Here is a 50,082-nt window from a genome sequence, read left to right on the forward strand (position 1 = left end):
CGCTAAAATCGCCTCCCGCAACACTATCCACTGTATAGCCGGAGAGCAGACGAGGTTTCGAGAACGCGCTACATCTGCGTAACGTTCAGTAACGAAGTGGAAACGCAGATGCCTCCCGAATTGGACCTCGACCTCATCGGCGCCCTGACCGGTTTTTCCGTCGGCACCCTCGACGGTCGCGACGCCATGATGGTGATCGAGATCGCAGCCAATGCCGAGGATTTCGCACAAGGCATCCGCCATAAGATGCCGGTTGCGATGACACCCGAACGCGCCCGGGAGCTCGGCGAAGCCCTGCTGATGGCCGCGGCCGCGGCCATCATGGGGGATGCCCCCTCCTACGCCGTCAACTAGGAGCCGGGGCCAACTAGACCGGCAATCCGGTATAGTTTTCCGCAAGAGATTGCGCGGCCGGGCGGGAGGCCGCGAGATACTCGAACTCGCTGCGTTGAATCCGCCGACCGAAATCGTCCGTGTCAGGGAACGTGTGCAGGATGGACGTCATCCACCACGAGAAGCGTTCCGCTTTCCAGACCCGCGCCAGGGCGCGCGCCGAATAGACATCGATGCCGGCGTTCGAGCGCTCTGCGTAATGCTCCACTAGGCCGTCCGCCAGATATCGCACGTCGCTCATGGCCAGATTCAGCCCCTTGGCGCCCGTGGGAGGAACGATGTGGGCCGCGTCTCCGGCAAGGAACAGACGGCCGAACCGCATGGGCTCGGCGACGAAGCTTCTGAGCGGCGCGATGGATTTCTCGATGGATGGGCCTGTCACGAGCTTCTCGGCGGTTTCCCCGTCCAGACGAATGCGGATTTCGTCCCAGAACCGGTCGTCCGACCAGCTCTCTACCATCTCGCCTGCGGCGCATTGCAGGTAGTAGCGGCTGCGCGTGAGCGATCGCATCGAGCATAGTGCGAAGCCCCGGCTGTGATGGGCATAGATCAACTCGGGGGCTACTGGAGGCCGGTCCACGAGAATGCCGAGCCAGCCGAACGGATAGACGCGTTCGAAGGTCCGAATCGAATTTCCCGGAATGCTCTGTCGCGACACACCATGGTAGCCGTCGCAGCCAGCGATGAAATCGCACGCGATTTCATGCGTGGTCCCGTCTTTCACGTACCGAACCTTCGGACTCTCGCCGTCGAAATCATGAAGCGACACCTCGTCCGCCCCATAGATGGTTTTCCCTCCCGACGCGTCACGCGCATCCATGAGATCGTGGGTGACCTCGGTCTGCCCGTAGACCATCACATGTCGGTCGATGAGCTCGCGAAAATCGAATCGGTGACGGTCGCCGTCGAAGCAAAACTCGATTCCGTCATGGACCAGACCTTCGGCATGCATGCGGGCGCCTATTCCGGCGCGATCGAGCAGCTCGACACTGCCTTGTTCGAGCACGCCCGCGCGAATGCGACCGAGCACATAATCGCGCGTGCGGCGTTCAAGGATGACGGTTTCAATTCCCTGATTTTCAAGGAGCCGACCAAGCAGGAGGCCGGCGGGTCCGCTTCCGATGATCGCGACTTGAACACGCATCCGGCCCTCCCCTAAATCACATCGGCGAACGCATGTGACCGATTCCAACAGCTTGACGGATGGTGTCACCCGAAAACAGCGTCACGACTTTCGCGATCATGCTCAAGCTCACGCTGAAGCGACGAATTGCGCACCCGCGATCAGCGCTTTCGCCTTCTGCAACCCGGCGGCGGCGGCGATCGCCATTTGCGGAAGCACCATCCACTCGAGTGTCCACGCAGCACCCGACCGTTCGTTCTCGTGCACCTGCGCCTGATGAAGCGTGCCGAGAAGGCCCGCGTTGAACCGTGCGAGCGCCACGAGAACTTCCGCGTCGACGGGATTGGATTTATGCGCCATGGCGGACGAGCCTCCCCCCGAGGGCAGACGTAGGGAGCCGATTTCGTTCTGCGTCATCAAGGCGATGTCCTGACCGATCTTTCCGAGCGTTCCCGACTGGAGCGACAGATAGGATGCGAACTCCGCCACGCGATCGCGCTCTGCGTGCCAGGCGGGCGCCGGCGCCAGATCGAGCAGCCGCGCCATCTCCCTCGCCACCGCATCGCCCTTGTCGCCAAACTCGGCGCGCGTGCCGACGGGACCACCGAGTTGAACGACCAGCAGGTTCGGCGCCAGCGCGAGCAACCTCTTCCGATGGCGGATGAGCGGCGCGGTCCAGGTTTCGACCTTACCGGCTGCGGTGAACGGCAAAGCCCGCTGCATGCGCGTATGCGCCATCAACGGAATGTCGCCGTCGCGCGCGCTCAAATTCTGCAAGGCGCCAACGAGAGCATCGAGTCGATTCAGCAGGATCCCGACAACGTCTGCCAGGCGCAGCATGAGGCCGGTATCGACGATGTCCTGGCTTGTCGCACCCCAATGGACATATTGGCCGAAAGACTCGCCTGCCGCCTGTCGCAATTGCCTGACGAGGGCCGGCACCACGACCCCGTCGCGGGCGAGCCCCTCCGCCAGGGCCTGCCAATCCGGCCGAAAATTCTCACAGGTTTTGCGAATGGCATCCGCCGCGGCCTGCGGCAGGATGCCGGCTTGGCGCCCGGCCTCGGCGAGGGCGGCCTCCACGCGGAGCATGGCCGCCAATTCCGCCTCGTTCGAAAAACACGCCGCGACCTCCGCGTCGCCGACGAGGGCCTGAAGAAGAGGAGTTGTGGAATGCGTCTTCATGCCGAAGCCTAAACCGCCTCGAGAGCGATGGAAATGCCCTGCCCCACGCCGACGCACATGGTGGCGAGCGCCCGCTTCTTGCCCGTGAGTTTGAGTTCCAGCGCCGCCGTTCCGACGATGCGCGCGCCCGACATGCCGAGCGGGTGGCCGAGCGCGATGGCGCCGCCATTGGGATTCACGTGCGGCGCGTCCTCGGCGATCCCCAGTTCGCGCAACACGGCGATGCCCTGGCTCGCAAACGCTTCGTTGAGTTCCACGACATCGAAATCAATAGGGCGCAGGCCAAGCCGCGCGCAGAGTTTCTGGGTCGCGGGCACGGGCCCGAGGCCCATGATGCGCGGTGCGACACCGGCCGCCGCGCCACCGAGGATCCGCGCGAGCGGCTCGAGCCCATAGGCCTTTGCCGCCTCGCCCGACGCGACGATAAGCGCCGCCGCGCCGTCATTGACGCCGGACGCATTTCCGGCGGTCACGGTGCCATCCCGACGGAACGGCGTCGGCAATCTCGCCAACATCTCCAGTGTGGTCTCGCCACGCGGGTGTTCGTCCATCGCAACGACGATGGAATCGCCCTTGCGCTGCCTGATAGTCACCGGAACGATCTCCTGCGCGAGCCGTCCGTTTCGTTGGGCGATGCCGGCCTTTTGTTGCGAGCGACAAGCGAACGCGTCCTGGTCGTCACGCCCAATGCGAAAATCTTCAGCGACGTTCTCGCCGGTCTCGGGCATGGAATCGACGCCGTATTGCTGTTTCATCAGCGGATTGACGAACCGCCAGCCGATCGTCGTATCGAAAATCTCGGTATTACGCGAAAAGGCGGTCTCGGCTTTCGGCATGACGAAAGGCGCCCGCGACATCGATTCGACGCCACCCGCGACGATGAGATCCGCGTCGCCGGAACGGATGGCCCGCGCGGCGGCGATCACCGCATCCATGCCGGAACCGCACAGTCGGTTGATCGTCGTTCCGGAAACCAATTCCGGCAATCCTGCGAGCAGCAGCGACATGCGGGCAACGTTGCGATTGTCCTCGCCGGCCTGATTGGCACAGCCGAACACGACATCGTCGACAGCCGCGAAGTCGATTGAAGGGAAGCGCTCCATCAAAGCCCGCAGGGGAATGGCTGCGAGATCGTCGGGCCGGACACTCGCCAATGCGCCGCCATAACGGCCGATGGGCGTCCGGACATAGGCGCAGATGAAAGCGTCCCGCATCGTCACGCTCCGCTTTTGCCATGCGCATGATCGGTGCGCGCCTGCAACTCACGCAATGTCGTCAATTCCAGCACGCTGGGCGGAGGCGTCTCCTGAACGTCTTCGGCGAAACGGACCCTCCAGCCACATGTCTCCTGCACCTGCTCGCGCGTCACGCCCGGATGCATCGAGACGACGGTGAATTCCTTCGTCTCCGGGGCCGGTTTCCAGAGCGCCAGATCGGTGATGAGGAGCGTCGGCCCCTGCGTGTCGATGCCGAGCCGCCGGCGATGATCACCGCCTTCGCCGTGTCCGAACGAGGTGTAGAAGTCGATCTTCTGCACCATACCACGCGTCGATTGCTTCATGGTGATGAAGACCTGCTTGCAGGATGTGGCGATCTCGGGCGCACCGCCGCCGCCTGGCAGACGGACCTTGGGACGATGATAGTCGCCGATGACCGTGGTGTTGATGTTGCCGAAACGGTCGAGCTGGGCTGCGCCCAGGAAACCGACCGATATGCGCCCGCCCTGCAGCCAATAGCGAAACATCTCCGGAACCGGTACGGTGGTGACCGCCGTCTCGCACAACTCGCCATCGCCGATGGAGAGCGGCAGAACGCTCGGCGCGGTGCCGATCGTGCCGCTCTCATAGATCAACGTGATGCCGGGGGCGTGGGTGAGGCGCGCCACGTTGCAGGCCGCCGAGGGCGCCCCGATGCCGACGAAACAAACGTCGTCGTTCGACAAGGCGCGCGCGGCCGCGATGGTCATCATCTCGTTGGGGGTGATGCCGGAAACCTCGGTCATGGTCACAGCCCTTTCACGCGCGCGGCGAAGACGTCAGGCGTGGCCTCCAGCACGTTATCGCGCATCCAGCGCGCGAACAGATCACGGTCTGCCGAAATCCGGTCCCATTCCAGATAGCCTCCGTTGTCGCGCTGATAATATCCGTGCGCATAGGACGGATGCGCGCCGCCGGGAACCTCGACGATCGACGTGACGGTCCAATGCGGCAACACGCAAAGGTTCGGGTGCAGCCCGTCGAAATCCTCGACGATCTCCTCCACCGTCACGACCGCGCGTTTCGCCGCCAGCACCGCCTCCTTCTGCACGCCGATGATCCCTTCGATCAGGACGTCGCCGCGCCGGTTGGCTTTCTGCGCATGGATGAACGCCACGTCCGGCCGATGGGCCGGCACCGCCGCCAGCTCCTCGCCGGTGAACGGGCACATAATGCTCTTGATCGTCTGATTGACGTCCTTCAGCCCCGCGCCGCGATAGCCGCGAAACACCGCGCATGGCAGCCCGGCGGCGCCCGCCTCATAGGCATTGGCCATGGCCGCGTGCGAATGCTCCACCGTCTCGATCGGCCGGGGCCACGCATTCTCGATGGCATCGCGCATCCGTCTGAGCAGACCCACGCCGGGATTGCCCGCGTAGGAGAACACCACCTTCTTCGCCAAACCCATGCCGATCATCTGATCGTAGATGATGTCCGGCGTCATGCGGATCAACGTGAGATCGCGTCGTCCTTGCCGGATCGCCTCATGCGCCGCCGCGTGCGGAATGAGATGGGTGAACCCTTCGAAAGCGACGATGTCGCCGTCCTTGAGATTGTCGGCGACAGCATCGTGAAGGCTCTGGAAGCGGGCCATGGAACTCTTTCGTCGATCAGATGTCGAAGAAGACGGTTTCGTTTTCGCCCTGAAGGCGAATGTCGAAACCGTAGGTGACGATCCCGTTCTCGGTGGTGCGCGGCGCGATCAGGGTCGGAACCCGGATCTTGTGCTCGATCCGCGCCAGGACCGGGCACTCGGCATTGGCCTTCTCCTCGTCGCCGAAATACATCCGCGTGTGGAGCCCGGTGTTGATGCCGCGCGACACGATCCAGAATGTCACGTGGGGCGCCATCAAGCGCCCGTCGCGATAGGGCACGCGCCCCGGCTTGACGGTCTCGAAACGATACTCGCCGGTCACCGCATCGAGCGGAATGCGCCCCCAACCCGTGAAGTCCGGATCGGCCCGTCCGCGCTTTTCCTGCGGGGAATTGTAAAGGCCTGCCGCATCCGCCTGCCAGATTTCAATGAGCGCGTCCTTCAGCGGCGTGCCGCTGCCGTCGATGACGCGTCCCTTCAGGACGATACGCTCGCCTTTCGTGTCCGGCCCGACCAATGCATGGCCGAGATCGGTCTCATACACGCCGGCGATGTCGACCCAGTTGGGATTGGTGCCGATATGCACATAAGGGCCTGCCGTCTGCGACGGCGATTCCTTGAGACGTCCGAGTTTCTGGACCATCAATTTCCCTCCGGCCGATTTTCGAACATCGTCGAGCGTCGTCCGCGCAGCACGATGTCGAATTTGTAGGCAAGCGAATCCATCGGCAGCGCCGCCTCACGGTCGAGGGCTGCCACCAGTTGCTCGATCGCCGCCTTGTCGGGAATGGTGCGCACGATCGGGCATTGCCAGATCATGGGATCGCCCTCGAAATACATCTGCGTGACGAGGCGCTGCGCGAAAGCGTGGCCGAAAACCGAGAAATGGATGTGGGCGGGCCGCCAGTCGTTGACACCGTTCGGCCACGGATAGGGTCCGGGCTTGATGGTGCGGAACGAGTAGCCCCCTTGCGAATCCGTAATCGTCCGCCCGCAACCGCCGAAATTCGGGTCGAGCGGCGCGAGATAGGTTTCCTTCTTGTGGCGATAGCGCCCGCCCGCATTGGCCTGCCAGAATTCGAGCAGCGCGCCGGGAACCGGCCGGGCGTTCTCGTCCAGCACGCGGCCATACACGATGATCCGCTGCCCGATGGCGTCGCCATCCTTCGCGTAGTTGCGGATCAGATCATTGTCGAGCGGACTGAGGATCGAGTGGCCGAAGACGGGCCCGGTCGTTTCCGAGATGGTGTTATCGAGCGAGAGCAATGGATAGCGTGGCGCGCGCAGCACCGATGTCTTGTAATCCGGCGTGAAGGCGGGCGGATGCCAGCCGCGGTCGCGCTGGAAATAGGATCCCTCATCTGACATGCGACGCTCCCTGTTTGGTCCCCGCTTCGGACGCATCCAATTCCATCTCGGCAAGCACTTTCTTGACAATCTTGAAGGCATGGTTGGCGGCCGGCACGCCGGCATAGACGGCGACATGCATCAGCGCCTCGCGGATATCGTCCTTCGTCGCCCCCGTATTGGCGGTTGCGCGCACGTGCATCGCCACTTCCTCGTCCTGTCCCAAGGCAGCGAGAAGCGCGATGGTCACGATGGAGCGCTCGCGAAGCGTCAAATTCGGCCGCGACCAGACGGAACCCCAGGCGCCCTCGGTGATGAAGGTCTGGAAGTCCGCGTCGAGCTCCGTGATCTGCGCGCTCGCGCGGTTCACATGGGCATCGCCCAACACCTTTCGCCGGACCGCCATGCCGGTTTTGTAGCGTTCGCTGCGATGGCTGTCAGACATGCCGGACCTCCCGCAAATGCCGTCCGATGAGCTCCGCCGTTTCATCCGGCCGCTCGATGCAAGGGATATGCCCCGCCCCGTCGATGATCTCGAAACGGGCGCCGGGAATGAGATCGGCGGTCTGCCGCACGAGATCGGGCGGGGTCGAGCCATCCTGATCGCCGACAAGACAGAGGGTCGGCGCGGCGATACGCGCGGCGTCTCCCGTGAGATCCGCATCGCGGATGGTCGCGCAGGTCGCCACATAACCGCGCGCCGGCGTGCGAACGAGCATGTTGCGCCAGCCTGCCCATTCATCCGGCTGAGCGCTGCGGAAGGCCGGCGTGAACCAGCGTTGCATCACGCTATCGGCGATGGCGTCRATCCCCGAAGCTTCGACGGCGGCGATCCGCTCCGCCCAGTTCTCCCGCGTGCCGATCCTCGCCGCGGTGTCGCAGAGAACCAGAGCCCGCACGCGCGCGGGAGCCTTGACGGCGATGCGCTGGGCGATCATGCCGCCGACGGAAAGACCGACGAGCGCGGCCTGCGCGATATCGAGATGGTCGAGCAGTGCCAGAAGATCATCCGCGTGATCGTCGATGGTGTAAGGCCCCGCCGGCGCATCGGACAGGCCGTGGCCGCGTTTGTCGTAGAGCATGATACGATAACGATCCGCAAGAAGCGGCACGACCGCCTGCCAGATCCGGAAATCGCTGCCGAGGGAATTGGCGAACACGATGACCGGCGCGTTTTCGCGTCCGAGGATCTGGTGATGGACGACGATGTCGTTTGCGCGCGTGAATGCCATGATCAATCTCAATGCAAGGTGCCGACACCGATATAGCGCTCTATGAGACCATCGTCTGAGCGCAAGGCTTCGCTCGTGCCCGTCCAGACGACCCTGCCCCGCTCCAGGATCAGCACCTTCTGGGCAAAGTCGAGAGCCGCCTCCAGACGCTGTTCTACCAGCAGGATGGTCATATCGCCGCTGGATGCAAGGCGGGTGAACGCCACCATGAGCTCGTCGCAGATGACCGGCGCCAAGCCCTCCAGCGGCTCGTCGAGCAGGAGAAGCGTCGGCCGTCCGAGAATGGCGCGCGCCGTCGCCAGCATCTGCTGCTCGCCGCCCGACAATTGCCAACCGAGATTGCGCCGCCGCTCGCCGAGGCGCGGAAACATCTCGTAGGCCTCCCGGATGACGTCGCGGGGCCGATCCTTGATGCCCGCGAGGAGGTTTTCCTCGACCGTGAGCGACCGGAAGATGTCCCGCGTTTGCGGCACCAGCCCGACACCGCGCCGCGCGCGTTCCGAGCCCCGCTGGCTCGCGATATCCTCGCCGTTCAGCGCGATCGCGCCGGCATAGTGCCGGGTCAGCCCCATGATGCTCGACAGGAGCGTGGTCTTGCCCATGCCGTTCCGGCCGAGGATGCAGAGCCGTTCGCCCGCTCCCACCGACAGGGACAGATCCTCGATGACGAGTGTCGGACCGTAGCCGGCGCTGAGGCCGCGAAGGTCAAGCGTGCTTGCGGGCATCGGCATAACTTCCCAGATAGGCTTCGCGGACCTTGATGTTCGCTGCGACTTCCGACGGCACGCCCTCGAAGATGATCTCGCCCGCGGCGAGAACGACTACGTGTTTGGCAAACCGGAAGACGAGATCCATGTCGTGCTCGATCATCAAGACGGCGAGGCTCGGCGGGAGCCGTTCGAGCGCCTGTTCGATGCGCGGCGTTTCGCTCTGGGGCACGCCGGCGGCCGGTTCGTCGAGAAGCAGCACCTTGGGCTTGAGCGCCAGCGCGAGCGCGATCTCGAGAAGGCGCTGCTGGCCATAGGCGATCTCGCCCACCTTGCGCCGCGCCACCTCCATCAATCCCAGCGCGCCAAGCAGGCTTTCCACCTCGCCGGCTGTGGCCGAGTCGCGGAAACGGCTGAGAATGCGCGACGCCCTGCCTTCGCGCTGAAGCACCGTCAGGGTCACATGCTCCTCTGGCGTCATGTCGGAAAACAGGCGCGTGACCTGGAATGTTCGCACCAGGCCCTTGCGCACGCGCCTAACCGAGCCTTCCCGCGTCACGTCCTCGCCGCCGAGGCGGATCGTGCCGGCATCCGGTCGGAGCTGGCCGGTGACGAGATTGACAAAGGTCGTCTTGCCGGCGCCATTCGGTCCGATCAGAGCGACCCGCGCGCCTTCCTGCATGGCCAGCGAAATATCGCGGCTGACGGTCAGGCCACCGAACGCCTTGGACAGGTTGTCGACCTGAAACTCCGTCATGACCGATGGCTCCACAGCCTGTCGAACAACCCGCTGACGCCCCGCGGCGCCGCGATGACGACCGCGATGAGAAGCGCGCCCACCATGGTCAGCCAATGAAACGGATTGATGGCCGACACGATATGTTCGAAACCCATGAAGATGATGGTGCCGACGATCGCTCCATAGAGCGTGCCGATGCCCCCGAGCACGAGCATCACCAGCGCGTTCGCGGACAGTTCGAAGCTGACGCTGTCGAGCCCGACCACCTGTGTCGAGATAGCGGCGAGCGCACCCCCCATCCCGGCGATGAAGCCTGAAATCACGAACATCTTGAGGAGGTTCGGTGCCACGAAGGCGCCCATGGCGCGGATCCGGATGGGGTCTTCCTTGATGCCCCGGCACAACATGCCGAATGGCGACGAAACGACGAATTTCAGCGCGACGAAGACGCCCACCAGCAGCGCTACGCCCAGCAGATAGGCGGTGCGCCCCCAGAGGTCGAACTCGAAGACGCCGAAAAGCGGTCCGACGACGAGCCCTGCCAGGCCGTCGCTGCCGCCCGTGTAGGTCGACGCCTTGTTGGCAGCCTCGTGAAAGAGCTGGACGATGGCGATGGAGAGCACGAGTTGCGCGAGGCCATGGGCGCGCAGCATCACGATTCCCATGAGCAACCCCGCCACCGATCCGGCGATGGCGCCAATCCCGATGAGCGACAACGGTTCGGTCACGCCGTTCACGCAGGCGATGCCGGCCGCATAGGCGCCCGCGCCGAACAAAGCCGCCTGGCCGAGCGTTGCGACGCCGCAATAGCCGACCACCAGATCGAGCGAAAGCGTCAGCAGGGCGAGCGCGATCAGCCGCGTGAGAAGCGCGAGACTGTCCGGAAACGCGAAATAACCCACAATGCCGAGAGCTGCGATCGCCAGGGCGCCCATCGCATCTCGCGCGAGACGTCCGCGCATCGCGGGCAGCGCCCGTAGAGCCTCGCTGGTTAGCACCGCCCGCATCCTATTGCGCCTTTCCAAGAAGGCCGCGCGGAAAGACCCACACGATGGCAATGACGGCGGCGTAGAAGAAGAAATTGCCGAATTCCGGCATGAGGTACCGGCCTGTCGTGTCAACCGCGCCAAGGACCAGGCATGCGATCAGCGCGCCGGGGATCGAGCCCGCGCCTCCCACGGACACGACGACCAGAAAGGTCACCATGTAGCGGAGCGCGTAATAGGGCTCGATTGGCAGGAATTCCGCACCCACCACGCCGCCGAAGGCCGCAAGCCCCATCGCGATGGCAAAGCTGATCGTGTAGACGACCTGCGTGCGGATGCCGAGCGCCTCGGAGATCGACGCGTTGTCGACCGTCGCCCGCAGCCTGATGCCGAATGCCGTCCGCTCGATCAGAAACCACAGCCCAAACGCAACGACCGCGCCGCACGCCACCACGAAAAGCCGATGCGCCGCGACCGAGCGAAAGCCGAGATCGATGGGCTGCGACAACGCTTCCGGCAGCGGGATCGTCTTCAAGGTCGGGCCAAAGAAATAGTTCGTGATGCCGATGACGCAGAAGGTGATGCCGATCGTCATCAGCACCTGGGTCAATTGCGGCGAACCGTAGATGCGGCGGTACAGCAACCGCTCCAGCGGGATCGAGACTGCGACGGTTCCGGCCATCGCCAACAGGATCGCCGCCACGTAGCCGAGGCCGAGATCGCGCACCGCGTAGGACGCGATATAGCCGGCGATCATCGCAAAAGCCCCGTGCGCGAGGTTCACCACCCGCATCAGCCCCATCGTCAGCGACAGGCCGATGCAGATGATGAACAGCGCCATTCCGTAGGCGAGCGCATCGATGGCGATGCTGAAGACGGTCTGCATTCGAAATGTCCCGCGCGGCCGCAGCGAAAGTCAGGCGAAGGAGCGCAGGCGAGCGCCCCGTCCCCTGCAGAAGATCTGCCGCTCAGGGTGCGACAAATCCCGGATCCTTCTGGTTTGCGAAGGTCTGTATTTCTTTGTTGTAGCCCTTGCCCTGCGCATCCTTGGCCACTTCGCGCAGATAGATGTTCTGGGTCATGTGGCGACTTTCCGGATCTATGCTGACCGGGCCGCGCGGGCTCGTCCAGGTCAATCCCTTGACGGAAGCGACCGCCTTCTCGGAATCCTGCTTGCCGTCGGTTGCCTCGATCATCTTGTAGATCACGTACATGCCGTCATAGGCGCCGACCGCCGGGAAGGAGAGCTGTTCCGGCGAGCCGATCGCCTTGGCGGCCGCCTCGACGAATTTCTTGTTCTCCGGGCTGTCGTGCGACACTGCGTAATGGAACGAGGTCAAAAGGCCGAGCGCGCCATCGCCCAGCGCCGGCAGATCGGATTCCTGCGTCAGGTCGCCCGGCGCCAGGAACTTGATTCCGGCTTGCTTCAAACCCGTATCGTTATAGGCCTTGACGAAACCCAGCGTCGTCGGGCCGGAGGGCAGGAACGCGAACACCGCATCGGCCTTGGAATCGCGCACGCGCTGCATGATCGGGCTGAAATCGTTGGTGTTCAGCGGCATTCTGACCGCCTCCACGACCTGCCCGCCGGCCGCCTCGAAGGCCTTCTTGAACGCCGCCTCGGCATCCACGCCGGGGCCGTAATCGCTGACCGCGCTGATCACTTTCCTGATGCCGCGATCGAACGCCACCTTGCCGAGCGGCGTGGTGGTCTGCGCGGTGGTAAAGGAGGTGCGCACCGCGAGGGGCGACGTGTTCATGATGGCCGACGTCGCGGCGTTGAAGATCACCAGCGGGACATTTGCCTGCTTGAGCAGAGGCGTGATCGCCATGGCGTCGGGCGTGAAATAGACGCCGCCGAGATATTGCACCTTGTCCTTGACTACGAGCTCCTGCGCCAGTGCCCGGGACTGCGCCGGATTGGCGGCCGGAAGATCGCGATAGATCACCTCGACCTCGTGACCCTTCACGCTCTTGCCGTTGAGCGCCATGAACGCTTCGACACCGGCCTGGAAGTTCTTGCCCTGCAGGGCGAACGGACCCGAAAACGGCCCGATGATACCGACTTTGATCGTGTCTGCGGACACCGAAACGGTGCCGAGTAGAAGCGCGCCGAGCGCAGCCCCCAATATCTTGCGTCCAACCATGGCATTTCCTCCGAACTGTTTCGCGACAGCCTGCCGATCCACACTAGGCCTTTCGGCGCCCACCATGAACCGTTCGGCCGCGGTTTCATTTGTTCGCATATCGAACATTGAAACTTCTAGCGAACATGAAGTACTATCCGGCCGCAGGGTGTCAAGTCATGTGATGGTGACGGAGGGTGGCGATGGACAGGAAGACAGCGCGCAACGCTCCGGATACGCAGAAGGCGGGCGCGCGTGAATTCGTCGCGAGCCTGGAAAAAGGCTTGACGATCATCGAGGCCTTCGGCCCCGACCAGGCGCGCCTGACGCTGACCGACGTTGCCAAGCGGACGGGCATCACGCGCGCAGCGGCGCGGCGCTATCTGCACACCTTGGCAAAGCTCGGTTACGCGGATTTCGACGGGCGGTATTTTTCCTTGAGCCCGCGGATCCTGCGGCTCGGCTACGCCTACCTCTCGTCGTCTTCCCTATCCGAACGATTGCAACCCGCCCTCGAGCGGGTATCGAGTCTGACAGGCGAGTCGAGTTCGGCCGCCATGCTCGATGGAGACGACATCGTGTACGTGGCGCGTTCCGCGACCCAGCGCATCATGTCGGTCAGTCTAGGTGTCGGCATTCGCCTGCCCGCTTACTGCACGTCGCTGGGACGCGCGCTTCTCGCCCACCGCCCGCCCGAGGAGCTGGAGGCCTATCTCAAGCGCGTGAAACTCGAAGCGCGAACGCCCAAGACGATCACCCGCAAGGCCGATCTCCGGATGGCGCTGGAAGAGGTGCGCCGCAGAGGCTGCGCGGTGATCGACGAGGAACTTGAACTGGGCCTGCGATCGATCGCGGTCCCGCTCGTCCATCCGTCGGGGTCCGTGCGGATCGCGCTCAATGTCAGCACCCAGGCGGCGCGTGTCGCCGCGGCCGATATGGAGGCCCGTTTTCTTCCCGCGCTGCGAGAAGTGAGCGAGAGCCTTCGTCATATTCTCTAGAGRCAGCGAGCGAACCGGGCGGCATCCAGGGCCGCCCAGTTCGCTCACAGGACAGTGGCGGCGGTGGCCGCCTCACGCCTTACTTGCGGGCGCGGCGCTTCGCGTTGACACGCTCTTTCATGCCCTTGGCCTGTTCGAACTTCACGTTCTTTGACGCCGCGATCTTGATCGCTTCCCCGGTCTGCGGGTTGCGGCCCTTGCGTGCCTTGCGGTCGACCAGCTTGAACTTGCCGAAGCCGAAGATCGAAACCTCATCGCCCTTGTGGATGGTGTCGCTGATCTTCTCGAAAAGGTTTTCGACCAGATCCTTGGCGAAGGTCTTGGTGAGCTCGTATTCCTGAGCGATGTGCTCGATGAGATCGTTCTTGTTCATAATGTCCTCATGATCTGATGGGGAGGCCGGACAAACAACGTTCCGCCACAACACCCGGTCATGCGTCGCCGTTGCATGGCGGCGAGACCGTCGTCGAGGCGCTAACGCCGGGATTTGCCCTCCCCGTGCGTGATTCGATACGTCACCTCGCCCCGGGTGCCAAGGCATGAAGGCGGGCAAAACCGCGCGAAATCACAGGGATTCTTGCCAATCGGGCGTCTCCAAGGGGCGTCAATGCGACAGCCCCGAGCGCACTTTGAGCGCCAGATCGGGCCGGTCGGTGGTGATCTGGCGAATCGGCCGAACCGGCCATTCGGCAAGATCGGCCTCCTCGTTGGGCACCCACACGCCGAGCCGCTCCACACCGAACCGGTTAAGACAAGCCTCCCGGCACGGCGCCAGAAGTGATTTCTCGACCGCCAGGAAGCAGCCGTCGGCCCGAGACGAGGCTGTGCCCGAATGGTAATGTCCGAAAACCGCGAGTGCGCCGACGCCTCCGGTGGTAGTTTTCGGACATGTCCATGATCGACCCTCACATCTGCTACCGGGCTCTGCAAAGCCGCGATCCGCGTTTCGACGGGCGGATTTTCGTCGGCGTCACGACGACGGGAATTTACTGCCGCCCGATCTGCCCGGCGCGGACGCCGAAATTCGAGAATTGCCGGTTCTTCGCATCGGCCGCGGCGGCGCAGGAAGCAGGGCTGCGGCCCTGCCTCCGCTGCCGGCCGGAAACGGCCCCCGATCTGGCCTTCTGGCGCGGCACTTCGAACACCGTCTCGCGCGCGCTGGGGCTGATCGCCGAGGGCGGGATGGACAGCGACACGGGCGTCGAACGGCTCGCGGAGCGTCTCGGCATTGGCGACAGGCAATTGCGACGCCTGTTCAAACAGCATCTCGGTGCATCCCCGATCGCGGTCGCCCAGACGCGACGGGTCCTGTTCGCCAAGCAGCTGATCCAGGAAACGCGGCTGCCGATGACCGAGATCGCGTTCGCTGCGGGCTTTGGGTCGGTGCGCCGCTTCAACGAAACCTTCCAGACCCTCTTTCGCCGCCCCCCGCGTGAGTTGCGCCGCGGGTCGGCGCAGGAGCTGCCGGAAGGCACCGTCAACGAGGCGGGCGTCACGCTCCGTGTTCGATACCGCCCGCCTTACGATTGGCATTCCATGCTGGCCTTTCTCGAAGCCCGAGCGATTGAAGGCGTCGAGAGCGTGACCGAAGGCACGTATCGGCGCACGTTTTTCCACGGGGGCGAATGCGGCGTTGTCGAGATACGTCACGAACCGACGCGCCAAAATCTCGCCGTGACGGTTCGTTTCCCATCCGTGCGCGCCCTGCCCCAGATCCTCACCCGCGTTCGCCGGGTTTTCGATGTCGGCGCCGACATCGAAACGATCGGCACGCACCTCGCTCGCGACCCGTTCCTGGCGACCCTGCTGGCCCAGCGCCCCGGTCTCAGGGCACCCGGCGCGTGGGACGGTTTCGAGCTCGCGGTGCGAGCGGTGCTGGGTCAGCAGATCACCGTGGTGGCGGCGCGTCGACTCGCCGGGCAGCTGGTGGCGCTCTGCGGAAAACGCTTGCCGGCCGGCACGGACGATGCCCTCACTCATTGCTTCCCGTCCGCCGACCTCGTGGCGGCGGCCGACCTGTCGCAACTGGGAATGCCGACGGCCCGGAAAACCGCGCTTCGCGCCATCGCAGAGGCGGCGCTTGCAGACAGCACGCTGTTTCAGTCCCTCGGCTCGGTGGAAGAAGGTGTGGCGCGCCTGCGCAGCATCCGCGGCATCGGCGATTGGACGGCGCATTACATTGCGCTGCGGGCGTTGCGCGAAACCGACGCCTTCCCCGCGACCGATATCGGACTTCTGCGCGGCGCTGCCGACGAGGCCGGCAGTCGGCCCACATCCGCACAGCTATTGGAGCGGGCCGAGAAATGGCGCCCGTGGCGCGCCTATGCGGCGCAACATCTTTGGGCCGCCGACGCAGCTCTCAACTGGAAGGCGCCCTGACATGAACGACGTGCTCCATTTGCGGGTCGACCGCATCCCGACACCGATTGGTGAGCTCGCCATCGTCGCAGACCAGGACGATTGCCTGCGCGCAGTCGATTGGAGCGATCACGACGACCGGCTCCATCGGCTGTGCGAGCGCTATTACGGGCCCGGGCGATATACGCTCGCGCCCTTCCGCAATCCCGCAGGACTGACGGACGCGATGGTCGCGTATTTCGGCGGCGATCTCACGGCGATCGATGCGCTACCGGTTGCCACCGGGGGCACCGAGTTTCAACGCATGGTCTGGAACGAGTTGCGGCGCATCCCCTGCGGCGCCAGCATATCCTATTCGGAGCTTGCCCGGCGGATCGGCAGACCCGCGGCGATCCGCGCCGTCGGCCTTGCCAATGGCGCCAACCCCGTCGGAATCGTCGTGCCGTGCCACAGGGTCATCGGTGCGAACGGCACGCTCACCGGATACGGCGGCGGCATCGAGCGCAAAAGATGGCTGTTGTCCCACGAGGCGAAAGCAGCGGCGACGTCGCAACTTCACCTTTCGCTGTGATGTCGTGCCAGCCTAGATCATGAACGCCTTTTCGCGGCGGACCAACCCTCGCTCGAGACGGTGACGCCACCAATCGATGGTGCGCTGCAATCCCTCACGAAGGGGGACCTGCGGGGTCCAGCCCGACGCCGCCGTAAGACGGCTGCTGTCGGCGAGCAGCGCCCGCACCTCCGAGTTCGTCGGCCGGAAGCGCTGCGGATCCGGTACGACCGGTTTGTCGCATTCGGTCGTGGCCACGATGAGGTCGATCAAATCGCCCACCGTCACGGATGTCCCGTTACCGGCATTGTAGGGACGGCCGAATTCCAGGCCCGGCGTCGTGCCGGCGGCGATGAAGGCCGCGGCCGTATCTTCCACGAACGTCAGGTCGCGAACCGGTGTGGTGTCGCCCACGAGAATCGCCGCGCAATTGGGGTCGAGCGCCTGGCGGATGATCGTCGGGATGATGGCGCGCTCGCTCTGGCGCGGCCCGTAGGTGTTGAACGGCCGCAGCGTCACGACCGGCACCTCGAAGGATCGCGCGAACGCCTCGGCCATCATATCGGCGCCAATTTTCGACGCCGAATAAGGCGATTGACCCTGAAGCGGGTGACTCTCGGCAATCGGCATGGTGAGGGCCGTGCCGTAGACCTCGCTCGTGGAGGTGTGCACGATGCGGGATGTCCCGAGATCCCGCGCGGCTTCGAGCACGTTGAGCGTCCCCATGACGTTCGTCTCGACATAGGACTGCGCCGCCACATAGGATTGCGGGATCGCGATCAAAGCCGCGAGATGAAACACGATGCTCTGATCGCGCATGATCCGACGCACGAAAGCGGTATCCCGGATGTCCCCCCGGACCATACGGAGCTTGGCGCGGCTCTCCTCCGGCAGATCGTCCAGCCAGCCGTGGCTGTCGAAGGAGTTGTAAAGACTGAGCGCGGTCACATTCATGCCGCGCGCCAGAAGCGCCTCGGTCAGATGGGACCCGATGAATCCATCGGCTCCTGTCACGAGAACATTTACGCTATCGTCACTCACGCATGTTTTCCCTCGGTTGACGCGGGTCGACGACCAAGCTCCGCGATCTTCAGGCTGCCGGCCATGCCATTCGCCCGTTCCTCGCCGCCATCGGCGGTCGGGCGCGAGGCGCGGGACGGATTCCAACCGGCGATCGCCAGGATCCCGCGGAAGATCCACAGGACATCGGAGAAGAGCGTGCGCTTCGAATAATAGTCGAGATCGATGCGTGCCTTGGTGGGAAAGATCACGGCGCGGTACAGCTTGTCCGGATCGGCCTCGCCAGCGTAAAGAGCGCTCTCATTGCGAAACGTGACCTGGCTCGGGCCCAGAATGCCAGGGCGATGGTCGAGCACTCGCTCGTAGCCGCCTGTGAAGCAATCGGCGAATGCCAGGCTCTCGGGGCGCGGGCCGATGACCGACATGTCCCCACGCAGGACATTCCAGAATTGCGGCAGCTCGTCGAGTTTCGTGGCCCTCAGGAACAGCCCGACGACCGTCATTCTCGAATCGCCGTCGAAAGTGAGCGGGCTTCCGTCCGTTCCGCAGTCGCGACGGAACTTGCGGAATTTGTAGATGTGGAATGGCCGGCCATGTTGCCCCAGCCGCACCTGGTAGAACAGCACCGGAGCGCCGCTTTCCAGGCAGATCGCAAGGGCGATCAGCAGCATGACGGGCGACAGGACGATGATCGCCAGACACGCCACGACCAGATCGAGGGCACGCCTCGCACGTTCCTGCACATCGTGGTCGTGGGAATGGGACAAATGAGCTGACGGTGAATCGGCCATGAACTCATCCTTGTTTCGCGGTATGAAGAGATTCGGCGAGAGCGCGCGTGACCGTATCGATGTCCGCCTCCTCCAACCTCGGATGCAGCGGAAGCGTCAATTCGCGCTCCGCATATGCTTCGGTGAGCGGCAGCCGCACGTTCGGAAAGCGCGCCTGGTAATAGGAAAACAGGTGAGCGGGCGGATAATGGATGGTGGTCTGGACGCCCGCCTGACGCAGGCTGGTCACGACGGCCTGCCGCTCGACACCCTCGGGCAGAACGACCGGCATGATGTGATAGGACGAGGCGCTGAACTGGGCGAAGGGCACTCCGACCTCGGGGCAGCGCTCGCGCAACAGGTTCCGATAGGTTTGGGTCAGCACGCGCCGCTTTTCGTTCCACGCCTTCAGATGCTTGAGCTGGACCAGCCCGATGGCCGCGCGCAGCTCGTCGAGGCGGTAGTTGAATCCCAGCATCGTCACGTCGTAGCTCGGCGTTGAGCTGGAGTGGCGCTGGAAGGTGCCGCTCGTGAGACCGTGACCGCGCATCTGGCGGATATGTTCGCGCAACGCCGGATCGGCGCAGATCACGGCGCCGCCTTCGGCGGTCGTCATGTTCTTGTTGCCGTAGAAGCTCAGCGCCGCGGCGACGCCATATGTTCCGACATCTGCGAGACCTGTCGCGTGGGCGGCATCCTCAACCAACATCAGGCCCCGGCTCGCGGCAAAGTCCCGCCACTTGGCGCGATCGTCGAGATAGCCGGCGTAATGCACGAGGACGAGGGCCTTGGTGCGGTCCGTGCATTTGGCCGCCGCGTCCTCAATCGACATGATGGGCACGTCATGGGATTGGATGTCGACGAAGACCGGGGTGGCGCCGACATACAGAACGCAATTCGACGTGGCGACGAATGTCATTGCCGGAACCAGGACCTCGTCGCCCGGTCCAAGGCCGATCGCTTCCATGATCAGGTGCAGTCCGGCGGTGGCCGAATTCAACGCAATCGAATCCTCGGCCCCATGAGCCTGCGCCAGCGCCAGCTCGAATTGCCGGACGCGGTCGCCCATGGTGATCCAGCCGCTATCGATGACCTCCGAAAGAGCGGCTTTTTCTTCGGGTCCCAGGATCGGCTCAGCGACGGAGAGCATCGGACATTCCCATTACATTCGGCTCACAAGGCAGAAGAGCGCGCGACCGCCAGTTACACGGCGACCGATTCAAGAGACGGAGTCTGCTCGTCCCAGTCGATTTCCTGAGCTTTGTGGAAATCCTCGACGCGACCGATATCCAGCCACAGGCCGTTGTGCCTGTAGGTGTGAACGGGAACGCCCCGATCCATCATGCAGAACACGAGGTCGTCGAAGCCGAACGGCATTCCGGCCGGAATGAACTGAAGAACCTCGGGCTCCATGCAATAGGCGCCCATGCTGACGGTGTTCGAGAGCGTCGGCTTCTCGCGAAAGCGTGTGACCGATCCGTTCGTCTCGTCGATGACGCCGAACTCCATCTTCATGGTCCGCGTCGTCGTGGCGATGGTCAGCGGCCCGCCATGGTTGCGGTGGCAGGTCGAAAACGCGTTCAGGCTGAGATCGGTCAGCACGTCGCCGTTGAGAACAAGAAACGTACAGTCGAGCTTGTCGCGCAGGAGGGACAAAGGACCGATAGTGCCGAGAGGCTCGGTTTCTTGCGTGTAGGTGATGTTCATTCCCCACTGGTTGCCATCGCCGCAGAAGCTGCGGATGAGATGTCCCAGGTAGCCGGTGGTGATGTAGATATCCTCGATGCCGTTCCGACGCAGCCATTTGAGCAGCAACTCGATGACGGGCCGCGCTCCGATGGGCATCAACGGTTTCGGCAGGACAGACGTATAGGGCCTCAGCCGCGTTCCCCGGCCTCCCGACTGGATCACCGCTTTCATATCACCCTCCTTCGTCGAAAACTGGACACGCCGTCTTTCAGGATTGCGATTGCTGAAAGCATTCGCGCCTCTAGCGCCTCGACAAGGTTGGCCAACAACGCACCGTTAAACTGTCGCCCCGAGAACGAAACTCCGAAAGCAAATCAGAACGTGGTCTTGAGTCCGCGCAAGCCCATCACGAAGGTCGCGTTAGAATAGTAGGCAGTGGGGTTGCTGCGATGCAATACAGGCTTCGGAGTTACTCCGAATTGCCGTAGCGAGTAGAAGTTTCTCTTGAGAGTGAAATTGGCCCAAAAGAGCCCGGAAAATTGGATCATACTCATGGACATACCGGAGAATCGCAGCGACTTGACGCTGACATTTCTGGACAGCTTCTGCGCAAAACTGCACGTAACTCGACCACTAAAGTAATCGGGCGCCAACTTGAGCGGAAGCGCGTGGGCAAATGCGCAAGCTGGCAGGTCCGTCAGTCGGCCGCCACGGCGTTGAGGATTTCGACCACGCGGTCTGTCGTGCGGCGCTCCGAGAGATCCTCCGCGCGCGCCCAGCCGTTGGAGCGCGTTCCCATACGAAGAACCTCCGCGAGCGCGGTTCCAAGCGTGGCCGTTTCGGCCGCCACGATTCGGGTGGGCTGAACACCATCGAGAAGCGAGCGAACATCGCCGACATCGACGGTCACGACCGGGAGATTGCAGGCCACCGCCTCCTTGACGACGGTCGGCGAACCTTCGGATCTGCTTGTCAGCAGCAGGCAGTCGCAGGCGTTCATGTAGAACGGGATGAGTTCCGGATCGATCTCGGTGGCCGTGACGAGTTCGAGATCGGGAAATTCGGCACGCGCGAAAGCGATCGCACTCTCGGCAAGCGCAAGTCGCTTACCGCTCGGCCGTCCGCCGAGATTGAAGAAGACCCGTTTCTTGTCGTGATTCCAGCCAAGCTTCCGGCGCGCTTCGTCGCGAGGGATGGGTCGGAAATTGGAGAGGTCCACTCCGTCGAAAATGATCGAGATCGGCCGGGAGCGGAGCCAGACCCGCGCCTTCAACTGCGCACTTACGCAAATGACGTGCCGGGCCCTGAGAACCGCGAGCTGGGAAAACAGCCGCGCCATCAGGCTGCGGGAATAGCTGCAATCGCTCGCGGGATTGAGATCGCTCCCGCGGAAACTGATGACGAGGGGCCGCAGGGTGGCAAGGGCACAGAAGAGCGCCGTGACGGTCCCATAATGCGCATGGACGATCTGAGGATCGAATTCTTTGAGCTCCCGCCGGAATCGCTTGAATTCCTGAAGCAGGACCTTTGGCGAGGTGCGGGAGGACAGAAAGAACATGCGGGTCGCGATGCCCCGGCGTTGCAACGCCGCCACCTGGCGTCGCGCGAAGATCATATTGCTTGGCTTGTCCGCATCGCCGGGGATAACGGCGAGAACCCATTTGCCGGTCTGAGCGACGGCGCTTCGCGACATGGTCGGCAGCTCCGCCGCAGATTCAGCAAGGGCCAACGTTGCCGAAGACCCGTCATCGAGTTTTATGTCCATGCGGAAAGCCTATAGCCTCTCCGATCGGCGCGAAGCTGGTCAGAGGAGTGGGTGTTCGTGGACATCCTGAGTAACCCTGCGTGGGTAGCGCCTGTGTCACGCCCTTATCCGCAACCGGCCCGGGCGCCCGGAGCGGGTCCCGTCAGCCTTCAACACGATGCAGAAGGGTTATTCGCCCGTAAAGTCATGGCGCCCTCGACGGCGCTGCCTAGAATAAGCCAAGGACCTTGCCGGCGCCCAAAAGCGCTGGCGCTCGAGGTCGCCCGCGGCGCAGCCGAACCTCGTCTGCCGAGTGCTCGGAACAGGCATACGTTAAGGACCACCCGACATGCGGTACATGGCCCCGACTCCCGATGACATGGCATCCCCACCACCGAACCGGGAGATCGACGATCAACATGTCGCCGTGAGCGTCATCCTGCCGATCCGCAACGAATCGGCGTTCATCGAGCGAAGCCTCGGCGCGGTCCTGGCCCAGGATTACCCGCATCACCTGTTGGAGGTCCTGATCGCCGATGGCATGTCGACGGACGACACGCGACAGCGCATCGAGCGTCTCGCGCAGGCCCATCCCGCTATCCGCGTGAGCGTGGTCGACAATCCCGGCCGCATCGTGCCCTCCGGCTTCAACCTCGCGGTCGCCCGGGCACGCGGCGATGTGATCGTGCGGGTGGATGGGCACACGATCGTGTCGCCGGACTATGTCAGGGAATGCGTGGCGGCTCTCAAGAGATCCGGCGCCGACAATGTCGGCGGCCGGATGGTCGCCGTGAGCCACGGCCGATTCGGCGACGCGGTCGCCCAGGCGACAAGCGTCCGGTTCGGGGTCGGCGGAGCCCGCTTTCATTATTCCGAACGCGAGGAATGGGTCGACACGGTCTATATGGGGGCCTGGCCTCGCCGCGTGTTCGAGACCATCGGGTTGTTCGATGAGGAGCAGGTCCGCAATCAGGACGACGAGTTCAATTATCGCCTGCTCGACCAAGGCGGCAGGATCCTGCTGAGCCCCAGCATCAAATCGCATTATTACAACCGCAGTTCCATGCGATCTCTCTGGAAACAGTATTATCAATACGGATACTGGAAGGTCCGCGTGATGCAGAAGCATCCGGCCAAGATGCGGCCCCGCCAGTTCGCGCCGCCGCTTCTCGCGGCGTCCCTGCTGCTGACCCTCGGCCTTGCGCCGTTCAGCGAGGTCGGACGATGGGGCCTCCTGCTGGTCACGGGAGCCTACCTCGCGGCCAATCTTACGGCGTCGGCGATTGCCGCCGGGCGATCCGATTGGCGCCTGTTCCCCCGGTTGGTGATCGCCTTCGCGATCCTCCACCTGTCATACGGGCTGGGATTCCTCCGCGGCCTCGTGGCGTTCCGCGGCCGCTGGGGTGACCGTGGCAGGTGGGCAAACCTCGAGCCGCGCGACGCCGGCTAGGTTCTTGGCATCGGAGTGGCGCGACAATCAGGCCCGCGAGCGTCGCTCCGCCCAGTTGATCGCAAACCACAGGCCGATCTCGCCGCCGACCAGCACCACGCCGCTCCAGACCACGATCGCCAACGGCGTCACCAGCGGGAACAGGATCATCAACGCGGTCGCCGCGACGCGGCAGACATTCACCGCGACCGCCAGCCGAAGCAACTTCTGCCGCTGCACGCGAATGTTGTAGAAGCCGATCGAGGATGTCGCGACTACCGCCCCGAAATAGATGAGGAAGAATGCGGACGCCATGGGAAACTGCGTGCCGTAGATCCAGTGGATGATGGCCGCTGTGGGGAGCATCGCGCCAAAGAAGACGGCCGCGAAAGCGATGACCATCACGTTGAACGAGCCGGCGCCAAGGCCGAAGACGTCGATTTCCTTGTGATCGAGCGACAGGACCTGCGGCAGCACGTAGATCCGGATCGTGTTGATGAAAAGGTCGAGCGGCGCGATGAAGATGAGCGCCACGCCGAACGATGCGGTGGCCAGCGCGTCGCCCCGTCCGTGCAGCATGTTCATGGTGATCAGCGCCAGCGCGCTATAGAGTGAAATCGACGCGAACATGAGTGGCGATACGGCCAGCATGGGCCTCAGGCTGCGCAGCATCTCCTTGGGGTGAAGGTCCCGCATGGCCGTCGCCAGCGTCATCAGGTGCACGGGCAACTGGGCGATGACGTGCAACGAGAGGGCGATGAGCACCCAGTCGTGCGTCGCGACCGCCATGGAACCCAGGCTCACCCGGGCCACGGCGAACGAGACGTTGAGCCAGGCAAGGCGCGTGAACCGCCGCTCGTATTGCTCGACCACCCGTGTGGACGACCAAAGGGCGACCCCGGCGGCGGCTGCGACCACCACCAGGTTGGTGTTGCGCCCGTAGAGCGCCGTCCAGAACAGAAAGACGCTGAACGCGACGATGAAGAGGAGCGCCTTCGCCACCAGGTTGACGGCGATATAACTGCTGTTGTTGCGCTCGAAGGAGAGTTTCAACGCGCTTTGATCGAGACCGAAGCTGAACACGGTGGCCAGCACCATGATCCACGAATTCGCGAGCGACAGGTCGGCGAACTCGATGGCATCCAGCCTCTTCGACGCCAGGAGCACGACGACGAAAAAAGAGCCGTTCAGCAGGAGATGGGACGAGAAGACTCCAGCCTGTTCGCGGGCCTCGTGGGACGAGTAGATCTTCTGAATGAGGGTCAGCATGTATGGACCCTCGAAACTCGTTCACCGGCGGGATGCGAAACGGCGCGCGATCGCGCCAGGGCGGCAGGCATTGGCGCCTCGCGCGGCACCTTTCGCAGCCGCGGGTAACGGGTCCGCGGCGAAGCCTTGAGAATTTCCCTGCCGGCGATCGCCATCATGATCGCCAGGGCGATGTTGGAGAGGCGGAAGCCCAAGGTGCTGTGACTGGAGAACATGTCGATCACTGCGATGAGCCCGAAGCCGACGGCGACAATCCGTGGTTTTGCGCGAAAGCCGAGAATAAACGATCGCACGAGGAAGGCGATGAACAGAACGAAGGGAAACAGGCCGCCTTCTCCAAGCACCATCAGAAACGTGTTGTGCACGCCGAGCCACACTCTGAGCGCGCCCCGGCTCCCGCCTTCCAGCGAATGGAACTGTCCGAGGCCCGCCCCCCACGGCAGCTGCTCGGCGATCCGCCTCATGCCCAGTTCCCACATGATGGTCCGGCCCGTCGTGGTGCGCGACGACACCTCGCCGCCCAGGATGTTGATCACATCGCCGATACGCTCGCGCTGCTCGCCCGTGAGGTTGAGCATATGGTTCTCGAACAGGTACCGGAATGCGAATCCCGCCGCGACGAACGCAATGGCCGCGACGATGAACAGGGCGAGGGAGCCACGCTGTATGAGGATCAGCACGGTGATGAGCAGAAGGCAGATCAAGCCAGCTTTCGAGAACGTCAGGAGCAAGGCCGCCAGCGCTATCGCCACCTGCGCCCACGTGACAAGACTGCTTCGGGCTGGGTAGGCCGCCACCAGCACCATGGCGTAAAGGGCCACGACGCCGGCGTCGTTGGGGTTTCCAAAAAGGCCGGACGCCCTCCCCTCCGGGCCCTCATACTTCACATACGCGCTCATATAGGGTGAGAAGGGGACGACGAGACAGGCGATCAACAGAAGCGTCTTGAGCATCCGCAGAATCTTCTCGAGTTCCACGTCCGAGCATCCGACAATCCAGAAATAGAAGCCTGAAACGAACAACAGGCTGCCCGAATAGATGATGAAGTAATTCATCTCCAGTGCGCCGTTGGCGAGGCTTTGCGCCTGGGAAGCCACGAGGAACGCGGTGATGAAAAACAGGAAAAGCACGTAGGGCTCGGTGATGAGCCAGAGCCGGACGTGACGGGCCCACAAGATGAGGACGAGACCGAGCGCAATCGGCGAGAGCGCCGCTTCGGTGCGAAAGAACATGAAAAGCACGCTGTTCACGTTGAAGCCGGTCAGAAACAACAACGTGCAGCCGGCCAGGTCTCTGTTGCGAGCGTGGCTTTCTCGATTGGGRCCACCGACGGTCGGGTGAGGGAAAGGTGTCACGCGATTCACATTCCCGCGATCTGACTGGCCAAATTCGGCGCGCCGCGCAAGGCTTCGCGGTAGACGCCGATGGTGTGATCCACGACACGCCCAAGTTCATATCGGGCGAAAGCATCTCGCTGAACAGTTGCGCGATCCAACCGGCTCGCCAGCAGGTCGCTGACCTTCCGCGCGTCGTCGGCCGGGTTGGCGCCATCCAGAAACGTGCCGTTCAGGCCCTCCGTCACCATGGAGAGAAGGCCGAATTGCCGGGGCGCGGCAACGGGCAAGCCTCGGCAATGCGCTTCCGAGACCACCATCGGCGCCATTTCCTGCTTGGAAACCAGCATCAGGGCGTCGGCGCGGTCCATCCAGCCGACGACCTCTCCGGGCAAAAGATTTCCGTGAAACGTGACGACCGATTCCAGTTGGAGTCGAGCGATCTCCTCTTTGCACTGCCGGTAATAATCGTGATCCACGACCGGCCCGAGGACGTGAAGATGAACCTTGTCGCCGCGAAGAAGAAGCTCCTTCACGATGGCGATCGACGCCAGGACGTTCTTGAGCGGCGAAATGACCCCGACCTGTAGCAACTGATAGGTTTCGTTCCGGGGTTTCTCAGGCGCCAGTGGCGTGCAGAAAACCTCGTCGACCGGATTGGGAATGAGGTGATAGCGAAGCCTGGCCACATCGGGCATGGCCTCCAGAACGTAGGCATTGATGGCAATGAGTTCGTCGTAACGTTTCCGCGACAGGCGCTCGATTGAGCCCAGCACCCTGGCGCGGATCGGAACGGTCAACCGTCGCAGGAGGTCGCGCCCGGCGGTGTAGACGACATCGATCTCGGGTACGCCGTGGGCGGTGAACACCATCGGGTGAGGCGCATTCCTCGTCCGGAGCGGCCACAGCATCGCATCGCCGGCCATGCCTTGCACGTGAACGATATCAGGATTTAATCGCCGGATTTCCCGATGCGCGGCAAGCGACCCCCATGACCAATAGGTCAGAAAACCGGGCCCGATCGGGCGCTTGAGATACGTGATGTCGCCATATTCGTCTGAATCGCGCAGGGCTGTCGCGCACCCCGGAACCACTAACGAGACAGTATCGACGCGTTGCGCAAGCTTGCGCCGCAACACCTGCACAACGCGTTCAACGCCGCCTCTGCACGGCTCGCCTGGCAGTGGGTGGGCTCCAACGAGAGCGACATGCATGGCTTCTTTTCCGGTCCGTTACCGTCATAACGTCTCCCTCGGCACCCTGCGGGCTCTTAACTCGTAGCCGCAGAAACCGCATCGTGGCGACATCAGATCGAAGGAGCGCAGAGCGATCTCCTGAAACTAACGCTACCGCGTGTGGTGTTCACGCGCATTCGCCCGTTTGGGGTAACCCGCTATTCAGCGGGCGGAAACCGCCTCCCGAGGCTGGCAAAACGCCGCGCCGCGCTACCCGCTCTCATACACAGGTGGGCTTCCCGTCCCGTGATCTGCAAACATGACGACTGACCAAACCCCGCGAAAACAAAGGAGAAAACGGGTTGTCCGGCTCGCGTTCCCATGCCCGTAATCGATGCGGCTCGACACTCTTTGGTGGAGCCCTCGGATATTTGTACACGATTGACGAACGTAGCGCATCTGGCGAAGCTTTCGTGAGACGAACAAGGGTTTTTCTTGCGGCTTTCGTGTCGAACCGCGGCGGATGAAGGACAGGCTCAGAATTGATGATGGTCTTCGATTCGCCGGTCACTACCCCTTCAGTATTAGGTCGCGCCGAGACCGGCGGCGATGTGACTGCGCGCGGGGAATTGAAAACCCAGTCGGCAAAAGTGACCCTTGCGTGTGGCGATGGCGCACGCGCTTTACTGGACGATCCGCACTTTCGGTCCGCCTGGTCCGCTCTGGCGCAAGCGTGTCCGTGGTCAACCCCTTGGCAATCTCTCGATCACGCCGAAATCTGGTTCTCGGTCTATCGCGAAGCCTTTGATCCCCTTCTCGTTTTTCAGCACGATCCGGCGGGCGACCTCGTCGGACTCCTCGTCCTTGCCGAAAACAGGCAAACGGGAGACATCGTGCATGTGGGCGCGCATCAGGCCGAGTATCAGGTGTGGCTCGCTACTGAGCCGAACGCCGATTTGTTCATCCAGCGTGCTTTTGGAGCCCTCGCGGCCCGCTATCCGGACAGGCGGCTGAAATTCCAGTACCTGCCATCGAATACCCCGCTCGCATGGTGCCGCAGGTGGGGATGGTCCGCGCCAAGGGTTATCCTGCGCAGGCATTCGCGTCCCTCATTGGCGCTCGGCCCGAATTCGCGGGTTGAAGAATCGCTCAGGAAGAAGAGCAACAAGAGCCGGCTCAACCGACTTCGAAGGCTCGGCCCCGTCGCGCTTGTCGAGCTACGGACCCCGGAGGAACGGGCCCGGCACTTCGACACCATCGGGGATTTCTGCGATTTCCGACAAGGTGCGGTCAACGCCTCGCTGCCTTTCCACGACGATCCCCGCAAGAAGGAATTGTGGCTGCGCCTGATGGACAAGCCGGGATTGGTGAACGCATCGGCGCTGATGGTCGGCGACCAGGTCGCGGCAGCTCACATCGGACCCATCGATGGAAAGACGGTCTCCTTGGGGATTATCGCCCATTCGCCGTTCCTCGCCGATCATTCGCCCGGCAAACTGCTGATGCTGCTGCTCGCGCGAGAACTCGGAAAGCAGGGTTTTGTGAGTTTCGATCTGACGCCGGACGGTGCCTATAAGGACCGCTTCGCCGATCAGAGCGATATCGTGCACAGCCTCACGGTCTATTTCGACCCTGCGGCCTACCTGATTGAGGCTGCCAAGAACCATCTGCGCTCGGCAGCGGCGCGGTTGCTCGCCCCCCGAGCGCGGAGGTTGATGAAGCGCACGCGGCGATCGGCCCGGGCCTATCTGGATTCCCGCCGCAATCGCGCAATCCCCCGATTGCAGCACTGGGCCGTACGTCAGAATGCTGCCTATTATGCGACCTCAGTCGGAGCGATTTCCTGCGGCGACGGCGARAATCGGCTCAACGTGAATTGCATCGCCGACCTGCTGCTTTTTCAGAGCCGGGGCGACCGAACCAAGAAAGATTTTCTCTCCTGCGCACTCCAGCGACTGGAGGCCGGCGACAYGGTCTTCACCCTGGTGGAGGACGGGCGCCTTTTGCATTGCGCCTGGATCAGCAACCTGTCTCAACCCAAGGGGCTCGACTTGCCCAGGGGGTTTGCATCTTCGTCCGGTGCATATTTGTTGTGGGACGACTTCACAGACCCCTGCTCCACCACCCCGGCCCTGAAGCGTTCCTCGTTGGACCAACGCTTGCGCTCGGCCATCGCGACTCACCCGTCGACCGACACGATCGTGATCAAGATCGACGATCCGGCTCTTCTGTCCAGATATGGATCGGCGTTTCACCGTTATCCCGCCTGACACGCGTCTCGCAGCGACCCGCGCCGTCATCGGGGGTAACCCTTGCGGATCTGCTCTGCCGAGTCTCATTGCCGCGTTCACTTGCCCATTCGCCGGGAGCGATGAATACTCTTCCCGATAGGATTGTCCCATGCCGACGGACAAGCTGAGGCGTTCCGGACTGACGAATGCTCTGCCGACAGCGGTTGGAGTGCTGTCACGGCTTGCCATCGAGCGGGCCGAAAAGGCGGGCGTTGAGGTCGCGCCACTGCTGAAGAAGGCGGGCCTTCCTTCAACACTCAAGTCGGATGAGCGTGTACGCGTCAACACCCGGAGTCAGATCGGCYTTCTCAACCTCCTGGCGGATATCCTCGAGGATCCATGGCTCGGCTTTCATCTTGCGCGCGACATGGATCTTCGCGCGCTCGGGCCGTTTTATTACGTGGCCGCCTCGGCCCAAAAGCTCGGCGACGCGCTGGAACACGCGGCGCGCTACAGCTCGGTGGTCAACGAGGGCGTTCGCGTGAACATCTCCCGCGGCGCCAGCGCACTGGCGGTCGATTTCGATTATGTGGGAGTCGAACGGCACCTCGACCGCCATCAGATGATGTTCTGGATGACGTGCACGCTAAAGGAAGCGCGAGTCTTCACCAACCGGGAACTCGTGCCCACTTATGTAGGGTTCATCCATCAGAATGTGGCCCCGCCGGCGGAAATGGAGCGCTTTTTTGCGAGCGCGATCCATTTCGGAGCGGCCAGCGACTGCATCTCCTTCGAGCCTCAGGAGGCGGACATGCCTGTCGTTTCCGAGGACCCCTACCTCAACAAGTTCATGGTGCGATATTACGAGGAGATCGCGGCGTCTCGGCAATGGCGGCAGAATCCGCTTCGGACCCGCGTCGAGAATGCGATCTCGCCGCGCCTCCCGCATGGAACCGCCAACGTTGCGACTATCGCAAACGACCTCGGAATGAGCACGCGGACGCTCTCGCGCCGGCTGGCGGACGAAAAACTGACCTTCAGCACCATTCTCGACGAGTTGCGGAGCGATCTCTCGGAAAAGTACCTGCAGAACAACGAACTCTCCATCTCGCAGATCGCATGGCTTCTCGGCTATACGGAGGTCAGTTCCTTCGCGCACGCGTTCCAGCGCTGGACCGGCAAATCTCCGACTGATGCGAGACGCGCCTTCAGGGGCACGGCCCCCACGGCCAACACGTTATTGGGGTTGTGACGGGGCGCTTGGTTCTTCGGCGTGAGAATAGAACAGCCAGTCATCGGCCCAATTGACGCCGGTTTCGAAGCGCCGCTTCGTCCTGTAATTCGCGTCGAGCAAAGCCTCCACCTTGGCCTTGGTGCGAAACTGCTCGCCGTCGCCCCGGTCGGCCCGAAAATCGTGACACGACACGATGATGCGTTCAATTTTCGAGAAATCTGCGATGCTGGAGAGCAGATGGGTTTCGCCGCCCTCGATATTGATCTTCAGGAGGTCGATTTTCGACAGACTGAAATATTCGAGAAAGCGCTCCCACGACATCGCGGGAACGCGGATCGTGCTGCCTTCGCCGACTTCCAGCCAATCGGGCGTGAGGTCGATGGCAATGTCCTTCTCGTCGGAGATCGCCAACGGGAACGCTTTGAATTTCTCCGATATGCCGCTGAAGGTGGTGCTGAGGCATTCGAAGATCGAGGGCTGGATTTCCACCCCGATATAGGTCACGTCCGGGCTCAGGCTGTGAAGGTAGGCGGCCTCTTCGCCATAACCCGCACCGATATCAACCACGACATCATCACCCCGCGGGCAGTAATGCGCGAAGAAGATGTTGCGATAGACATCATCGATTTCGAGCGTGAAATGGGAACGGCTCTTGACGTGAATCTTCGTTCCGTAACGCGTATAGTAAAGCAGGCCGCTTTTCCGGTCGCGCTGCACGCCGCGAAAGCGCCCATCCCACACTTCCGTACGGCGTTTGAGAGTACGAGCTGCGCGCTTGACCGACGGAACTCCAAAACTCAACATCTCGCTCTCCTGCATCGCGCTCCGAATTGCGCGACGATTGTCCGCAATCCGTTACTCCGACGCATCGCTCCCGGTGGGCTCGCCCATCCCCGCTCGGCGGGGCTTGCGTTCTCCGCGGCGGCGGAACTGTTGATAGGCCTTCTTCAGATCGGCGGGAATTCGCGGCCGCACATGCTTTTGGTAAAGGCCGGCAAAGCCCACCCGGGGCAATTGAAACAGGAGCGCCGCGGCGCTCCGGCGCACCAGGTGGACATCGACATATTCGTCCCGGGCCATGTGCCACAACCGATGCGGCGCACCGTCGCTCATCGGATTGACCTCGTCGATATCGGGACGCCCGAATGCGAATTTGAGCACTTCCTCCGCCGAGAGCGTTCCGGGCCTCCCCTCGGCGAAATCCTCGTCGAAGGCGGTCTTGGGAAGCGTCAGGGACGTGCCGCACCGAACGCACATCTGGGCCGCGACCAGTCTGCCGTCGACGCGCAGGGCCAACCATTCCCAGCGATCCTGCGAGACGAAATTCCCGACCAGCGTCTCGTAGAAGCTCACGACCTTTGGATTGTCCGCAATCGACGAATTGGCACGCCCTTTCCAACCCGATGCTTCCAGCGCGATGAATTCCGACAGAAACGCGGCGCTGCGATCGATCTCGACCGACAGCGCTCCCCGCGCTTCAAGTTTCCGGCGGAAGCGCTTCAGATGGTTTCGCGTTTTTCCCAGAGTGGCAAGATGCGCCTGGAAGGTGCCGTTGACGTCGAGATACGCAAAGAAATTGCGAAGACCCGTTCGCGCAATGTGCCCGTCGACACCGCCCTCCAGCGCTTTCCAGAGCGCGGAGGTGYTGCGGACGGCCTTGAGCTCGATACCCACATGCCCGGGCACCTCGCGCGTGAGTTCTTCCAACAGGGCGCGAAGAGCCGTTTCGGCGTGCCCGGGCGCCAGCACGATGTCCCCGGATGGCGTGAGTGCGTCGTGCGGCGTGCGCAGAACCGGGCGTGCCGGGCCCAGTATCGGATGGGGCGAGACAATGACCGGCATGACTCCGATCAGCGTACTGCCCGAATACGCAAAGCTGCACAGCCAGCGCTCATCGGGGCCCAGCCGGTGACGCAGAAAAGCATCTGTCCAAGCCGGCAGAAGGTTGGCGATTTTCTGCGGCGCCGCCCATGCAAGTTCGTCCCACGCCGCGAGATGCGGGGCCAGGCCGTCGAAATCCCGCACCGTCGTGGTGGTGATCGCCTCGGCCCTTGCCCCCACCGGCATCGCGTCCGTATCGAACCGCATCTCCTGGAGGGCCATCGAATTTGCCACGGGCGTCAGCTCGATTCTGTTCAGGGGCATCCGCTCTCGATCCGCGAAGCTGCCGATGCTGAGACACTACTCTCAGTTTCGCCGCGTGTGCGTGTCTTTGCGGGCTCATCAGGGCTAATCCGGTTTGTCTAATGGGGTAGAACCAATGAAGCGGAGACCGCGCTTTGCCGCCCCTCGCCGTGGCGGGCGAAATTTGTGATAGAATACCTCTCGAAGAGGAATGATCGCATGACGAAGCGGCGCAATTTCGTGATCCTGGCATCGACGGCCGTCGGCGCCGTGGCGCTATTGTCGACAGGGCTGTTTTCAACCGCCGTGAGGAGCGCATTCGGAGCGCAGAGCATCCTGCCTTCGGAATGGGATCCGCTCGCATCCGACAGCGTCACCATCGCGTATGCGGGCCGCGACTTCACCATCAATGGATCGAAGCCGTGGAGTTTTACCTCTCCGGATGACAACATTCTTCGTTTCGAGGTCCGCAAGGGCGATCGCTTCTCGAGCCTGACCTACACCGATGCGGTCGGGGTCGAACGTTCTGAGATCGGGGACGTTGCGCGCTACCCCGTCTCCGACGATGTCAGCATCGAATACTCGTTCATGGTCGAGCCCGGCCCGAAGAACACCGCCCGATGGCTCACCATGGGCCAGCTCCATTCCGGCATGAACATGTCGCCCCCGGTCGAGATCAAACTCAACGGCGACGACAAGATAAAGATATCGGGAAATTCCGGCCTCGGCGACATCAACAGCGCGGTCTACAAGGACCTGTATCAGGACGAAGCCGATCTCAAGCGCGGCCACTGGTACAAGCTTAAGATGAACATTACGTTGGGGCCCGCCGAAAAGGGGCGCGCGCAGATCTGGCGGGACGGCGTCAAGATCGTCGATTACAAGGGGCCTCTCGGCTACACCAACCAAAAGGTATCCTATTGGAAACAGGGCGTCTATCGCTCCACGGCACCCGAGACCATGGCCGTCGATTTCAAGGATCTGGTGATCAAGACCGGCCGCGGCGCCATCGACTGACGAAGCCGTAAAACGGCAGCGTCTCAGTTGCTCGGCGCCACATTGAGCTGATCGAACCTGATGGCGATCTCCACGATATCGTCCGGCTCGACAGGCGTGTCCTCCGTCGCGGAAAGTTTCACGGTCGCGCCGGCCCTCCGACGGACGATGGTGATTTCGGAGGCGCTCCGACCCTTGCCGTCCGATTGCGTGCCCATTGTCCCTGTGGTGACGAGTTGTTCGCCCACCGCGGTCAATTGCGAGTGGATGCCGTCGAGCGCCGTAACCGCCGCCTGCAATTCCTGCGGCAGCCGGACCTTGCGGTCATCCGCCTTCTCGAGATTTCGCAGAACCTCCTGTCTTGCCTGACGCGCCTGCGCGAGGCGGGCCGCGGTATCCATTTCGCGGCTTCTCAGAAGGACCGTCGCCCGCTGCTCGTCCGTTGTGCGGCTCGCGGAGGCAAGTCCCCGGCGGCTGAGTTCGGTCACTCTCGCCAGTTCGTCGGCCTGCTGTTTGGTTGCTTCCTGATCGTTCTTCTGCCCGAGTTCGAGCGCTGCGACATGGTTGTCCGCGAGGTCGAGGGCGGCGGAGAGATGTTTCTTGTCCTGCTCGCGCCCCGATTGCGAGGCCCTGAGGTACTGCGTCTCGAGCTGGACCAGTTCCTCCGCGACGCCGGGGAGACGCGACGCGTTGGGAATGGCGTTGAGGTCGATCTCGGTCTTGCCCTCGGCTTCGGCACGCAAGGCCGCGACCTTGATTTGCTGCCGGGCGTATTCCCCCGCCAGGGTGCGGTAGCGTCCGCGCAACTCGGCGATGGTGAGGGGCGAGGTCGTGGCGTTCGATTGCTGCGCCCGCACCGTGTCGAGGCCGCCGGCAAGCGCGAGGGCGTGGCGGGCGGTCATGCCCGGGCGATAGGGATAAGCCCCTGCCCTCGCCACGTTCCCGTAGACATAGAAGGGCCGGCACTCGATGAGGTCGACGATCACATCGGCTCCGCGCACCGAATCGCTGGTAGCCAGAAGCTCCTTGATGGTCGTGCGCAAGGCCGCGAGCGTGACGCCTGAGGCCTTCACGGCGCCGATGAGCGGGACCAGAATGTTGCCGTCCACGTCGACCGTGGTGCGCCTGTTCAGATCGTTGCGTCCGAACACGGACACCTCGATGATATCGCCGCTGTCGAGCCGATAATCCGCAAGCGCGCCCTGCACCGGCAACAGCGCAAAGAGCAACGCGGCCGGAAGGATGGCGCGCAACGCCGCCCGGCACAACAAGGCGAGAAACGGCCGGCCTTTCGGTTGAGGTCCGCGGGAGATTTTCTGGTTCTCGGCCGACGCGGAATTGTTACAGGAACGGAACATGTTCGCCTCAGGTCGACGTATAGGTCAGCACGGTGAACAGGTCGGCATCGTTGATGCGGCCGAGCTGCCGAAGGCTGGACTTGATCGAGTGCGGGGTCGTGGCGCCCGCGCGGACAACAAAAAGGGCCGCATCCACCACTCGCATGAAGACCAGCGGTTCGGCCGCGACGCCCACGGGCGGCGTGTCCAGGATAACGACATCGTAGCTCGTCTCGAGCTTGCGCAAAGCATCCCGCACGCGTTCCGGGTGGAGGAGCCATTCGGTGGGAGCATTGCCCACTTTTCCGGTCGTAATGACCTTGCAGCTCGACTTGCGGTCCGATTGGACGACCGTGCGCTCATCGGAAGCCTTGGTCAGGAGATCCACCAATCCGACTTCATTTTTCAGATCGAGGCGCTTGTGAAGGCTGGGATTACGCAGATCGCAATCGACGATCACCGCGTTCAGYCCGGCAACCGCGGCGGTTCGCGCCAGCGAAAGCGCCACCGTGGACGCGCCCTCGTTCTCCTCCGCCGAGGTCACGAGCACGATACCGAGCTTGGTGCCCCGGTCCATCATCAGCTGAAGATTGAAATAGAGACGCCGGATCGAACCGGCAAAGACCGACCTTGGCCGGAGCACGATCTCATCCGACAGATTGGCGGCGGGGTCGCGACGCGACTCGCTCATGTCCGGGACCGACGCGAGGTTCGCGGTGCCGGTCAGGAGCTCGACCTCTTCCTCGGCCTGGATGCGACGCGAATAGGCATCCCGCAGGTAGGCGATGCCGAAGGCCGCGCCGAAGCTCGCCATGCCGCCGATCATGAGGAAAAGGCTGGTGCGGGGAAAGCTGGGTGAATCGGGCGCCCGCGCCCTCGATGCGATGCGGGTATCCGGCGCCACGGTCTCGCGGCGCTGCGAGATCGCCTTGAGGCGCTGAAGGTTATCCTGATAGATCTGTCTCAAGCCGATCTGGGTTTCCGAGCGCTTGAGTTCCTCGTCGAGCTCGTTCAGGCGCCGCGAAACCGCCATTCCGGCGCGCTCGATACCGCTGAGCTTGGCATCCACCTGTTCTTCGAGATAGGCCTCCCCATAAGCATTGGCGATGTCGGCGGCGCGCTGCGGGTCGGTGGACGTCGCCTCGACGGCAATCACATCGGTGAGGCCGCGGCGTCGGATGACGACATTCTGCATGAGGATGCGAAGCGCCGTCGTCGTCGGTGACGGGCCGGCTGTCGCGGGCTTGCGAGAGGATGGAAAGATGCTTCTGACGCTTGCGATGAATTTCGAGATCGTGCCTGGCTTCGGATCAAAACCGGCCGTCCCGGCCAGTTGCAGCCGCTCGACGACCCGCAAGGCCACATTGTCGGATTTCAGGATTTCGACCTCGCCGTCGGCATCGAGCTTGGTCACGGTGTTGGCCTCGAGAAGGCCGGAGCTGCGCTGATCCAGCATCAGCAGCGTTGTGGCCGTGAAGCTCTTCTCCAGGGTCGACACGAAGATTCCGGTCAGCACCGCGCCGGCCAGCGTGATCGCCGCGATCATCCAGATTTGCCGGCGCAGCAATCCCAACGCCACGGCAAGCACGAGCGCGGGGCTTCGCTCCTCTGCTTGCGCCTCGTGCCTGAGGGCGTCGTAGCCTCCGCGGCGGCGCAAGGCTGCGACCTCCCGCAAGGGCGCACCCGAACGGGCATTTTCGCCGGACGAAAGAAGGTTACGGGGACGAGAAAGTGCCTCGTCGATAATGGGTCCGATCTTCATATCACCCGCTAACTGCCCGCCGGATCTCGATCCCGCGTTCTGAGGCGGGAGAAGACGGAGTGTCCTGCTCGTCTCATGATCACGGGATGCATAGTCCAACCAGGCCAAACGCAAACGTCACAAACTCGCCGACCCAAGGCCCAGACAGCGGCGGCCGAATGGAAAAGGGGTCGACACGCGATTGCCTTAAATTCTCATTTCTTCGGATCAGGCGCACTAACCCGTCTGGGGTAGAGAGTTGAGCAAACGGAGTGTTCGCGTCCCTTTCCCGCGCAAGTTGCTGCAAAGCTTTTAGGCAAAGTGCATAAGCGGTGCGACCTATGGTGCCATTCGCGAGGTGCCGCGACTATATTGGTGAAGCTTTTCAAATTGGCTGGAAAAGCGCACTCTACGGGCTGGAGGGACCGGGGGGCGATGGGTAGGAGCATGTTCGCCGGCACGCCGTTCGCACCTTTGCATGCCTGGGAGAAGCGACTCTCCCCTGCAGGGTGGCTTGGCCGGGTTCACAGCGACCATCTCACGGCGATCTGCTATCATCGCGTGTGGCCCGCTGCCGATTCGCGGTTTCGCGGCTACAAGCCCAATATCAGCGCGACGCCGGACGCCTTCGCGCGCCAGATCGATTACCTGCGCGAGCACTACAACCCGATCTCGATTCGCGAGCTTGCCGATTGGCTGAATGGCACTGGCGGATTACCGCCGCGGCCGATGCTCATCACCTTCGACGACGGGTATCGCGACAACGGCGACATCGCCTGGYCGATTCTGCGGGAGCGCGGCGTCCCGGCCGTCGTCTTTCTCGCGACCGACCATATCGGATCCGGACGACCGTTCGTCTGGGATTTCGCCGCGCATTGCCTTGCGACCACCGCGGTGAAACGCGGCATGGTTCCGCTCGTGGGACGCCTCGCACTCGTCACCGAGGCCGACCGCGATGTCGCTACGGAGCGCTGGGTCGAAGCAATTAAATTGATCCCCGCCTGCGAGCGCGAGAATGCCATGGCAGCGCTCGCCGCGGCGCTCGATGTCCCGCTACCGGCAGCTGACGTGTTCCAGCACCTCTATCTCAGCTGGGCCGAGGTCAAGACCCTTGCCCAGGAGGGACTCGATTTCGGCGGGCACACCCACACACATCCGATTCTTACGCGTCTACCGCTTCAAGAAGCCAGCGACGAGATCGAGATTTCGGTGGAGCGGTTGACCGCCGCGCTTGGCGCGCGTCCCCTGAGTTTCGCCTATCCGAACGGCTCTCCTCGCGACTTCACACCCGATCACGAGGAGGCTGCCCGCAAGAGCGGCGTCGCCATGGCGTTCAGCCTTGAACCGGGTCCGACGCCGCTTGCCCGCGTACGCGAAAATCCCATGGCCATCCGACGCATTTATGTCGGTGGCCGCGATGGCAGGCTCCGGTTCCTTGCAAAGCTCAACGGCGCCGCCAGGTTGAGCAGCTTCCTGCGCAGGCAGTGCCGAAAGCTCGGATACACAGTGACCCAGATTTCCCCCGCGCCCGGCGGCCGGGTCGGGCATCTCTAGAACGCAAAAACGCCGAAGCCCGTCTCCGGACTTCGGCGCTGTTATCGCGCGTGACACACCACGTTAGTGATGTGTCTCCTTCATCCGGCCTGTCCTGTGAACGCTGGACGCATCGGAACGAGGCCGGATGAAGACATTTGCGACGATGGGACTTAGAGGATCCAGAAATCGCCAGCCGAGAGTTTGGCCTTGTTTTCGAGAACCGCGACGTGAACCGCAGCGCCCGAACCCGAACCATCGGCATCGTACGAGAGGATGCCGGTCTTGCTGTCGTAGACAATGTAGTCGTTGCTATCGAGAGCCTTGTCGCCGGCGCGGAAATTGGCCGAGGACAGGACGCCGTTCGCGAGCTTCGTGAACACGGCGTTGTCGAGTTCGAACCAATCGTCGCTGCTGTTGAAGTCCACGATCTTGTCACGGTTGGTGGTGGTGCTCGCCTTCGTGGTGAACACGAACGCATCCTTGCCATCACCCCCGACCAGAACGTCATTGCCGCCCTTGCCGTTGAGCTTGTCGTCACCGGCATAACCGTAGATCGTCTCGCCGGACGTGGAGCCGTTCAACACGTCGTTCCAGCTCGTACCCTTGATGGTGCTGCCCGCGGGCGCCGGATCGGGCGTCGGGGTCGGGGTCGGAGTCGGCTCCGGGGTGGGCGTCGGCGTCGGCGTGGGCTGCGGAGCCGGGGTCGGCGTCGGCGAGGAGTCGAACGCACCGGCACCGGTCTTGATGACGAGGTCCTTGAAGTTCACCGCCGTCGTCTCCGCCGCGGTCGAACGGTACACGCCTTCCTTCCAGTAGGTCTGGGTCTGGTCGGTGTAGCCGAGGGCGCCGTCGTAATCGACGATCTTCACGCCATCGCGCCAGATTTCGGCGCTTCCGTTACCATAGGGATCGAACTTGATGTTCATCTTCATCGTGTACCAATGGCCGCGCACGATGTCCTGGCTGTCGCTGTAGATGTCGCGATAGACCGGGTTGCCGGTCGAGCCGGAATTGCCCGAGATCTTCATCTTGTCGTTGCCGTTGAACTTGATTTCGATCGGCGGCGACATGTTCATGGCCGAGTGAAGCTGGCCCATCACCATCCACTTGGCGGTGTTCTTGGYGCCGGGCTCGATCATGAACTTGTATTCGACGCTGATRTCCTGRTTGATCGAATACCGCGCCACGTCGCCCATCTCGGCGCGCTCGACGCCGGMMGAGTCGGTGTAGCCGCTGCTGACATATTGATCGCCCTTGCGGACTTCRAAACGCAGCGTGCTGTTGTCTTTGGAGTCAAAGCTCCAGGGATTCTCGGCATTTACGTAAAACTGCCGACCCSCATAAGAAATCGCGGTGTTGTCGTTGACATCTTCCTGCCAAACTGAAGGTAACAAAGCCATAGGTCAAATCCGTCCGTTTTTCCGCAAAACAAAGTGCGGCTGTGTTGAAATGAAGCCAAACATCATCCGCCGAACAAATCTCGGCAAAGTCGCGTAAAAGCGACTTGTTCAATAATATTTAGCGATTGACCGCGCTGGGTGGGAACTCATGTTTTGCGCAGCTAACGAATACACATCCTTAACAATTGAAGTCTTGTGATAAAACGCCRGTTCTTTACCAATTTCGGCCAGCTTGGCCGCACTCGAAATATCGTCTCGAAGCTGCCTAAAGGGCGGCAGTGATCTTCCTCTACGTTACGTTAAAACCTATCACAACTAGCCAAACAGAGGGGACGACCAAATTTTTTTGCTCGTCCCGGAAAACGCGATGGGGGGCCGGGCGCCTCCGGACGGAGGCAAAGGAGGGAATTCAGGTCCGTGACCCGGACGAACTTTTCCTGCAGGAGAAAAATGGCGAGAGCGTGGGAGCCTTCGAAAAAACTCTGTCGGCTTCGCCGCCACTACGAGCCCTGTGATTGCGTCGACGACGAGGGCGAGAGATTCAATCGATTTAAATTCGCGGATCGCGCGAGCGTCAGGCGAACGGCCGCCTGCTCACTCGCTCCGAAATTCTGCGACGCTCCGGCGAGCGCCGTCGCGGTAGAGCGTCATGAGCGCCGCGATCACCGGTTGCGTGAACCCGGGATCTTGAGGAAGATCATCGCCAAAGATTTCGCGGACGCCGAACAGGCTCTCGGCCAGTTGAACCGGATCCTTGCCGGCCGCATCGGCGAGCGCACGCAACCGCGCCGACATGGGGTCGCGCACCTCGAACGGCGCACCGTTCTCGTCGATGCCCGTGACATAGCGCATCCAAGCCGCAACCCCGAGGGCCAGGCGGCCGATCGGCGCCTTTTCGCGCAGCCTGTCTCGAATGGTGCCGAGGAGTCGCTGCGGAAGTTTCTGTGAACCGTCCGTGGCGATTTGTCCGGTGCGATGCTTCAGCGCCGGGTTTTTGAATCGCGCCACAAGCGCTTTCTTGTAGTGGGCCAGATCGGCGCCGGGCGGCATGTGCAGCGTCGGCGTGACGTCTCTGTCCATCAGGGCTGTGATGAGCCTTTCGAAATCCCCATCCGCCATCGCGTCGGATACGGTCTCATAGCCGGCGAGATACCCCAAATAGGCAAGCGTCGAATGGCTGCCGTTGAGTAATCTCAGCTTCATCTGCTCGTAGGGTTCGACATCGGCGACGAATTCCGCCCCGGCCTTTTCCCAGGCCGGCCGTCCCTGCGGGAAACGATCCTCGATCACCCATTGGGTGAAAGGCTCCGTGACGACGGGCCATGCATCGCGAAAGCCGAGCGCTTTCTCGATGCGCGCGCGATCCTCGTCGGTGGTCGCCGGCACGATGCGGTCCACCATCGTCGACGGACATGCCACCTCCGCGGCGACGAACCTGCCAAGATCAGGATCCACGAGCGACGCGTAGCGCGTCAGGATCCGGTGCACCGTGCGACCGTTGGAGGGAAGGTTGTCGCAGGTGAGAACCGTGAAGGGCGGAATGCCCGCCACGCGGCGGCGGCGAAGGGCCTCGACGACCAATCCGGGGGCGGATTTCGGCTGCTGCCAATGGGCCAGATCATGCACGATATCGGGATGCGCCTCGTCGAGTTCGCCCGTCGCCGGATCGTGGCAATAGCCCTTCTCGGTGACCGTGAGCGACACGATGCGCACATGCGGATCGGTCATGACGCTCATGAGCGCATCGAAGGCCTGCGGCGCCAGGATGACCTGCGAGATCGAACCGATGACGCGCAGTTTCTCACCTGCCTCGGAGCGGACCGACAAAGTGTAGAGCCCGTTCTGCGGTTCGAGCGCATCCTGGGTATCGGGACTGCGCAGGCTCGCGGCAACGATGCCCCAGTTCGGATCGAGCGCCAGCACATCGTCGGTATAGACCGCCTGGTGCGCCCGATGAAACGCCCCGATTCCAAGATGGACGATGCCGGTTTCGACGGACCGGCGATCGTAGGACGGCACCACAACGCCCGGTGGGAGTTGCGACAGCGCAATGGTGTTCAGACGGCTTCTCATGGGCGTCTCAATGTGCAGGCTGTTGCTTGGCGCGGGTGACGATCTGCGCCGGATTGACGAAGCGAAGCGCGATCACCAGCCAGATCAGGGTCGTTGCCATGTAGATCACCGCCATGGCGTCGATGGATTGCACTGCGCGAACGCCCGCGGCGAAGACCGCATAATACAAGGCCACCACCAGCGTCTGGCTGGTCGGCCCTGCGACCAGGAAGGTCAGCTCGAACATCGCGATGGTGCGCACCAGAACGAGCAGCAGGGAGGCGAGAATTCCCGGCAGCAGCAGCGGCAGCAACACGTGGATGAAGAGCTTGAACGTGTTCGCGCCGAAGACCCGGGCCGCCGCCTCGATCTTCGGATCGATCTGCTCGATGAACGGGATCATCACCAGAATAACGAAGGGCACAGTCGGCACGAGATTTGCCGCCACGACGCCCCAGAACGTGCCGGCGAGCCCGGTCTGGTAGAGGACGGTGGCGAGTGGAATGCCGAAGGTGATGGGCGGGATCAGCAGCGGCAGCAGGAACAACAGCATGACGAGCCGCTTGCCGGGAAACTCGCGCCGCGCGAGCGCATAGGCCGCCGTCACGCCGAGCACACCGGAAATCAGCACGACAAGGCCGACCACCTGGAACGACACGATGAGAACGTCGCCGAGCTGGAATTCCGACCACGCGGAGGAATACCAGCGCGTGGTCCACCCGGAGGGGAGCCATGTGCCGAGCCAGCGCGTGCCGAACGAGCTGACGATCACCGTGCCGATCATGGCGAAGAGATTGAGGATGAAGAAACCGACGACGGCCCACACGGCTGTCGCCCACAGTTTCGCCCCCATGGTCGTATCGCGGATCATGATGCTACCCCTTCGCGCCGCTGGCAGGGCCGCGATAGAACAATCCGCGCGAGGCGAGAACCGCCACGACGATTGCAAGCTGAACGAAACCCATGATCATCGCGACGGCGGATGCCATCGAGTAATCATATTCCTCGAAGGCCGCCTGATAGGCCGCGATCGAAATCACGCGCGTCGGGCCGGCCGGTGCGCCGAGCAGGACGGCGGATGGAAAGACCGAGAAGGCCTGCACGAAAGACAGACAGAACGTGATCGCAAAGCCCGGCATGAGAAGCGGGATGTAGACGTGCCGGAAGCGCTGCCATGCACTCGCACCCAAAGTCGCGGCCGCCTGTTCGAGAGCCGGGTCGATGCCGGTCACGTAGGACAGCGTCAGGAGGAACGTGAACGGGAAGCCGGTCAGCAGGAGCGAGATGAACACGCCCCAGTAATTGTGCAGGAGGCGAACCGGCTGATCGATGAGACCGAATGTCATCAGCGTGCGGTTGAGCCAGCCCTGCGGACCGAGATAGTTCAGCAACCCCTCGGCCACCAGCACGGTCCCGAGCGTGATCGGCAGAACGAGAATCGCCGTCAGGATGCGCTGGTTGCGCATGAGGCGCACCCGAAAGGCGATCGGCACTGCGAGAAAGAGGTTGAGAAGCGTCGTCGGCACCGACAGCCACAGCGTCTTGGCGATCGTCTCGTAGAGAAACGGATCTGCGAAGAACCGCGCGTAATTGCTCAGCCAATGCGTGCCGGCCTTGGGCTCGAACGAGAGCACCAGCCCGAACGCGAATGGATAGACGAACAAAAGCACTAGAAAGATGACCGCCGGCAGAACCAGAAGCGTGACGGCATCGAGCCCTCTGGCTGCGAGGCGCTGCCAGAGGTTGGGACCCTGTTGCGAGGCTTGAAAGGTGGAGTGCATTCGCCGTTCCCTTCTATGCCTGGTCGGCGAAAATCAGCACGCGCTCGCCGTCGACCGTCAGGTGAATGATGCCACCCGGCTCGACGGAATGATGCGCTCGAAACACGAAATCGGCGCCTTGGGACGACCGCGCCGTGCCGACGAATTCCCGGCCGCGATACTCGATGGTCTCGACGGTTGCCTTCAGGGCGTTGCCGCCGGAATCGGACAGCATCAGATCGTCGGGACGGATGGCCACGAAGGCTGCGCTGCCGACCGGGAGATTGCCCCGTGCCAGACCGCGGAACCGCGCGCCTTCCACATCGATCACCGCATGGCCGCCGTCATTGGAGACGACCTTGCCCTTGAGCTTGTTGCGAAAGCCCATGAAATCCGCCACGTCGAGATGCGAGGGCGATTCGTAGAGCTCCTTGGGCGAACCGACCTGACGGATCATGCCGTCGCGCAGCACGACGATCCTGTCCGCGAGGGACAGCGCCTCGTCCTGATCGTGAGTCACGTAGATGGTGGTTGCGCCGAGTTCGTTGTGGATGCGCCGAATTTCGGCGCGCATTTCGAGCCTGAGCTTCGCGTCGAGATTCGACAGCGGCTCGTCCATGAGAACGAGCGGCGGTTCGATGACGATCGCCCGCGCGATCGCCACGCGCTGCTGCTGCCCGCCGGAAAGCTGGCCGGGCAGCTTGTGCTCCTGCCCCTGGAGGCGCACGAGCGCCAGCGCCTCGTCGATCTTGCGCTCCATCTCGGCGCGCGGCGTGCCGCGCATCTTGAGACCGAAGCCGATGTTCTGGCGCACGTTGAGGTGAGGGAAAAGCGCGTAGTTCTGGAACACCATTCCGAACCCGCGCTCTTCCGGCTTGAGGGTGTCGACCCGGCTCTTGTCGAGCCAGATTGAGCCGCCAGTCACAGGAAGAAGACCCGCGATGCAGTTGAGCGTCGTCGACTTTCCGCAGCCGGACGGTCCGAGCAGGGCGATGAACTCGCCTCGCTTGATCGTCAGGCTCACGTCGCGCAAAGCGTTGAGCGTCCCGAAATCGCGGCTCACATGGTCGAGCCGCACTTCATCGAACTTTGAGAGAGCGATTGTCATCGCGGGTCCTTACCTTCTTTGATCTTATTTGCGTTTCGCGCCGCCGACCTGCTCGTCCCACATGCGGAACGCGATCACCATCTGGTCGGGCTGGAGCGGAACTTCGATCGGATTGTCGGCAATCATCTTCTCGTATTCGGGACGCCCGAATTCCTTGATGGCCGCCTGGCTTTCCGGCGGCGCCATGTCGAGCGTGACGCCCTTCACGGCCGGACCCGGATAGAAATAGCCTTCGTCATAGGTGTAGGCCTGCTGCTCCTTGGTGAGCAGGAAGCTCATGAGGTCGAGCAGAACCGCCTGCTTCTCGGGCGACAACCCCTTCGGCACGCACATGTAATGCGCGTCGGCAACCCAGTGGAAGCCCTTCAGCGCTCCCACTTTCGCTTCCTTCGGCACGACGCCGAGGACGCGCGGATTGATGTCCCAGCCKGTCGTGGACACCGTCATGTCGCGCGAACCCTCGCCGAGTTCCTTCATGACCGCGCCGGTACCGGAGGGATAATATTCGATGTTCTGGCCGAGCTCCTTGAGATAAGCCCAGGTCTTGTCCCAACCCTTCGCGGGATCCTGCGGATCCTTGTCGCCGAGGATGTAGGGAAGGCCCATGATGAAGGTGCGGCCGGGGCCGGAATTCGCAGGACGCGCATAGATCAGCCGGTTGGGATTGGCCTTCGTCCAGGCCAGCAATTCCTCGGCGGTGGTCGGCGGTGTCTTGACGCGGTCGGGCATGTATTCGAGCAGCGGACCCGAGGGATAATAGGTCACGACGACGCCCTGCCCTTTTGCAAGCGCCTGCATCTTGCCGGCGGCCGGGAGATATATGTCGTCAAGCTTCGGCAAGGACGCCGCATGGGTGCCGAGGAGGTCGACCCAGAGCTTCTGGTCGATGCCGGCGGACAAAGCATCGGTGCCCGTCAGCACCAGATCGATGTCGACGCGTCCGGCATCCTGCTGCGCCTTGATCTTGCCGGCGAGTTCGGGTGCCGGCGCTTTCGTGAAGGTGATGCGCGAAACCAGGTTCGGCTTCGCCTTGCGATAGTTTTCGATGGCTTTCTGCGTCAGCGCCAGATTGCCCGCCACGTCGATGACGTTGAGCGCAACCGGCTCCTTGGGCAATGCGAGCTGTGCAAAGCTGGGGCCGCCGAATGTCGCAACGCCTGCGGCGCCCGCAACGCCGCCGACGAACGTCCGTCTGGTGATAGGTGTCTTCATGGTCTTCCTCCCGTTTTTCGCCTGTGCGACATGAGTTCTTTGAACCACGTCCGTCGTCACAGTTTGTAGGCCTCTTTGGCGAGGCGATAGGCAAGATCGTGGGCCACCTCGTGCGCCTCGCCTTCTTCAAGGCGATGGCTCGTCACGAGGCCGGCGAGATACGCGCAATCGACCCGACGCGCCATGTCGTGGCGCGCGGGAATCGACAGATACGCGCGGGTGTCGTCGTTGAAACCGACCGTGTTGTAGAAGCCCGCGGTTTCGGTGGTGAGCTCGCGGAAGCGGCGCATGCCCTCCGGTGCGTCGAAGAACCACCAGGCCGGCCCGAGCTTCAGCGCCGGATAATGGCCGGCAAGCGGCGCCAGTTCCCGCGAATAGGACGTCTCGTCGAGCGTGAAGAGGATGATCCGCAGGTCGGGATTGTTGCCGAAACGATCGAGCAGAGGCTTGAGGGCGTGGACATATTCGGTGCGGGCCGGAATGTCGCCGCCCATGTCGCGGCCGAAGGTGCGGAAAAGGTCCGCATTGTGGTTGCGGAACGAGCCGGGATGGATCTGCATGACCATGCCGTCGTCGACGCTCATCGCCGCCATCTCGGTCAGCATCTGTGCGCGGAAAAGCTCGGCATCAGCGGCACTTGGCGAACCCTGGGAGACGCGGCCGAAAAGTGCCTCGGCTTCGGCCTTCGAGAGATCGGCGGTCCGGGCGCTCGGATGGCCGTGATCGGTCGAGGTCGCGCCATATTGTCGAAAGAACGCGCGGCGCTTGCGATGCGCTTCCAGATAGCCGTCCCATGAGCCGGTATCGCAATCCGTCAACTCGCCGAAGCGGGCGAGATTCTCGCGAAATCCTTCGAATTCCGGATCGACGACAGGGTCCGGGCGGTAGGCTGTGATCACGCGGCCGCCCCAGCCGGATCGGCGAATGGCCTCGTGATGCTTGAGGGGATCCAGCGGGCTCTCGGTCGTGGCGATCGCCTCGATGCCGAAGCGCTCGAATAAGGCGCGGGGGCGGAATTCCGGAGTGCGCAATTGCGCGTCGATCCGGTCGTAATATTCGTCGGCGTTGTCGGCCGAAAGACGCTCTTCGAAACCGAAGAGCGTTGCGAAGGTGTGGTCGAGCCAGGTTCGCGTCGGCGTGCCCCGAAAGAGGTGATAGTTCGACGCGAACAGACGCCAGATCGCCCGCGGATCGGCTCTCGAGACACCGTCCCGCGGCGCAATCCCGAGATCCTCCAGACGGATGCCCTGGCTGTAGAGCATCCGCGAAACGTAATGGTCGGGGACGACGAACAAGGTTGCGGGGTCCGGGAACGCCTCGTTCTCCGCGAACCAGCGCGGATCGGTATGACCGTGAGGCGAAACGATCGGCAGATCCTTCACGGACGCGTAGAGGTTGCGCGCGACGGCGCGGCTCGACGGATCGGCGGGAAATAACCGATCCTCGTGGACCAGCATTGACGTCACTCCCAGGGGCGGTACGGCTTCGTTCGGCCGATTATACTTCGAACGCTTTACCTTAAGTCGGCTTTGTCTGCTTTGCAATGGTCTACTAGTATGGTAGCGTACCACTAATGTCTCAGAACCCGCTCGCGAAGCTTGAAGAGAGCAATGAGCCGATGGCGCGGCGCGTAACGGTGGCGTTGCGCCAGGCCATCGTCTCCATGCACCTTTCGCCGGGCGAGATGCTGTCCGAACAGGACCTTGCGCAGCGCTTCGGAGTGAGCCGCTCTCCCGTGCGAGAAGCCTTCATCAAGCTCAGCCAATCGGGCCTCGTGCGCGTCCTCCCGCAACGGGGTACGCTCGTCGTCAAGATCTCGCCGGCGGCGGTGGAGGATGCGCGTTTCATCCGCGAGGCCGTGGAATGCGCGGTCGTCCGCGAGGCCGCGCTCAAGGTGTCCCCCGCGATGGTGGCGCGATTGACGGACAGCTTGACGCGCCAGAAGCGCGCATTGCGGACCAGAACCACCTCGGAGTTCCTCGCCCTCGACGAGGAGTTCCACCGCCTGCTTGCCGAGAGCGTCGGTCGCCCCGCCGCCTGGGAGATGATCGAGGACGTCAAGCCGCAGATGGACCGCGTCCGCTTCCTCGACATGTCGCAGGGCCCGCAGCGCGACCGCATCGTCGCCCAGCACGCCACCATCGTCGACGCCATCAAGGACGGCGATCCCGACCGTGCCATCAAGGCCATGCAGGACCATCTCGGCGAGATCCTGCTCTCGCTGCCCGAAATGGCGGCCAAATATCCCGATCTGTTCGAGCCGGCAGCGGCCGAAGGGCAGCAGGCACTCAGCGCGTGAACGCGCGACCATAGAGGTCAATCATGTTGGATAAACCCGCGTCGAATCCGCGAACCGTTCGTCTCCACGAGCGCGACAATCTCGTGGTCGCAGTCGATCCGATCGAGGTCGGCGCCGTGGCCCACGGCGTGACAGCGCTGGCGCGCATCCCGCGCGGCCACAAGATGGCGATCTCCCCTCTGGCCGAAGGCGAGCCCGTGCTGAAGTTCGGCCAGACCATCGGCTTTGCCGGCAAAGCCGTGGCGCCGGGCGAGTGGCTGCATGAGCACAACGTGGTGCTGCACGATTTCACGCGCGATTACCGCTTCGCCGAGGACGCCCGCTCGGAAATCATCCTGCCCGTCGCCGAACGGGCGACATTCGAAGGGTTCAGACGCGCGAACGGCAAGGTCGGCACGCGCAATTATCTGGCCATCCTGACCAGCGTGAATTGCTCTGCCACGGTGGCCCGCTTCATCGCCCGCGAGGTCGAACGCTCCGGGCTGCTCGACGACTATCCGCATGTGGACGGGGTTATCCCGCTCGTTCACGGCACCGGTTGCGCCATGGACAACAAGGGCGAGGGCTACGACATCCTCAAGCGGACCCAATGGGGCTACGCGTCCAATCCCAACATGGCCGGCGTGCTGATGGTGGGCCTCGGCTGCGAGGTGTTCCAGATCGGGCGCTGGAAGGAGGCCTACGGGCTCAGCGAAAGCGAGACCTTCCGCACCATGACCATCCAGGATATGGGCGGCACCCGCAAGACGGTCGCGGCCGGCCTCGAGGTGATCCGCGACATGCTGCCGGCGGCCAATCTCGCCCGGCGAGAAACGGTGCCGGCATCGGAACTCATGCTGGCTCTGCAATGCGGCGGGTCTGACGGTTATTCGGGCATCACCGCCAATCCGGCGCTGGGCGCGGCGGCCGATATCCTCGTGCGCAACGGCGGCACCGCGATCCTGTCGGAGACGCCGGAGATCTACGGCGCCGAGCACCTGCTGACGCGCCGCGCCGCGACCCGGGAGATCGGCGAGAAACTCGTGAGCCGCATCGCGTGGTGGGAGGAATACACCGCGCGCAACCGTGGCGAGATGAACAACAACCCCTCCCCCGGCAACAAGGCCGGCGGCCTGACGACGATCCTCGAAAAGTCCCTCGGCGCGGCGGCAAAAGGCGGCACGACCACCCTGACCGGCGTCTTCGAATATGCCGAGCCGGTGACAGAGAAGGGCTTCGTGTTCATGGACACGCCGGGCTACGACCCCGTCGCCGCCACCGGACAGGTCGCGGGCGGCGCGAACGTGCTCTGCTTCACCACCGGGCGGGGTTCCGCCTATGGCTGCAAGCCCACCCCCTCGATCAAGCTCGCCACCAACAGCGAGATCTATCGGCGGATGATCGACGACATGGATATCAATTGCGGCGACATCCTCGACGGCGTGTCGATCGACGAAAAGGGCGCGGAAATTTTCCGCGCCATTCTCGATGTCGCGTCGGGCAAACGCACCAAATCCGAGGAGTTGGGCTACGGCGATGCCGAGTTCATTCCCTGGCAGGTCGGCGCCACCATGTAGCGCCGACGACTCCTTCTCAAGACCCGGCGATTTTCAGGGTCATGTCCACCATTTTGGCCGATGAGGATTGCTTCACGAGATCGATGCCGTGTTCGCAATCCTCGCGCCGCCGGTATCCTTCGGCGGATTCCGCCACCACTTGGCCGTTCTGGTGCCGAAGACGCCAACGCCAGTCGCCGGTAGCGTCGCGATAAACCTCAAATCTCATTGTCAGCCTCCCTCGATCTCAGGGTACCAACGCCCAAGCTCGGCTTTGGTTACGCGCCGCCGGAACGCCGTGCGGTCTCGACCGTTGATGGCCAAGCGGCAATTGCCGAGCTAATGAGAGAACGCACGATGTCCAAAGACCACGACAGTTACTACGCCGCCGAAGTCGAAGAGCATTTTCGCCGTGGTCGCGGCCTCAGCACCTATACGACCGGCGGATTGGTGATTGCAGGTCTCGTCGGAGCCGGAATCGGCTGGCTCATCT

46 protein-coding genes are annotated in these 50,082 nt (G+C 62.9%); 11 read left to right on the forward strand and 35 right to left on the reverse strand.

Annotated features, from left to right (window positions below; genetic code table 11):
- Positions 1-108 precede the first annotated feature (108 nt).
- On the forward strand, positions 109-354 hold the full coding sequence (locus AC1DVM_RS08315) for a hypothetical protein (protein ID WP_477253616.1): 246 nt from the start codon (positions 109-111) through the stop codon (positions 352-354).
- Between the two features lie 13 nt (positions 355-367).
- On the opposite strand, the gene pobA is transcribed toward AC1DVM_RS08315, so the two are convergent.
- The 14 genes from pobA to AC1DVM_RS08385 form a co-directional block, all read right to left on the reverse strand.
- A complete protein-coding gene (pobA, locus tag AC1DVM_RS08320) occupies positions 368-1,537 on the reverse strand; it encodes a 4-hydroxybenzoate 3-monooxygenase (protein WP_477253618.1) in 1,170 nt (389 codons plus the stop codon).
- Positions 1,538-1,645: 108 nt separating this feature from the next.
- Positions 1,646-2,701 carry a 3-carboxy-cis,cis-muconate cycloisomerase gene (locus tag AC1DVM_RS08325; protein ID WP_477253620.1) on the reverse strand — a complete coding sequence of 352 codons (1,056 nt, stop codon included), beginning with the start codon at positions 2,699-2,701 and terminating at the stop codon, positions 1,646-1,648.
- A gap of 8 nt (positions 2,702-2,709) precedes the next feature.
- Positions 2,710-3,915 (reverse strand): 3-oxoadipyl-CoA thiolase, encoded by a 1,206-nt coding sequence (gene pcaF, locus AC1DVM_RS08330; RefSeq protein ID WP_477253622.1) that lies wholly within the window; start codon positions 3,913-3,915, stop codon positions 2,710-2,712.
- A gap of 2 nt (positions 3,916-3,917) precedes the next feature.
- Positions 3,918-4,703 carry a CoA-transferase subunit beta gene (locus AC1DVM_RS08335; RefSeq protein WP_477253624.1) on the reverse strand — a complete coding sequence of 262 codons (786 nt, stop codon included), beginning with the start codon at positions 4,701-4,703 and terminating at the stop codon, positions 3,918-3,920.
- Between the two features lie 2 nt (positions 4,704-4,705).
- Positions 4,706-5,551 (reverse strand): CoA transferase subunit A, encoded by an 846-nt coding sequence (locus AC1DVM_RS08340; protein WP_477253626.1) that lies wholly within the window; start codon positions 5,549-5,551, stop codon positions 4,706-4,708.
- A gap of 16 nt (positions 5,552-5,567) precedes the next feature.
- A complete protein-coding gene (gene pcaG, locus AC1DVM_RS08345) occupies positions 5,568-6,194 on the reverse strand; it encodes a protocatechuate 3,4-dioxygenase subunit alpha (protein WP_477253628.1) in 627 nt (208 codons plus the stop codon).
- Positions 6,194-6,919 (reverse strand): protocatechuate 3,4-dioxygenase subunit beta, encoded by a 726-nt coding sequence (gene pcaH / locus AC1DVM_RS08350; RefSeq protein ID WP_477253630.1) that lies wholly within the window; start codon positions 6,917-6,919, stop codon positions 6,194-6,196. Before pcaH ends, pcaG begins: the two co-directional genes overlap by 1 nt.
- Entirely contained in the window at positions 6,909-7,343 is a 435-nt protein-coding gene (gene pcaC, locus AC1DVM_RS08355) for a 4-carboxymuconolactone decarboxylase (protein WP_477253632.1), read from the reverse strand. Before pcaC ends, pcaH begins: the two co-directional genes overlap by 11 nt.
- A complete protein-coding gene (gene pcaD, locus AC1DVM_RS08360) occupies positions 7,336-8,130 on the reverse strand; it encodes a 3-oxoadipate enol-lactonase (RefSeq protein ID WP_477253634.1) in 795 nt (264 codons plus the stop codon). The genes pcaC and pcaD overlap by 8 nt, the downstream gene beginning before the upstream one ends.
- Before the next feature lie 8 nt (positions 8,131-8,138).
- On the reverse strand, positions 8,139-8,855 hold the full coding sequence (locus tag AC1DVM_RS08365) for an ABC transporter ATP-binding protein (protein WP_477253635.1): 717 nt from the start codon (positions 8,853-8,855) through the stop codon (positions 8,139-8,141).
- Positions 8,836-9,594, reverse strand: a complete 759-nt coding sequence (locus tag AC1DVM_RS08370) for an ABC transporter ATP-binding protein (protein WP_477253636.1) — start codon at positions 9,592-9,594, stop codon at positions 8,836-8,838. The genes AC1DVM_RS08365 and AC1DVM_RS08370 overlap by 20 nt, the downstream gene beginning before the upstream one ends.
- Positions 9,591-10,583 carry a branched-chain amino acid ABC transporter permease gene (locus AC1DVM_RS08375; RefSeq protein WP_477253638.1) on the reverse strand — a complete coding sequence of 331 codons (993 nt, stop codon included), beginning with the start codon at positions 10,581-10,583 and terminating at the stop codon, positions 9,591-9,593. The genes AC1DVM_RS08370 and AC1DVM_RS08375 overlap by 4 nt, the downstream gene beginning before the upstream one ends.
- A 1-nt stretch (position 10,584) precedes the next feature.
- Positions 10,585-11,448, reverse strand: a complete 864-nt coding sequence (locus AC1DVM_RS08380; RefSeq protein ID WP_477253639.1) for a branched-chain amino acid ABC transporter permease — start codon at positions 11,446-11,448, stop codon at positions 10,585-10,587.
- Positions 11,449-11,530: 82 nt separating this feature from the next.
- The gene (locus AC1DVM_RS08385) at positions 11,531-12,709 is read right to left on the reverse strand and encodes an ABC transporter substrate-binding protein (RefSeq protein WP_477253641.1); all 1,179 of its coding nucleotides are present in this window, start codon (positions 12,707-12,709) and stop codon (positions 11,531-11,533) included.
- A 182-nt stretch (positions 12,710-12,891) separates the two neighbouring features.
- On the opposite strand from AC1DVM_RS08385, the gene AC1DVM_RS08390 reads away from it, so the two are divergent.
- Complete coding sequence (locus AC1DVM_RS08390; protein ID WP_477253642.1) at positions 12,892-13,686, forward strand: IclR family transcriptional regulator domain-containing protein; 795 nt, start codon at positions 12,892-12,894, stop codon at positions 13,684-13,686.
- A 79-nt stretch (positions 13,687-13,765) separates the two neighbouring features.
- Here AC1DVM_RS08390 and AC1DVM_RS08395 read toward each other — a convergent pair whose 3' ends face one another.
- Positions 13,766-14,059 carry an HU family DNA-binding protein gene (locus AC1DVM_RS08395; protein WP_477253644.1) on the reverse strand — a complete coding sequence of 98 codons (294 nt, stop codon included), beginning with the start codon at positions 14,057-14,059 and terminating at the stop codon, positions 13,766-13,768.
- A gap of 521 nt (positions 14,060-14,580) precedes the next feature.
- Here AC1DVM_RS08395 and AC1DVM_RS08400 point away from each other — a divergent pair.
- Together AC1DVM_RS08400 and ogt are read left to right on the forward strand one after the other, a co-directional pair.
- Positions 14,581-16,065: an AlkA N-terminal domain-containing protein gene (locus tag AC1DVM_RS08400; protein ID WP_477253645.1), complete on the forward strand. Its 1,485-nt coding sequence runs from the start codon at positions 14,581-14,583 to the stop codon at positions 16,063-16,065.
- A gap of 1 nt (position 16,066) precedes the next feature.
- On the forward strand, positions 16,067-16,615 hold the full coding sequence (gene ogt / locus AC1DVM_RS08405) for a methylated-DNA--[protein]-cysteine S-methyltransferase (RefSeq protein WP_477253647.1): 549 nt from the start codon (positions 16,067-16,069) through the stop codon (positions 16,613-16,615).
- A gap of 12 nt (positions 16,616-16,627) precedes the next feature.
- On the opposite strand, the gene AC1DVM_RS08410 is transcribed toward ogt, so the two are convergent.
- The 5 genes from AC1DVM_RS08410 to AC1DVM_RS08430 all read right to left on the reverse strand — a co-directional run bounded on the left by AC1DVM_RS08410 (position 16,628) and on the right by AC1DVM_RS08430 (position 21,766).
- Positions 16,628-17,635 carry an SDR family NAD(P)-dependent oxidoreductase gene (locus AC1DVM_RS08410; RefSeq protein ID WP_477253649.1) on the reverse strand — a complete coding sequence of 336 codons (1,008 nt, stop codon included), beginning with the start codon at positions 17,633-17,635 and terminating at the stop codon, positions 16,628-16,630.
- A complete protein-coding gene (locus AC1DVM_RS08415; RefSeq protein WP_477253650.1) occupies positions 17,632-18,405 on the reverse strand; it encodes a sugar transferase in 774 nt (257 codons plus the stop codon). Before AC1DVM_RS08415 ends, AC1DVM_RS08410 begins: the two co-directional genes overlap by 4 nt.
- Before the next feature lie 4 nt (positions 18,406-18,409).
- Positions 18,410-19,534, reverse strand: coding sequence for a DegT/DnrJ/EryC1/StrS family aminotransferase (locus AC1DVM_RS08420; RefSeq protein WP_477253651.1), 1,125 nt, complete (start codon positions 19,532-19,534; stop codon positions 18,410-18,412).
- A 53-nt stretch (positions 19,535-19,587) separates the two neighbouring features.
- The gene (locus AC1DVM_RS08425) at positions 19,588-20,304 is read right to left on the reverse strand and encodes a nucleotidyltransferase family protein (protein WP_477253652.1); all 717 of its coding nucleotides are present in this window, start codon (positions 20,302-20,304) and stop codon (positions 19,588-19,590) included.
- Between the two features lie 466 nt (positions 20,305-20,770).
- Entirely contained in the window at positions 20,771-21,766 is a 996-nt protein-coding gene (locus AC1DVM_RS08430) for a glycosyltransferase (protein ID WP_477253654.1), read from the reverse strand.
- A gap of 400 nt (positions 21,767-22,166) precedes the next feature.
- Here AC1DVM_RS08430 and AC1DVM_RS08435 point away from each other — a divergent pair, with 400 nt between their 5' ends.
- Entirely contained in the window at positions 22,167-23,267 is a 1,101-nt protein-coding gene (locus tag AC1DVM_RS08435; protein WP_477253656.1) for a glycosyltransferase family 2 protein, read from the forward strand.
- Between the two features lie 27 nt (positions 23,268-23,294).
- Here AC1DVM_RS08435 and AC1DVM_RS08440 read toward each other — a convergent pair whose 3' ends face one another.
- The 3 genes from AC1DVM_RS08440 to AC1DVM_RS08450 all read right to left on the reverse strand — a co-directional run bounded on the left by AC1DVM_RS08440 (position 23,295) and on the right by AC1DVM_RS08450 (position 27,063).
- Complete coding sequence (locus tag AC1DVM_RS08440) at positions 23,295-24,515, reverse strand: hypothetical protein (RefSeq protein WP_477253658.1); 1,221 nt, start codon at positions 24,513-24,515, stop codon at positions 23,295-23,297.
- Positions 24,509-25,789 carry an O-antigen ligase family protein gene (locus AC1DVM_RS08445; protein WP_477253660.1) on the reverse strand — a complete coding sequence of 427 codons (1,281 nt, stop codon included), beginning with the start codon at positions 25,787-25,789 and terminating at the stop codon, positions 24,509-24,511. The genes AC1DVM_RS08440 and AC1DVM_RS08445 overlap by 7 nt, the downstream gene beginning before the upstream one ends.
- Positions 25,790-25,875: 86 nt before the next feature.
- Entirely contained in the window at positions 25,876-27,063 is a 1,188-nt protein-coding gene (locus AC1DVM_RS08450; RefSeq protein ID WP_477253662.1) for a glycosyltransferase family 4 protein, read from the reverse strand.
- A gap of 506 nt (positions 27,064-27,569) precedes the next feature.
- On the opposite strand from AC1DVM_RS08450, the gene AC1DVM_RS08455 reads away from it, so the two are divergent.
- On the forward strand, positions 27,570-29,294 hold the full coding sequence (locus AC1DVM_RS08455) for a GNAT family N-acetyltransferase (protein ID WP_477253664.1): 1,725 nt from the start codon (positions 27,570-27,572) through the stop codon (positions 29,292-29,294).
- Between the two features lie 130 nt (positions 29,295-29,424).
- A complete protein-coding gene (locus AC1DVM_RS08460; protein WP_477253665.1) occupies positions 29,425-30,507 on the forward strand; it encodes an AraC family transcriptional regulator in 1,083 nt (360 codons plus the stop codon).
- On the opposite strand, the gene AC1DVM_RS08465 is transcribed toward AC1DVM_RS08460, so the two are convergent.
- Positions 30,493-31,293: an FkbM family methyltransferase gene (locus AC1DVM_RS08465; RefSeq protein WP_477253667.1), complete on the reverse strand. Its 801-nt coding sequence runs from the start codon at positions 31,291-31,293 to the stop codon at positions 30,493-30,495. The genes AC1DVM_RS08460 and AC1DVM_RS08465 overlap by 15 nt on opposite strands.
- 51 nt (positions 31,294-31,344) lie before the next feature.
- Positions 31,345-32,634, reverse strand: coding sequence for a GNAT family N-acetyltransferase (locus tag AC1DVM_RS08470; protein ID WP_477253669.1), 1,290 nt, complete (start codon positions 32,632-32,634; stop codon positions 31,345-31,347).
- Positions 32,635-32,832: 198 nt separating this feature from the next.
- Between AC1DVM_RS08470 and AC1DVM_RS08475 the strand changes: the two genes are divergently transcribed.
- Positions 32,833-33,630, forward strand: a complete 798-nt coding sequence (locus AC1DVM_RS08475; RefSeq protein WP_477253670.1) for a heparin lyase I family protein — start codon at positions 32,833-32,835, stop codon at positions 33,628-33,630.
- Between the two features lie 23 nt (positions 33,631-33,653).
- On the opposite strand, the gene AC1DVM_RS08480 is transcribed toward AC1DVM_RS08475, so the two are convergent.
- Both AC1DVM_RS08480 and AC1DVM_RS08485 read right to left on the reverse strand, forming a co-directional pair.
- Positions 33,654-34,967, reverse strand: coding sequence for a polysaccharide biosynthesis/export family protein (locus AC1DVM_RS08480; protein ID WP_477253672.1), 1,314 nt, complete (start codon positions 34,965-34,967; stop codon positions 33,654-33,656).
- A gap of 7 nt (positions 34,968-34,974) precedes the next feature.
- A complete protein-coding gene (locus tag AC1DVM_RS08485; RefSeq protein WP_477253674.1) occupies positions 34,975-36,708 on the reverse strand; it encodes a polysaccharide biosynthesis tyrosine autokinase in 1,734 nt (577 codons plus the stop codon).
- Positions 36,709-37,122: 414 nt separating this feature from the next.
- Here AC1DVM_RS08485 and AC1DVM_RS08490 point away from each other — a divergent pair, with 414 nt between their 5' ends.
- Positions 37,123-38,241, forward strand: coding sequence for a polysaccharide deacetylase family protein (locus tag AC1DVM_RS08490; protein WP_477253676.1), 1,119 nt, complete (start codon positions 37,123-37,125; stop codon positions 38,239-38,241).
- Positions 38,242-38,393: 152 nt separating this feature from the next.
- Here the strand turns inward: AC1DVM_RS08490 and AC1DVM_RS08495 are convergent, their stop codons facing one another.
- The 7 genes from AC1DVM_RS08495 to uxaC form a co-directional block, all read right to left on the reverse strand.
- Positions 38,394-39,623, reverse strand: a complete 1,230-nt coding sequence (locus AC1DVM_RS08495) for a heparin lyase I family protein (protein ID WP_477253678.1) — start codon at positions 39,621-39,623, stop codon at positions 38,394-38,396.
- A 594-nt stretch (positions 39,624-40,217) separates the two neighbouring features.
- Positions 40,218-41,696, reverse strand: a complete 1,479-nt coding sequence (locus AC1DVM_RS08500) for a mannitol dehydrogenase family protein (RefSeq protein WP_477253679.1) — start codon at positions 41,694-41,696, stop codon at positions 40,218-40,220.
- A gap of 7 nt (positions 41,697-41,703) precedes the next feature.
- Positions 41,704-42,546 (reverse strand): ABC transporter permease, encoded by an 843-nt coding sequence (locus AC1DVM_RS08505; RefSeq protein ID WP_477253680.1) that lies wholly within the window; start codon positions 42,544-42,546, stop codon positions 41,704-41,706.
- 4 nt (positions 42,547-42,550) lie between these two features.
- Entirely contained in the window at positions 42,551-43,456 is a 906-nt protein-coding gene (locus tag AC1DVM_RS08510) for an ABC transporter permease (RefSeq protein ID WP_477253682.1), read from the reverse strand.
- Positions 43,457-43,469: 13 nt separating this feature from the next.
- A complete protein-coding gene (locus tag AC1DVM_RS08515; RefSeq protein ID WP_477253684.1) occupies positions 43,470-44,543 on the reverse strand; it encodes an ABC transporter ATP-binding protein in 1,074 nt (357 codons plus the stop codon).
- Between the two features lie 24 nt (positions 44,544-44,567).
- A complete protein-coding gene (locus AC1DVM_RS08520; protein ID WP_477253686.1) occupies positions 44,568-45,755 on the reverse strand; it encodes an ABC transporter substrate-binding protein in 1,188 nt (395 codons plus the stop codon).
- A gap of 56 nt (positions 45,756-45,811) precedes the next feature.
- A complete protein-coding gene (uxaC, locus tag AC1DVM_RS08525) occupies positions 45,812-47,212 on the reverse strand; it encodes a glucuronate isomerase (protein ID WP_477253688.1) in 1,401 nt (466 codons plus the stop codon).
- Positions 47,213-47,373: 161 nt separating this feature from the next.
- Here uxaC and AC1DVM_RS08530 point away from each other — a divergent pair, with 161 nt between their 5' ends.
- Both AC1DVM_RS08530 and AC1DVM_RS08535 read left to right on the forward strand, forming a co-directional pair.
- Complete coding sequence (locus AC1DVM_RS08530; protein WP_477253690.1) at positions 47,374-48,054, forward strand: GntR family transcriptional regulator; 681 nt, start codon at positions 47,374-47,376, stop codon at positions 48,052-48,054.
- A gap of 23 nt (positions 48,055-48,077) precedes the next feature.
- Positions 48,078-49,610, forward strand: a complete 1,533-nt coding sequence (locus tag AC1DVM_RS08535) for a UxaA family hydrolase (RefSeq protein ID WP_477253691.1) — start codon at positions 48,078-48,080, stop codon at positions 49,608-49,610.
- Positions 49,611-49,626: 16 nt separating this feature from the next.
- Here the strand turns inward: AC1DVM_RS08535 and AC1DVM_RS08540 are convergent, their stop codons facing one another.
- On the reverse strand, positions 49,627-49,818 hold the full coding sequence (locus AC1DVM_RS08540; RefSeq protein ID WP_477253692.1) for a YegP family protein: 192 nt from the start codon (positions 49,816-49,818) through the stop codon (positions 49,627-49,629).
- Positions 49,819-50,082: the final 264 nt, after the last annotated feature.

It is taken from the genome of Microvirga sp. P4_A5 (assembly GCF_056402495.1).

Coding starts and splice junctions, on each gene's coding strand:
- AC1DVM_RS08315 (WP_477253616.1), top strand. CDS start 109: ATGCCTCCCGAATTGGACCTCGACCTCATCGGCGCCCTGACCGGTTTT.
- pobA (WP_477253618.1), bottom strand. CDS start 1,537: ATGCGTGTTCAAGTCGCGATCATCGGAAGCGGACCCGCCGGCCTCCTG.
- AC1DVM_RS08325 (WP_477253620.1), bottom strand. CDS start 2,701: ATGAAGACGCATTCCACAACTCCTCTTCTTCAGGCCCTCGTCGGCGAC.
- pcaF (WP_477253622.1), bottom strand. CDS start 3,915: ATGCGGGACGCTTTCATCTGCGCCTATGTCCGGACGCCCATCGGCCGT.
- AC1DVM_RS08335 (WP_477253624.1), bottom strand. CDS start 4,703: ATGACCGAGGTTTCCGGCATCACCCCCAACGAGATGATGACCATCGCG.
- AC1DVM_RS08340 (WP_477253626.1), bottom strand. CDS start 5,551: ATGGCCCGCTTCCAGAGCCTTCACGATGCTGTCGCCGACAATCTCAAG.
- pcaG (WP_477253628.1), bottom strand. CDS start 6,194: ATGGTCCAGAAACTCGGACGTCTCAAGGAATCGCCGTCGCAGACGGCA.
- pcaH (WP_477253630.1), bottom strand. CDS start 6,919: ATGTCAGATGAGGGATCCTATTTCCAGCGCGACCGCGGCTGGCATCCG.
- pcaC (WP_477253632.1), bottom strand. CDS start 7,343: ATGTCTGACAGCCATCGCAGCGAACGCTACAAAACCGGCATGGCGGTC.
- AC1DVM_RS08365 (WP_477253635.1), bottom strand. CDS start 8,855: ATGCCCGCAAGCACGCTTGACCTTCGCGGCCTCAGCGCCGGCTACGGT.
- AC1DVM_RS08370 (WP_477253636.1), bottom strand. CDS start 9,594: ATGACGGAGTTTCAGGTCGACAACCTGTCCAAGGCGTTCGGTGGCCTG.
- AC1DVM_RS08375 (WP_477253638.1), bottom strand. CDS start 10,583: ATGCGGGCGGTGCTAACCAGCGAGGCTCTACGGGCGCTGCCCGCGATG.
- AC1DVM_RS08380 (WP_477253639.1), bottom strand. CDS start 11,448: ATGCAGACCGTCTTCAGCATCGCCATCGATGCGCTCGCCTACGGAATG.
- AC1DVM_RS08385 (WP_477253641.1), bottom strand. CDS start 12,709: ATGGTTGGACGCAAGATATTGGGGGCTGCGCTCGGCGCGCTTCTACTC.
- AC1DVM_RS08390 (WP_477253642.1), top strand. CDS start 12,892: ATGGACAGGAAGACAGCGCGCAACGCTCCGGATACGCAGAAGGCGGGC.
- AC1DVM_RS08395 (WP_477253644.1), bottom strand. CDS start 14,059: ATGAACAAGAACGATCTCATCGAGCACATCGCTCAGGAATACGAGCTC.
- AC1DVM_RS08400 (WP_477253645.1), top strand. CDS start 14,581: ATGATCGACCCTCACATCTGCTACCGGGCTCTGCAAAGCCGCGATCCG.
- ogt (WP_477253647.1), top strand. CDS start 16,067: ATGAACGACGTGCTCCATTTGCGGGTCGACCGCATCCCGACACCGATT.
- AC1DVM_RS08415 (WP_477253650.1), bottom strand. CDS start 18,405: ATGGCCGATTCACCGTCAGCTCATTTGTCCCATTCCCACGACCACGAT.
- AC1DVM_RS08420 (WP_477253651.1), bottom strand. CDS start 19,534: ATGCTCTCCGTCGCTGAGCCGATCCTGGGACCCGAAGAAAAAGCCGCT.
- AC1DVM_RS08425 (WP_477253652.1), bottom strand. CDS start 20,304: ATGAAAGCGGTGATCCAGTCGGGAGGCCGGGGAACGCGGCTGAGGCCC.
- AC1DVM_RS08430 (WP_477253654.1), bottom strand. CDS start 21,766: ATGTCGCGAAGCGCCGTCGCTCAGACCGGCAAATGGGTTCTCGCCGTT.
- AC1DVM_RS08435 (WP_477253656.1), top strand. CDS start 22,167: ATGCGGTACATGGCCCCGACTCCCGATGACATGGCATCCCCACCACCG.
- AC1DVM_RS08440 (WP_477253658.1), bottom strand. CDS start 24,515: ATGCTGACCCTCATTCAGAAGATCTACTCGTCCCACGAGGCCCGCGAA.
- AC1DVM_RS08450 (WP_477253662.1), bottom strand. CDS start 27,063: ATGCATGTCGCTCTCGTTGGAGCCCACCCACTGCCAGGCGAGCCGTGC.
- AC1DVM_RS08465 (WP_477253667.1), bottom strand. CDS start 31,293: ATGTTGAGTTTTGGAGTTCCGTCGGTCAAGCGCGCAGCTCGTACTCTC.
- AC1DVM_RS08475 (WP_477253670.1), top strand. CDS start 32,833: ATGACGAAGCGGCGCAATTTCGTGATCCTGGCATCGACGGCCGTCGGC.
- AC1DVM_RS08480 (WP_477253672.1), bottom strand. CDS start 34,967: ATGTTCCGTTCCTGTAACAATTCCGCGTCGGCCGAGAACCAGAAAATC.
- AC1DVM_RS08500 (WP_477253679.1), bottom strand. CDS start 41,696: ATGAGAAGCCGTCTGAACACCATTGCGCTGTCGCAACTCCCACCGGGC.
- AC1DVM_RS08505 (WP_477253680.1), bottom strand. CDS start 42,546: ATGATCCGCGATACGACCATGGGGGCGAAACTGTGGGCGACAGCCGTG.
- AC1DVM_RS08510 (WP_477253682.1), bottom strand. CDS start 43,456: ATGCACTCCACCTTTCAAGCCTCGCAACAGGGTCCCAACCTCTGGCAG.
- AC1DVM_RS08515 (WP_477253684.1), bottom strand. CDS start 44,543: ATGACAATCGCTCTCTCAAAGTTCGATGAAGTGCGGCTCGACCATGTG.
- uxaC (WP_477253688.1), bottom strand. CDS start 47,212: ATGCTGGTCCACGAGGATCGGTTATTTCCCGCCGATCCGTCGAGCCGC.
- AC1DVM_RS08530 (WP_477253690.1), top strand. CDS start 47,374: ATGGCGCGGCGCGTAACGGTGGCGTTGCGCCAGGCCATCGTCTCCATG.
- AC1DVM_RS08535 (WP_477253691.1), top strand. CDS start 48,078: ATGTTGGATAAACCCGCGTCGAATCCGCGAACCGTTCGTCTCCACGAG.
- AC1DVM_RS08540 (WP_477253692.1), bottom strand. CDS start 49,818: ATGAGATTTGAGGTTTATCGCGACGCTACCGGCGACTGGCGTTGGCGT.